The sequence below is a fragment of the Paenibacillus sedimenti genome (assembly GCF_014534655.1).
Taxonomy (GTDB): domain Bacteria; phylum Bacillota; class Bacilli; order Paenibacillales; family NBRC-103111; genus Paenibacillus_E; species Paenibacillus_E sedimenti.
On the sequence record NZ_JACVVD010000009.1, the window covers coordinates 57,672 to 115,342 of the forward strand.

Here is a 57,671-nt window from a genome sequence, read left to right on the forward strand (position 1 = left end):
GATAAAGGCGAAACCCCACAGTAATGGTCCTATGTCAGAGACAACCGGCAAGAAATTCAGTACAGGTGTCGCGAGCAACAGAACTGCAGGTAGTTTGGAGAAAATCTTCGTTCGGAACACGCAGGCCGGAAAAAGAATCATGCTAAGGACAAGTAGCGGCATGGATGTTAACCCCGTGATCGCGATTGGCAAAGGAGGGTTAGTAGAGTCCAGCATGGCAGGCTCATAAACCTTGAAGGTAAGCGAATCAAATACGAGCGCCATTAGCAGAAAGCTAGCAACCGAGTGTATAGCGAATGCCGCAAACCCAAGTTTCCCTAGCTTTCCAATGTGTAAGAAATACAGCCCAAACATCCCGATTCCCATAAACATCGTACCCAGTACTCCCGACACCAATTCTGGAATACTATTAAGCCCCAAACCAAGCGCAAATGGTGTCATTATGGCTCGAAAGAAGCCTCCGAGGATGCTGCAAACCGCAAGGAAACGAATGACTTGACGAAATGTCATAATTGTCAACAAGTCCTTTCTTTTTTGGATAATGGAAGGAGAGGCTTCAAGCCGAAGCCGAGTGATTAAAGGGGCGAGAAGTTGCAATTACTAGGTCTCGGTTCCTGCAAAATACTCTCAAAGGATGCATTCACCCCGCCATTATTTACAGCAAAATATGAGTATTCCGTATTGTGTGTCAAAACTGATTACCCTGTCAGGAATAAAACAGCAACTGCAATGCAAATGGATAATTTCACCTCCTTAGTACAAATTCCCTTCCCTTCCCTTTCCCATTGAATGGTCAATCATCTTTTGTCCGACCCCAATCTTAACCACATGGCCGATGACTATTGATACTTCACTGATCATAGCAAAGACCAATATTAGAAGAGTAGTACCCATTCGGGTACTCTTGTATTCTAACGTTTTAGATAAAACAGCATCCCCTTCCGGAGAAATTTGGAGGAAATATTAATGCAGATAATTGGTGGGGCATTAAAAGCTTTTCGAGAGGATCCCTTACGAATGATGTACATGCTTCACAAAGTAAGTATGGTAACGTAGCGAAATTCCGGCTAGGTCCAAAAAGTATCCAAGCCATTTTCATCCAGAATTGTTTAAAGAGATTATGATTACGAAGGCAGACTCCTTCGTCAAGGGAGGAGCTTTCGGGGAAGTTAAGCGTCTCACTGGGATGGCCTTGTTCTAAGTGAAGGTACGTTGCACAAGAAACAACGACGGATTATTCAATCGAAATTCACTGGAGTAACGTTCAGTACTATGCAGAACAAATGAAAGCCAGCACATTGAACCATATTTCCACATGGAAAAGCGGTGAGCGACGTGAGCTAACAAATGATCTGTTTGCGATTGCATTCGATATTATTGAGCTTACCATGTTCAGCGTTGATTCTCGCGAGCAACTAGACCGAATAGGGAAAGCCTTCGATTCGGTCTGCTGCTGAGAAGATCAGATCCCTGGTACGAATTCCCCTAGCCATACCAACCACCCAGAACCGGGTATACGTCGGAGCTCTCCGAACGCTCGACGATACCCTTGCCCCAAAGGGGGAATTCCATTTATTGTGATGCGTCGTCAATCCGACATTATGGTTTAATCATTAGTTTGACAGCAAGCTGGGTCCGCTTATGAATGTCCAACTTAACATAGATCGATTTCAGGTGTTTCTTCACTGTCGATTCGGTAATGATCAGATTCTTGGCAATCTCCATATTTGAAAAGCCGGATAGCACCTGCAGCGCGACTTCTCTTTCGCGGTCACTCAACAGATCCAAGAGCGGGGAATGCAGAAGGAGAGCGGTCCCCTCATCTGTATTAACTATGGTTGATTTCCACTCCATGCCTGCTCGCCGGAACAAGTGGTTCAAAAATTCGAGCAGTTTCTCTCCTCTTGTATCAAGCTCGTAGGTTGGCGTCGGGGTACGACCATCATGGTTACAGTGAGTCGCACCCTCTACGATGTTGAATCCAAATCCTGTATACGCTTTGCGTCCGATTTCGTTATCGAATGGAGTGCAGACAAGTAATCCACCTCTGCAAAGGAACGAATAGATGAGATAGATGGCAGTCGTCCTAAGTCTTGGATTCAATATGTCCGCATAATCGAAAGAACGTAAGAACCAACCAGCCGGTTGCTCTTGAGGAGACGCTAGTCGGGTTCGTTCCTCCAGCTTTAGTGAATTCAAATAAGGACTACAAAGCGGATCCTGCTCGAGCCAAGGTAACGTAACAGCATGGAACGGTATGCAAATAGCCAAAGCACAAACACGCTCCTCTTCATCCCGAAGCAGTTTTATGGATGAGGGCTCCAAAACATATAATGACTTAAGATCGAGCGGTGCTGCATTATATCTCACTTGTTCAGCTGTATATTCGATTCGGAACAATTCACCAGTAACTGGGTCAATCTCGACTCCGGATACAGGTTGCGTGTTATTTTCTCTCCATTCCGCATAAGCAAGAGCATCTTGCAATGTAACATCCGTAACGGTTTCCCAATAATACGAGCTGTTCTCCGGTTCGTCTAACAATGCACGAAGCACGTCCACCCCCGTGTATCGAAAAAGCTCACCAACCTCCCACTCCATCATACTCCTATCTGAACTGGCGAGAATAGCATTAGCATAATAAGCGGCGCTACGCTCCATCAATCGACGATACTGATTCGGCGCTCTTTCCTTGAGACGAGCAAGCGTCGACTCCCTCATGAGATCATGGAGTTGCCACCCTCGCTCCGATTTCCTTACGAACGACAAAGATGACAATCGGTCAAAAACATCAGACGGAACAGCCTCCTCCATCACAAAAGATAACCGCTCCTGATCAAAAACCCTCAGAACTGACGCAGACTCCACATGTCTCCTAAGCTCTCTGTCGGGTACTTCCTGCATCCATAATGCCGCAAGTTCATCGAATAAGTCATCGCCAACGATTGTCTTCGCATCCGCATTCATTGTATGTGCTGCGGCTGCAAGCGACATTGCTAGCGGGTGACCTGTCGTCTGTCTCCAGATCAATTCAACATTCCCTTCGCTTGTGATGCCGCACATCTCCAAGTAACGTACACAGTCCGACCGCTCCAGTTGTGGAATGGGTAACTGTCGGAGACGCTCTCGCCATACAGGCGACAATAGCCACCCTCCGCGCAGCGGATGACGTCCGGCAAAGAGCAAAAGCGAACGTTGCGGAAGCAGGGGAATCAGACGTTCGCGCACCCAATTCTCCATATTCCGCATTTCTTCAAATGTGTCTATCGCGAGTACGACTATCCGGTCCCCAGCAAGACTCTCCAGTTCAGTACAGAAATCCTGAAGTAGGTCCAATTCAGAATCAGGAGGGCATTGGATCTGCCTTAGCAATGCATTCGCGATGCCACGTTCGGAATGATTGAAATCCCGGCTGTCCAACTGCATGAAACACACATCTAACTCGAAGGCCTTCTGGCGGCACAATCGAAGAAACGTGCTTTTACCTACTCCACCGGTTCCGTACAGATGTAGCAATCGTGGTTGCCCCTCACTACGGACCCTGCCGAGAAGACTCTCGAATATCAAGAGTTCTTTTTCACGTCCTACGATGAAACGTAGTTCCCCATCGGATATATTTTCTTTATTTTTCATAGATATCTAATAACCACCAATCCGGCTTACTCCTGAATAGAACATTCAACGAAATAAATTTCGCCTCAAAACCCCTGACTCCTTCATTCTTTTTGATCTTTAACTGCTCTCATTAAAAACTCTTTACTATTTTTTAATTACGTAAAACATAAGTTTGATGAAATGAGTAACTCTACAAAAGGCGGCCGTGATGACAATCAAGAAAAGTGGAGGAGCCGGCATACCCGATTGCATTGCACAAGGTGCAGCTTCAGCCGAACAGCTGTTTCGACAAATGTGCATACTATTCTTCATTTTCAGCAGCCAAGATCGATGCCGTAATCACGCCGTATAGCGAATTGATTATATCCCTGACGTTTAAATGCATTAGCCATAGGAACATTATTGATGTCCGTATCCGCACGGATCAAAGTAATCCCGGCCTCCGACAATACGGAGGTTCCTTTATTCAAAAGCTTTGTTATTCTTCATTGTTGATTTCTAACCATGAGATAAACCTCTATCGAGGTCTTTCGAAGATGTGCGACCGCGTTCAGCGGAAGGTTTATTCGCCAATAAGAATTTCGTTTTCCGACTCATCGGAAACTTATAAATTCTTATGTGGTAAGAAAAACCACCTAAACAATTAGCGATCAATTCGAAACTATCGTTCCCCCATATATATACTCGAAAAATCATACAGATTTATCCTTCAAACGATGATTTCCATAGTTATACACGAAAAATCATACACAAAAGCTCTAATTAAAGCGAAGAACCCGATTTTATATGAAATTTCATACAGAATCGTTGTTTCTGTGATTACTGAACCTTCGCAGTTCCGCTCTTTTTTAAGGCCCGTTACTTAAATAAAGAAAATCAACAACAAAGTTTAACAGAGCCTATTCAAAAGAGCGTCGATGAACCCGCTTCCTCGTTGTTCCGGGACAACTCTAATAAATCCGATGGTGGCGTTTGTCGGGTTTTTTACCGGCATGACCGGTCCAACAAGATCCCCATCGGCTGTGTAGGCGAGTAGTAAGCTAGTCATATATCAAGACCGTCCGGAAACCCAGCGAGCGCTATTTAGAATGAGCCGTTTGATAGCTTCTGATCTGAAAGAAGCTGCCCTGTGACCTGGATGTAAATAAACTACCTTTCCTAAACCATAATTCTGTTCCCACGCAGATGGCCATCTTTTCCCGGCGTGTTCGTACTCTAGAAATACAGTTCGCGGTGTGAATGGATCGAATTCAAACTGATACGGCTCTTCTTCAACCGTAAAGTCCTCCACTCCTTGTAACAACGGATGCTCTTTCATTGTTCGATAAAAATCAAGCAGTTGAAAAGGGGGGTGAGTGACAAACTTGGCTCCGATTACCTGCAGCAGCTCATAGCTGCCCGCCAATGAGATGCCGTTATGAATAGCAAGAAGACCTCCTCCGCCCGCCACGAATTTCAGCAAACCGGCAATTTGCTCGGGTGTCAGAGCTCGTGTCCAGATATCCGCATAAGAGATACACAGAGCAAACTCGTTTGTATCAAGCGTCGATAAGTCATCATAATTTTGTGTTACGGTCAATCGAAATTCCCCTTCCAAGATTTTTTCCAGCTCTTGCTGTACAGGCTTGAGAGGATGCCAGGCTCCTGAATGATCATCACCAATTAATAGAATGTGTTTTTCAGTCATTTTATCCAACTCCCAATTGATATTGTGTTATGATAGGTAGACGGTGGAAATTGATAATGGACGCAGCATTGACTAAAAATATTTTTTTCAAGTGTGGAGTGAGTTTGCATTGGATATTTCTGTAATATGGAATGACTATTACCCTCAGCTCAAGCGATTCGTCTCGAGCCGAATCAATAACCGGGCAGATGTGGAAGACATCGTACAGCAGGTCTTCATTAAGATAAATGATCATATAGACGATCTGAAGGATGAGCAAAAGTTGTCGTCCTGGATCTATCAAATTGCCCGCAACAGTATGGTAGATTATTTTCGTAAAGAGAAGTGGAACGACGAGCTGCCCGACCAGCTGCAGACGACAGATGAATACGATGAGCCAGATCTGGCCCAGGAAGTGATTTCCTGCTTCGAATCGGTTATCCAACAACTGCCGGAAAAATATAAGGTGGCGTTGGAGCTCTCCATGTTCAAAGGGATGTCCCAGAAAGAACTGAGCGAACAGCTGGGCATTTCCTATTCGGGAGCTAAATCAAGAGTACAGCGTGGACGTGAGATGCTAAAGGAGTTGCTGACTGGCTGTTGCCACATTGAGTCGGATCGATACGGGAACATTATCGATTTTCACATCAAATGGCGATACCCTTCTTGTACTACCAACGAACAGGAAGGGTAACTAAGATAGATCGTATATGATTGCAGCAGCCGGGGATCGAACGATTCTGCCCGTGGGGTCTTGATCCCGAGGGCGCTGCCTGTTACGTCAAGTTTTAACACTCAATTTCCATTGTGCATTTTGCCGTTGCACTCGACGCAATTCTAACGAAAATTAAACGGACAAGGACTTCCAATACTCCCAAGCTTTTTTAGTAATCTTCCAAATCATGTGGATGAAATCCCAATTTTATTCCGCTATCTTTCCGTTAGCATAACAAGTGGCATTAATACTTGTTAAAATATTCAACCACCAACACAATCAAACCAAGAACAAACATTAGAACACTATCACCGAGAAGAAAAGTTAAATAGAAATAGCCGCCCCGCCGTATGCGCCCTCACATGTCCAAAAATGACATCAACACCGGCTTGTTCGCATGCTTTTCCAATTTTTGAATACATTTAAGTATTCGAAAAACAGGAGGACACAAGTCATGTCACAACACGGGCAATCGTTTATGAGAGGTACGCTGGTCTTGTCTGTCGCTGCTTTCATCAACCGTATCCTCGGTTTTATCAGCGGCATGTATATCGCTCGCGTACTGGGTGCAGAGGGAATCGGCATCTTGATGATGGCGCATCCGCTCGTCCCGCTCGTCATTACGATTACGGAGCTTGGATTGCCGGTGGCAATTTCAAAGTTGGTCGCAGAGGCCCACACTCGCGGCGAACGGATGAAAGTGAGGCGCATCCTGCATGTCTCGCTCGCTGTCACGGGCGTCTTAAGCGTAGCGCTCACGACCATATCGTTACTTGGATCTGAGTGGATCGCATCCATTCTGCTAAGCGACCAACGCGCTTATTATGCGATGCTGGCGATTACGCCGATCGCGCCGATCGTCGCTGTCTCCGCCGTATTAAAGGGATATTTCCGCGGCATGCAGCAGATGAATACCATTGCCGCTTCCGATGTACTGGAGCATACGGTTCAAATCGCCTGTGTACTTGCGCTGGTTCACCTATTGCTGCCTTACGGCGTCGCTTATGCGGCTGCTGGAGCAATGGCTGCCTCTGTCGTCAGCGAAGCGATCAGCCTCCTATTCCTGGTGACAAGCTACAAGCTATACGGTGAATCGAAGATGCCGGGCGAGACTTGGGTAAGCCACCTGAAACAAGGAAAAAGCACACTCGGCGAGCTGCTGCAGATCGGACTGCCGACGACCGGGCACGGTATCATTCATTCGTTATACAGCACCTTCCAGCCGCTTCTTATTACAACCAGCCTGGCACTGGCCGGCATCGGCACGGCGTTAGCTACGAAGCAATTCGGCCTGCTGGCCGGCTATGCGTTTCCGCTGCTGTTCATGCCAAGCTTTATCACGCAGTCCTTGTCCACCGCTCTCATTCCTGCGATTGGCGAGGCGGCGGCTAACAAGAACAGTCTGCTCATACATGAGCGGATGAATCAGGCTATGATCTTGGGACTCCTGATCGGCGCGCCGGCGACCGTTATCCTGTACGAGTGGGCAACTCCACTAACGACACTTGTCTATAATGCGCCGGAAGCAGGATTGCTTCTGAAAATACTGGCGCCGATGTTTTTCATGCATTATTTCGACGCTCCGCTTCATGCGATTCTGCTCGGGCTTGGCCGCGCGAAAGCTACGCTGTGGAATTACGTAATAGCCACCGTATTCAAGGGTGTCTCAATCTTCGTGTTAGGCAGCCAATTTGGTATTATTGGCGTTGCGTACGGCATCGGTATCGGCATTGTGATTCAAACACTGCTGAACTTCTTTTCCATCTCAAGCTCGATCGGATTTTATTGGAGTATTCGTCCTTATGTCAAGGTAGGGATCTGCATGATGCTGATGGCGATATGCGGGCACTGGACCTATAACTATGTTGCCAGCCATGGTATGCCGCAGTTATGGTGCGTTATCACTTCAATCGTCTGTTCCTTGTTTCTCTATTTCGTCGCACTGATATTGACGGGTACGTTGAATTGGAAAAGTACGCACCACAGATTTTCGATTCCATGGTAAGTTTACTTGAAAAAGAAAAAGCAGCCATGATCGGCTGCTTTTCTGAATTGAACATAGTGGTCACAGAATGGTGTTTATCGGCAGGGAAATGTCATAACGCGGCTATCCCTGTCAGGCTGTGGGTTCAGTGGTTCTTGTTGTAACTTTCTGCTTCAATAGTCGAATATGCATCCATATAGTTTGTTTTTAACCAGTCAGCAGCATTGAAATCAACTTTTTTTGATATTCCTGCGTATTTTACTACTGTTGGTACAACACTGTTTAGCGGAACGGTTTTATACGCATAAGGCAATTGCTCATTGTAATCATAGGTGAAAGTAAACGGTGTGCTTGGCGGCTTCGTTTTACTCATATTTTCTACCCCGACGATATGTGAAGACCAAGCCCATTTCCCGATTGTTGATTTGTCATACCAAGTGATTCCCTTGGTAAACAAATTATCACCATTATTATCCCAGCTGCTTCCTATGTAAGATCCGCTGCTATTTGTTACTTTTGAATTTACAATTAAACTATGGTTGAACGCATCTTTAAATAACTCATTAAAAGGTGCACTCATATTTCCAGTATCGTCACCTTGACGTTCTGCACCTATCAGCGGTTCATTAAAAGCATTATAAACATTTGTATCTGCTGCTATCGAAGCACCATTTCTTGCATTGACTCCACGTGATAATGTGTCTCCGCCATATTTTGAGATAGCGTATACACTATCCATTACAGTCTGATGCGACGAATTATCAAAAAAATTATTAAATACATGGCCAGTTCCTTGACGAATCATAGGCAAACGTTGCCCAACATTCGTATAACGATTGTACGCCATGGTCAATCTAAGTCTTTGATTTCCATCTTTGACCTCGACTCCGGCAGGACTAACATAATTCGTATAATCCTTATCGCCGGAGCCTACCAAATGAACTTTAGAGTGATAGGCTGCATAAGCCATAATCTGATTTTTGGTAGCGCCTTCATTACGCATTTTATAGTAGACGCTAGTTGATGGGTTCAATGCACCTGCTGCATATTTTTGCTCCATATATTCGATTGACTGATAAATAGAACTGCTCTCATCAGGATATTCAGTTGCTTCTAATCCGAATTCATTCCAAGATAACGTTACATTGGATGAACCGTTTTCCATGTCAATCATTCCATCTGCCGCTATAGTAAACTTACAGTGGTCTATCCATACATTGTTAGCGCCATTCACCTTGATATATGACCAACCTACCTCTTTATGCTTACCCGAGTCATCCCATTGCCACATTTCATCAAATTTGAGATTTCTGATGACAATATCGTTAGATGAACCCTGCAATTTTATTTCCGTATGCTTAATGGACTTGCCTGATGTTGAGAAGATGGTTAACCCATTTACATTTGAAATGCTTAATTTAGATACTCCGGAAGCAGTTAACAGTGGATTTGTGAATCCGTTTGATGGTTTCGGATAATTTGTAACGAAACTATACTTTGATCTTTCAGTTGAATCTAGAGCTAATTCAGTCCATCCTAAGTTAATAGTATCCGTAACTTCAATAACTTTAACAGTACCTTTACTTGCATCCAGAATTGCCTGTAAAAACTCTCTTCCATTACTAACTGTACGATAATAGGAGGTTCCCACATAACTACTTCTATCATTTACTCCTAAAGAAGCATAGCCAGGAACGGATAAAAAGCTAGTATCATATTTCTTTTCAACCTTAGTCGTATTAGGTATTGAATTAATCACTGCTGCCTCTACTTTACTGCCTGCATTAATATAAGATGGAGTCACCAATAGACTTGCCATCACCAAACTGCTTAGGACTTTTTTCATCATTTTTAAATCCCTCCTTCAAATAGTAATTCTTCCTCGCAATCCCATTATCTATCACCTATAATCATTGACCGTCCCCCCTTTTATAAAAGCGGTTTCAATAATTACTCGGATTATAGCATGGCGCATAGTATGAATCTATGGGGGGAAGCGCTCATCACATACATCAATCAGCTCATGTTGCAGAGGTTAATCAAGGTCCCACTAATTATCTCAGCCGTCTCGGTCTTGCTGTTGAAGTGGCTGTAAGAGCTCCATTCGGAAGCATCGATGCTGCAGGAAAAACAACCGGAGGAGTGTCCGGAACCATCACAGCTGGTTGGCGGTGAGCCGCTAAACTTTGTTGAAGTGCTTCCATCAGATCAATGACTGGGGAAATTTGAGGCTGCTCAATCGCCCTGTTTTGAATCTTGGCTTGAATGAGCTGTTGGAGTGCAGCTTCATAGTTGCTTCGATAATCGTTTCGGAATACCCCGCAGATTTGGTTGATTAATTGCACGGCCATTTGAAGCTCGGACTCGGTAAACTGCCCATCCCCTTCAAGTCCAGGCACTTCTCTCACAGCTCGTATTTCCGCTGGATAATAAATGAAGTTCAGTACAAGACAGTTGCGATGCAATCTAAGGACGGCCAAATGCTCACTTGTTCGAAAGGCGATCTTGGCTACTGCAACCATTCCCGTTTGTCTCATAGCAGCATGAAGAAGTTTATACGATCTGCCGCCGAATTCAGCCGGTCCCAAATAATATGCATTTTCGTAATAAATCGGATCTATGCTTTCCTGGTCCGTAAAGTGAAGTATTTCAATCGTCCTCAACGTAGGAAGTGGCAGCTTGTCCATATCTTCGTCCGTCATCGTAATGTAATTCCCTGGTATATACTCGTAACCTCGTATGATCTCTTGCTGCTGAACCTCGCGGTGACACGAGGGACACCATTTTTTGTACTGTATGGGCTGCTGACAAGATGCATGCAAGCTACGAAAACTTGTCTTTTGCTTTTCCGTCGCTTTATACATGCTAACCGGAATATTCACCAACCCAAAGCTGATTGTGCCTCGCCACATTGCCCGCATATTCAGTCTCCATTTCCATTTTTCCTTACATTTCCCTTAAGTGAGCAATATTAACCAAAGCTCGCGACAGCTGCCAGGTGAAGCAAAATAAAAAAAGCCCCACCAGCTTGAAGCTAATGGGCAATTGAATTAAAAAATTTGACATTATTTCGAACCAGGTGCAGGCATATCTACGCCAGTAATATGATGTTTATGTCCTGCGTCTTCAGTCGTATAAAAATCATAATAATGAACATGCATACCATTACCGACTGGTATTGCTGGCCCCGAATAAGCTTTATAATAATGAGTATGACCATCCTCGAAAACGACATACCCTTCTGTATAATGAATATGAGTTCCATCTGGTGAGGGGATTGGTGGCGAAGTTACATCCAAGCATTGATGGACATGATTATTTTCAATTGATGTGTAATCGACAGATCCATGAGTATGATGTGGCACAAAGCCATTCACAAATGTTTCTTTATTAATTTGAACCATATAATGTAACACTCCTTTAAGTTTATAGCCTATAGCCTATAGTATGCAAAAGCCCATTAATAATGTTCCACTTATATTGAATCACCTAGTAAAAGCAAAAAAAGCCCCCACCAGGCAATTAAAACATCACCGTCATTTTCGAGTAAACGAAAAAAATCCGGGGATGACTGACTTTTTCCGGCGGATTTTTTTTATCTTCGCTAATTAGGCCACGCTCCTACAAATCTTTTCGACGGGCGACATGGAGAACAGCGCCCCAGTGGCGGCGAACCGACTTTTCAAGGCGACTATTAAGGAGGACTCGGATTTCGTTAAAGAGTTTTTCTCGTTTCCATTCCTTCATAAGTATGTGTCCGGAGAAGGTTTCTAGGAGTTTAATGTACTCGTCAACATGATAAATGCGCTCCCAATCGAAATGTCGTATGTGAACAACTTCAAACATGCAACTCTTCTCAATCTCATCGCTTTGTACGTGAAGTTCCCCTGGTCGCGGCCAATCGTTGTTGTCTACCGATTTACCTTCGTTGATCTCATAATAAACGGTTTGAATTTCACGGAAGAATGGGTCTCCACCTTCTGGAAAAACGTGATCTGCGTTCCAAAATGCCAGGTGTCCGCCGGGACGAAGGGCCTGCCATGCCTTCATGTACCGAACTTCGGGATCAACCCATTTCCAAGCGGTTGCAGCGAAAACCAGATCAAACCCTTTCTCCGCCTCCGGTTGCCAGTCTTCGAAGCTCCCGTTGATTATGTCAACGTCCATTCCGACAAGATTTTGACGGGCAACTGCAGCGAGCTCAGCGCCAAGTTCAACACACGTGATTTTAAATCCGCGCTTGGCTAACGGGAGAGTAGCCTTTCCTGTAGCACAACCGACTTCCAACAAATGATCACCTGGATTCAAATTTGTCGCATGGATTAAATCATCGAATAATTCTTCCGGGTAATCCGGACGCGCCTGCTGATAAATATTCGCGGATTGTTCAAATGTCTCGCGCAATTTTTTATTATCATTCTTCGAGGTCATAATACCTCCTTATACTCAACTTCATTTTGGACAACTTCCCCCGACGGCAAGACGATTATATCCAAGCGAACTTTATAGCCCGTTAGCTGAGAAGGCCGCCGGTCTTTATGATGTCGGCAGCCTTCTCAAGATCCTCAGCTGCTGATACACCCCCAATGGTAATTTTTAGTATATTAACTCTATTTGTAGTTATATGCAATAACTTTTTATTTGTGTTGTCACAGCTTTGGAAATCAATTATCAATATTAAGATTTTTTCAATACTGCATTTATTGTTTAGCATGAATAATGGATTCATTAAAGCTATGTTGATCATGGGTATTTCACTTGCATTGGTTCCGGTTAACATTCTCAGTATAAAATAACTGGAATAGAGCATAATTCTTTCTTGGAGTCGAAATATCCATAATGGAGATGATTTACCGATGAAGATTTTGGTTGCCTATTTCGTGCTTTTTTTATCAACCTTGGTTTTTTTGGTTTTTATGGATATCCTTTCAGGCATGAAACTTTGGGAGGCGATCGAGATTCTCAAAGAATCGTTGTCCGTCACCTCCAAAGCGGAAAACGCAATTATCCTCGTTGCGTTATTCGTTCCGTTTTATTCGCCCCTGACGGCTTGGATTAAGCGCAGGAAAAGGCGCAGCCAAAGTCCCGGTTAATGCGCGCTCTGCTCTTTCTTCAAATACGGTTTCGTTCTCATGCCAGTCCGCCTAACGTATGCTTGTACCTGAACTTCGATTTTGCTTTCCGCAAACATGGTAGGCCAATCTTTCTCCATTTTGCTCCATCCTTTAGGATAGGTTCGTTTCACGGCATCACCAAAACCGAATATATCAATCTTCTTGGATTGCGCGGCTTTTATCGATTCCATGACTTCCTTTTTCGTCTCATCCGCCCATTGATTCTGCAGCTTCACGATTTCTTCCCTTTTGCTTAAGTCAACAGGGCAATGTACCTCGGTCACATTTCCTTCTTCCCGTATGGCGATATGGAACACGGGATTATCGTTTTCCATACGTACTTTGATCTGCGTGTTGGACCGAATCAGCTCGATGGAGGTTCCTTCCTTTTTATCTTCGCAAGGAATGTTTACTACAGTGCTTTTCATTTTGTTCAAGATCCATAGGACCCCCCGTGCCTTGTCTCCATCCAACCAGTGGACCAGCTTTCCTTGCTCAAAAAGAGCAACCCCCCTGATCACTAAATAAGAAGGCAATTTCGTTTTTTCCAAATTGGATTTGGATCCCCCTATTTTGGGATCTTCGGTGATGAGCACGCCGCTAATAGCCGGTTCACCCGGCCCGGACAACGCTTTTATGACATCCTTTACTTCAGCATTGACGGTCTGCGCCCATACTCTTGTTGTGATTTCCATTCTTTTCGATATCCCTTTGGCAGTTGTGCTTTCCAGCGGCAAGATCATTTTTAAAACCGATTCGGCATCGGTTTCGCGGGAAATGATGATTGGAGAATTAAGGCGGAATTCGTGAGATCTTTCAATCACATCGAACAAATCCTGGATTCCTTCCTTTGCTAAAGACTCGCTTATAACGATCAATTGAATATGAGCAAAAAATAGCTGCCTCGATACTTTCTGTGATGTTTTCCGCAGAGCACTGAACACGGTGTGGCCGGTATCCGAATAGACCGTAACCGGCATGGCCCCCCTTCCTCCTCCGCTTCGCGATCCCATGGATATGGCACCTGGATTTACAATTTGGAAGGACACCCGGTATTGGTTCGTTTCCGGCATTTTGTCGATTCCCATACCTACCACAATCCCCATATCACTTAATTCCCTGCTATTCCAGCAACCCGCCAACAGGAGCGACAGGCACAATAGCAGGAAGATGGAAGAAAATTTCGTTGCTCTCATGGCGATTTCCTTCCGGTTTGAATGTTTTGAGCAGCTGCGTGCCCTTCGGATTCACCCATTCGCATAGTATTTTTTTGACTGATCAAACGCGGGCGTGAGAAAAGGTTCTTGATAGGGAAACGAATCAAGATATCCTTGTGATCTTCGGAAATCAACGGGGCCAAAGGGGCCATGTAAGGAATCCCGAAAGAACGCAACCCGCACAAATGCCCGATTGCGATAATGCTTACGATCGCAACGCCGTAAAAACCGAGGATTGCGGCGGAAATCATCATCGTAAATCGAAGCAATCGGGCAGACAACGCCATTCCGTAAGCCGGGGTCGAAAAGCTGGAAATCCCCGTGATCGATACTACAATAACCATCGCAGATGATATGATGCCCGCTTCTACCGCGGCTTGTCCCAGAACTAGAGCGCCCACAATGGAAACCGCTTGGCCGATGGCCCGCGGCATGCGAATGCCGGCCTCCCTTAAAATTTCAAATGCCACTTCCATGATCAAAGCCTCGACAAGGGCCGGGAACGGTACGGTATCTCTCTGTGCGGCCAAGCTGATCAATAGCTGCGTCGGGATCATTTCTTGATGAAACGTAATGGCGGCTATGTAGATGGAGGGGCCGAATATCGAAATGAGAAACGCCGCATATCTTAACAGGCGGATTGCGCTGGCAATAATATATTGCTGATAATAATCTTCCGTTGCCTGAAAAAACATAAAAAACGTAGCCGGAGCGAGCAGGACAAAAGGAGTACCGTCCACAAAAATGGCAATTCGTCCTTCCAACAGATTACCCGCAACCGAGTCCGGACGCTCCGTATTATACATAGTTGGAAAAGGGGTGTTAATGTTGTCCTCGATCAACTGCTCGATGTAGCCGGATTCCAGAATCGAATCGAACTCAATATCGCTCAGCCTTTTCATGATTTCCTGCACAATCTTGTCGTTTGCCAACCCATTGATATACATAACGGCAACATCGGTTTGGGTCACGCGGCCGACCTGCATGGTCGTAAGCCGCAGGTGAGAGCTTCTGATTCTTCGGCGGACAAGAGCGACATTCGTCCCGATCGATTCGGTAAATCCATCCTTGGGACCGCGAATGACCACCTGGGCGGACGGCTCCTCTACGCCTCTCATCTCCCCTCCTCTCGTGCCGCAAACCAATGCTTCCGTACAACCATCCACGAAGATGACCGTATCTCCGGACAGAATGGACAAGATGACCCCGTCCCAATCTTTCTTGATTTCGATTTCTCCGATCATCAAGGCATTCGTTTTGATGAAATTGAACAGAGGTTTGTCCGCCGTCGTGTCTTGAGTTGACCTATCGTCCATATCGATTAATAAGGCATGAAGAATAAACTCATTGACCATGTTCTTATCGGTAATTCCGTCGGTAAATACCGCGGCGACCTGCGTACGAGAGCTTCCAACCTCGAATTGGCGAATCGTAATATCGGGGCTCGTACCAAGCAGCAACAGGAGATGCTGAAGATTATCCGCTAAACTTGGCTGAAGGGGAAGTTTTCCTGTTAAGGGATGGCCGCCTTCAGCACCTGTTTTTCCGGAGAATACTCTCCCTTTGCTTCGATATTTGTTCCAAGGAAACATCAATTCCACCCTTTTCTTGTTATCAGCACCGGTTAATTCGCAGGATAAAGGTTCAAGCGCTTGCGTATCCAATGAATAATAATAGCGAGTACCGGGATAACAACACTTAAGCTCGGTAAGATAATCTCCAAACCCACTTGACCTTCCTCGTTATGCTCCGGAAAACTCCATGCCGACATGATCGAGAGAAAAAGAACGACGATCCCTACCGGATAGGCCAGCTTCCGCTGCTCCGCTATTTTGAAAATATCGGATACCAGTGCCATTACGGCATAACAATAAACCGACATTTTGAAAAAAACGCCGATAATCAACGTTAGCATTACAATAGCGTCCAAACGCTGCAGGAACTCCCCGATTCTTACGATGCTGATCGTCGTAAAAAGAGGAAATGTGGTACGGGAGTATATCTCGTCACCTAGTACGGCGACATCCATGGCATGTGTCATGCTTAATATGGCGGCGCTGATGATAATAGCCGTCAAACCGATTTTTCGAGCCGAGTGCACATTGTTCAAGTGCGGAAGTATGGTAGTGAAACAGATCAGCTCGGAAAAAGGAAAAGTAAAAATATACGGGTAGGCCGATCGCAGAATGCTCGTCCATCCTTCACCTGTCAACGGAAGCAGGTTCCGCGGTTCGAACACCCCTGACAGGAGGATCGTGAGGGTGGCTATAGAAGCTAATGTCAGAATGATAATAATGTAAATTTCGGCCAAACGAAAGAACACTTCGATACCTTTATGCAGGATATAAATGACTGCCGCGATCATGACGGCGTGGACCACTAGACTTGGCGTACGGTCATAGGATGCCGAAATCAGCAGATCCCCACCTTCACGCAAAATTCGGGCGGCATTATAAACGAAATAATTGATGTAGATCAAACTAAACAGCGAGCCAATATAATTGCCGAAAATGACACGTAAATATCCGCTCAGGATTAGATCGGGATACTGCCGCAACAAGTAGTCATATAACAGATACAGTAAAATACCTGCCGGCATCGCAATCAGGATAGCCAGCCAGACGCCTTGCCCCACCCGAAACCCGATGGGAACAACCAAGGCGGTACCGAAAGCTTCGAATAATAAGAGCATGGCAAACAACTGATTCGGGTTGATGACTGTTTTTCCCGACATTTCATCCCACATCCTTTTGCCTCTATGGCTCTTCCTCTAAAAGACATATTATATTTTTCCAATTAATCCTGTTTTTATGAATTGCTGAAAATCGAAACATACCCCAATGGTCGGCTCTAAACAGGCTCGCGGTAATCGGTACATATTCTTGACATCGATCAGTGACAAGAATTTGTTCCGAAAAATAAAAAAGCCGCCGGAATGTCCAGCGCTTTCTTATCCGTATGTTTACACTACCTTATAACCTTGTTCCTCGATGGCATCCTTAATATTGTTCATGGAAAGCTGACGTTCGTCGTACTGGACAGTTACAGTTTGTACCCCGAGATCAACATGTCCTTCGGCACCGATATTCCTTAACGCTCCCTCCACAGAATTCACACAATGCTCGCCGGTCATACCTGCGACTTTCAATGTGGCCTGGCTCATACTCTTCTCGCTCCTTTACTGACTTATTTTTCCATCATTTATTATATTTTCTTTATATGCGACAGTTCATTCATTCTAATGCCAAATTCAACAAACGTTTTTATTAACCCAAGCGTTATGTCAGGCTTATATTTGCAAAATCAGTTTTCCGACCGTATTTTGAATGACTCCCACCTGCAATCTCTACGTGTCAGTTTGTTTGGATATCGCCCCAAAATATTCTACAACTACCTCTCGGAATTCCATAGCAGCCCGCGAAATGTACCGACTTCTGTGCCATAATAAAGCAATCTCACGTACCAATTCGTGTTCCTCTACTTGGAGATATTGGATATGTTCCCGTGAATTCATTGCCGTACTTGGTATGAAGGCAATGCCAATTCCGGCTTCCACAAGAGCGCTTAGTCTGGTAGGCTCATTTCCCTCATACACATATTTAGGTTCAAATCCAGCCGATTTGCATACGGAGTCTACTAAATCGCGAGTACGATAGCCTCTCTTTACACCGACAAACCATTCATCCTTAAGCTCTGTCAAGGGTACGCTGCTTCGGTCTGCCAGCCGATGCCCCTTTGGAACAGCTACAAGGATGGGGTCGATGAACACGGTTTGACATTCAATGTCATCCCCTTGTATTGGAGGCGAGGACAAGCAGAAATCGACCTCTCCTCGATGCAGAAGCATAACCATTTCCTGCGTGGTCAGCATTTGCACATGAAATTGGATATGGGGATGCCTTTTCCGAAACTCTCGAAGGATATTTGGCAACGTACTTGCATTGGTCACCGCCAATTCGATTGTGCCATGTTCCGGGCTGGACAAATCACTAATCTCCTGCTTTCCCTGTTCCAATTCAAACAAAGCCCTTTCCGCACGGCGAAGGAACCTGCTTCCGAACTCATTCAATCGCAGCTTCCTCCCTGTTCGATCGAATAGAGGGACCCCTAGATCCTCCTCCAGTCGTTGAATCGTTTTGCTTAGCGACGATTGAGTAACGTGCAGACTTCGTGCAGCTTCGGTCACATGTTCCAATCGAGCTACCGCGAGAAAATATTGCAATTGAAGAAGTTCCATTTCGTACCCTCCATTCATTCCCTCATGTCAATGAAATGATAACATAAAATGCGTTGGAATAAATATTCGATTTTCAAGTGCGATGACATCAATAATGCGATTCGTTCATAAAAAAAAAAGGAGCCACGCAGAATGCGGGCTCTCGTTAACTAAATATCCTTACTTATGAATCCAAACTAATCCGGCGGAATTGTCTTTAGCCTCACCGACAACTCGAAACTTCAATCCAAAATTCGGTACAAGACGTCCGGCGTCCGGAATTAATGCATTCATATAGCTCTTGGTATCGGAAAATTCTTCTACACCATGCATGGATTTATAATTATACTCGCCTCTAGTTGGGTTGTTGATATACCACGAAGGCGTTTTGTCCAAGGAGAAAGCTGCATCTGCAACTTGATAACGTGTCGTTTGCGCGACGGAATCCTGTCCATCTAATTTGAATATTAAAGCATCAGAATGTGAATCTACGACGCCAAGGAATCCTTGACCTGGATGGATACCGACCCAGTTGTCCAGATAACTGTCATCTGCATACCAAACCACAAGTCCGGTATTATATTTGACACCACGGCTGTAGGCAAGAGCTTTATCGGCTCCAGCGTAGTTTCTCCATTCCAAATAGTAATAGTGCTTCTTAAATTCCATACCATTCGATACAATAAAGCCGTCCAAGTTAAAACCGGAAGCGCCTTCGGCATCGTCTAAGAATACGACTTGACCATTTACGGTTAATTTCGCATTATCCATTGCAAAACCATCTAAGGCTAGCCCACCATCCGTGACGTAGTCAAATTGGAGGGTAACTTTTTTGCCGGCGAATTGGCTTAAATCATAGGACTTGTCCACCCAAGCTCCGTTTGTAGATTCCGCTCGTGCGTCGCCGTTCGTATCATTATCACCAATGATATCGAGGGTAACTTGTTCATTGTACGTTGATGCTGTAACAGTTAAGTAGTCATAGTCAAACTCTATATCATATAAAGTTTTAAAATCAAATGTAGCAGTTTGTGCTTGGGTTAAATCAAACTCAGGAGTTGAGAGTGTGTTATGAAGGTTATCGCCTTTCGTACTGTAATAATAGCGTGCACCGAATGCGGGCGGAATTCCTTGAACGGCTTTATCCGGCAAATTGACTTTAACAATGCCTGGGTTTTTCGACTTCGTTACACTTTGATCAATGATGGCAGATATACCTGATTCCGTAATGTCAGCTGCATCTATTTCACTTATATTTGCCCAGTTTCCACCCATTGTTTTCTGGAAAAATTCTTTATTTTGCGGTGAAAAAGAGCTAGGTGCCGTGCCGGCAATTTTACCGTTCCAACTGCCGCCGCTCATGATGGACCAAGAAGCAACGGGCTCACCTTGTCCGGTATACTGAGTATCGTACTCATCCGGCAGTCCTAAGTCATGACCGAATTCATGAGCAAAGACTCCTACTGCACCATCTTCAGGCTGAATGGTATAGTCATAAGCAGCCATACGGCCACCCCAATAGTCAACTTGAGCCGTTGTGCCAGCTATAGGATATACACCATTTAAAGTCCAACGGTGAGACCAAATGGCATTATCGCCTAATTGTCCGCCGCCAGCTTCTTGACCCGTACCCGCATGAATAATCATTAGATGATCAACCAGACCATCGGGTTCGTTTTGATCGCCATCCCCATCCAAATCATATAAATCAAACTTGTCATAATCAGCCAGATTAAGGCCGGTTGCTACTGCCGCATTTAGGGCATCTTTCACTAGATCACGAGGCCCTTTAGGGCTTAAATTATCATGACCGCCGGCAGGGTTATCATCTCCGTATTGAGCAGCTTGACCAGGAACGGTTAACCAATCGGATACGTATCCATCTACGGTATAACTGCCGCCGGATTGCTCTTCATAATACTGTTTGAAGGTTTGGATCTTAGAGCCATCGAATAAGGTGAAATCTGTATCTCCAAACATCAGCTTCTGATAATGATCACGGTTGAAATCATTTGCGTACATGTAACCAGGTTCTTGTATGACGTTGTTATGCTTAAAGTCAGAGAATTCAGTCAAAAGAACAAGTACTTTATCTTCACGAACAGGACCGTTGTATGTATCTTGTTTGGCCGATGGTACGGGGGTGCCATTTGGATTTCCTTTTTTATAGTTCTCCTGGCCTTTGTTCATCTGAGATAAAAGCTTAACTTTTTGCTTCGCTATAAACGCCTTCGACTTTTTATCCATCTCATCATGACTATTATTTTCTTTTGATTTAACACTTTTATTATTTTTAGCTGCTATGTAAGATTTAACTGCTTGGGCTATTTGTTCAGGTGTTGCACTCTTGCTTAATAGTCCTCTGTCCATCAATCCTTTTGCCAAACGCTCATCGTTTACAATATTCAAATCTACCGGCGGTGCTTCAAGTGCCTCTGAGTAGTCGGATCCTGATGCGAATGCAGATGATGTTGTGAAAAGTCCTGCTGTTAAACTCGTTGCTAGTAAAAATCTAGTGATTTTCAAGGTGCTTTTTTTCAATATGAAACCTCCTACATAATAGAGTATGAAACCAACCCATACATTTAACCAATGGTATATTAAAATTAAATAATAGTTTGACTATTCTAGTAAGTGCATTTAGTCCTGTGTATTTTGACCCAGATATTTCCTGTTTCGACTGTTTTCTTGATTTTTCGGAATATTTGTACGACAACAACCGGGGGCTGGTCGTTAATGCAGTATTTTACATACTTACAAGAACATGAAGGGTGTTTGTCCCCATCTGTTTATGGGGACAAACACCCTTCATGATTTTAATTCAGAAACATCCCAACGGAGTTCTGAGGTCAATGGCGCTCTCAATCAGTTTATATTCACTTCTTCATCTCAATCATAATAGCTTCTGATTACAATATCCTGATCATAATTACCAAACCCTTTGCCAAAAAGCGTTAACCCGCCTCGTCCCCGTTCTACATCCTCCGCGCTTATTCGGAGCGTCCAGTTTTTCGCGTACGCTTGCACATCATAGATTCGCACGTCTGAAATCCGCTGCCCGTCGATGAATGTACCACTCGCGTTTACCCTTAGAACTTTCATTAATCCGTATTGATTAACGTCCGTATGCCACCAATCCGGGGTCAGCCTGCCTCTTGTTTCGCCAAAATCGCCTGGGCTTGTCCATACTCCCAGCAGCTGGTCATTGAGAGAAAAACGTATATCAGATGGCCAATTCTCATTCACATGAGGAGCTTCGGAGCCAATTTCCATCGAGATTTCAATTTCACTCAGAATTTGATCCTTAAACAAATAATTAGGTACTTTATACTCAACGAAGCCTCTTGCAAACCAGAGAATGCCGGCATTAACCCTTTCCGGATCCATAAAATAGATCGGATTATCATAATGCCCGATCACACGATCCGTCGTGGCGATTCCACATGTCGGCCATACCTCATAATCCGTATAGTGACCGACTGGCACGGACACCTCTTTGAAGTTGTTCGTTGCCTTTTTATCAGGTGACAGCTTAATTTGCAGATATTCCGTGTTTATGAAGCAATACTTATAGGTCCCTCCGTTAACCCGCTTCATTTTACTGCCAACCAGCCCCGCTTGCTGGAGCTTACTGACATGGCTGCTGACAATCGCGCTGCTGAGAAACAGCTCGGACGCTAACTCTTTTATATGCATCTCCTTCACGAATAGTTTATCTATGATTTGCAGCCGAACCTCGCTCGCCAATGCCTCAAAAACCTGAAGTGAAGCAGAATCTGTCCTTAGATACATGTAACCACCCTTAGAATTAGCATTTTAGTGAATCCTAAATCTTATTATTGTAACTTAAATTACATTATGATACATATTAGATGAGATATCAATAATATTGAATTCATCATTTAACTAATTCAACAATAACTTAGGAGGATAATTATCTATGTCCCTTCAATCGACCATGCTTATTGACAAACATTTTACCATCTCCCCCGTCGATCCCCGTCTATACGGATCTTTTATCGAGCACTTGGGACGCGCGGTCTATGGCGGCATCTACGAGCCTGGCCACCCAACTGCAGACGAGAATGGATTCCGGCGCGATGCGCTCGAAGCCATCCGTGCATTGCAAGTTCCCATCATTCGATATCCGGGCGGAAATTTCGTTTCAGGCTATAATTGGGAAGACGGCGTTGGACCTAAGGACAAACGGAAACGACTGTTAGAGCTGGCATGGTGGACAACGGAGACGAATGAAGTTGGTACCAATGAATTCGCCGATTGGGCCAAGCTGGTTGGATCGGAAGTCATGATGGCTGTTAATCTCGGCACTCGCGGCATCGATGCGGCAAGAGACCTTGTCGAATACTGCAACCATCCTTCCGGCTCCTACTGGAGCGATTTGCGCATCTCACACGGCTATAAGGAACCTCACCGTTTTAAAACCTGGTGCCTGGGAAACGAGATGGACGGTCCTTGGCAGATCGGAGCCAAAACAGCCGTCGAATACGGTCGCTTGGCCAATGAAACTGCTAAGGTCATGCGCTGGGTCGATCCATCCATTGAGCTGGTGGCATGTGGAAGCTCATCAAGCGGCATGAGTACATTTGCAGAGTGGGAAGCGACCGTGCTGGATCTCACCTATGATAATGTTGACTATTTGTCCTTGCATACGTATTACAATAACAACAGCAACGATACAGCGAACTTCCTGGCCCGCTCGCTTGATATGGATCAGTTCATCGGAAGCGTAGCGTCGATTTGCGACTATGTAAAAGCCAAAAAACGCAGCAAGAAGAAGATCATGCTCTCTCTGGACGAATGGAATGTATGGAATTCGATTGGGTCCAGCCGCGCAGAAGAGCGCTGGCAGGTCGCCCCGCCGGAATTCGAAGATGTTTATACGCATGAAGACGCGTTGGCCGTCGGTTGCTTCCTCATCACCCTGCTTAAACATGCTGACCGCGTCAAAATGGCTTGCATTGCACAACTTATTAATGTCATCGCACCTATCATGACGGAAAATGGCGGTCCGCTCTGGCTGCAAACGACTTACTATCCGTTCCTTCATGCTTCGATATACGGCAGAGGCACCGTGCTTCATCCTATCATTTCTTCACCGAAACACGATACCAAGGATTTCACAGATGTTCCCTATCTGGAAGCTATCAGTGTATATAATGAAGAGCAGGGCCATATTACGATATTCGCTGTCAATCGTCATCTAACTGAGCGCATGGAGTTGGACGTCGACATTCGAAGCTTTGGCGAAGTCAGCTTGCTGGAACATATCGTTCTGGAGAACGAAGACCTTAAAGCGGTTAATACCAAAGCCAACCCTCGAAACGTCGTACCACACTCAGGAGGCAAAACCTCTATAGACAATGGACGCATCAAAGCCGTATTAGCCCAAGCATCCTGGAATGTTATACGTCTGCAAACGAAAATCTAAAATTTAAAAAAAAACGGAGCGTCAGCGCCCAGGCATAGAAAATTGCCTGAGTGCTGACGCTCCGTTATAAAGATTAGTTAATCTCATCCCTCTCAACTAGCCTATAGGTGGGATCCTAATAATCCCATTATCAATTGGAATCTGTTTTTTTTCTATCAAAGCATCCTTTTGGTCATATAAGAAGACGTTCAGCATGGTCGGTTTATCAATCAAATCAGTTTCACAAGAGATAATGAAGTGGTTTGAATTTGGATTCTGCATTTCACACATTTTTTTCTCTCCGTAATAAGCCACAACTTTATAAAGATCAGCTTTATTTCTACCATAAAAAAAAGCAATTAATTTATTCCGATTATTGACAGTAGCCACATTTATACCATCTTTATAATCTGTTAAATAGTTACTTTTCATTTTATATCTTTTAGTGTGATAAGGGCTAATAAATGTAGCTACACCATACTGATAATCTTGGGGATGGACAATTTCATATATCACCAAAATTTCTTTGGCCGTATTCCGAATGTTTAATATTCTAATATCTTTTTTGATATCGGTTGTGATCGCATAGTTTAAATCACCCTGGAAGCCTGGTCTTATAGTATAATCTCGCATTAACAATAAATGACTTAACCATAAACCAATTATTATAACACCCCCTATGCTGATTAGTATTATTTTCTTTTTCATAGTCAAGTTTTCACACCTCTAATATGCTACAACCCGTGGTCTTATCACCACGGGTTGTAAAACTATTATTTTTTTAATTATCGCATCATAATCATCCCCATACAAGCAGTCTGATTCAAGCATATTGAGGTAGTCGCGCATTCTGCTTTTGCAGGAGTCTTCGACGAAATCAATTTGTAATCCTTAATGAATCAACTTATCCGCATCACGTAATAGAACGTCTGCTGCTGCTGCTGCAATGTGTTTGCCTTTCTGCGCTTTTACCTCGCTGATAAAGGGCTCCAGATTGTCCTTTTCCAGCTTCTTAAGCAGGCTGTTTGCTATCCCGCCGTTGTCGATCGATCCATCAATCGCGTACCGATTGACAAGCTTTTTCAGGTAAGCGATAGTTATTGGTTCCGGGGCAAGCTGTACGGTGCCTAAGCCGGACGTATCCCGGTAGGAGCTTCCGGAAGGGTCGCACCAGATGGCGACACTGTCTCGTTTACCGCTGCCGGTATGATCGTTGTTCACCTGCAGATCGAATCCGAGCAGCATCCCGATCTCAGGCGTGATCGCGGTAAACGGAATAGCCGTCTCCACGATATAGCCATGGTCGGTCAGCTTGGTCGCAGATTTGAATCGCGGTTGATCTCCGTTCTCCGAAAACGTTGCCTCATTGTCGTAGTTAACTCTGTACTGGGCATCATCCGTTTCATAGAAAGAGCTTTGATGCTTGTTCTGATCGATAAAAAGCTCCACGGAATCCTGTTCATAAGCGTTCCGGCTCACTTTGCTAAGCAAGCTGTCCGTTACGTCAGCGATGACGTACAAGTAGTTTTCATCCCAAGCCGTTTTGGCCACAGCTGTAGAGCCTGACGTTCCTTGAACCCATATTTCGGTGCTAATGGCATGACCGTTGCTCCAAAGCTCGTCAAACACGGCATCGATGACCGGTGTGCCATAAATGGTTTCCGTCATCTTGACGGCATTGCCGAGATCAACATCCCCAAACTTGGATGGATCCGTGTTCTGATGATTCGTATAATCGTTCCACACCGCAGAGGAAGCTACTGCGCCGCCGCCTTGGTCGTCGTTCACGCGAAAGTCGATGCCCAGCTTGTCGCCTTTGCTTAGCGCCGCACCGTCTTTGCTGAGCGAAATAGCTGCATGCACGACATAACCGCCGGGAATCGCTGTGACTGTGCGCTGAATATCCGCCGGTCCATTGCCGTTGAAACCGATTGTATAATGCAGATCATCGGGCAAATACATACTTGATTTATCGTAGTTCGGATCGATGAAAATTTCTATGCTGTCATTGTTGTTAGGCGTACTGTCTCTTACTTGCAGTTGTACATACAAATGGTTGTCGTCCCACATTATTTTCGCTTCCGCCGTCGCTCCCTGCTGTCCGCTTACCAGGGTATCAACCGATACCGGTTTCAAAGCGCTCCAGGCTGGATATGCGCCAGATCCGATTACAGGCGTCCCTTGTGCAGCCCGTATTTGGTTTCGATATACCGGAAGCTTCGAAGGATCGACGATCCCCCAATAGGCGGGCTTCGCCTGAAGCTGCCTGTCGAACAGCAGAGGAGCATCCTTGCGCCCTTTAACAGGGAAATTATCCAGCCAGGTTCCGTCGTCGGCCATTCCCCAGATCGTAACCGATTCCAGATATCCCTTCTGCGCTCCCTGTTTATACATCTCAAACAGCTCGCGATAACGCTTTGCCTGTTCCAACAGAATATCGTCCGTTACCGGCTTCTCGCTCTCGGTTGAATTCGAATAAATCGAGATATCGAGCTCGGTTGACTGAATCTTGACGCCGAGAGCGGCAATCTTCTCCATGGCGCTTCTCATCTGTTCGATGCTCGGGGCGGTATTGGAAATGTGCATTTGGAAGCCTACCGAATGCACAGGTAATCCCTTGGCAAGCAATCTTTTCACTAAGGCAGCCATGCCGTTTAACTTGGCGTTCGAGCTCTCCAGATTGTAATCGTTGATGACGAGCTTGGCATCCGGATCGGCTTCGTGCGCGTATTTGAAAGCGAGCTCAATGTAATCGCTGTCGTAGCCGTCGCCATCCACATCGCCAATAATGCCTTTCCACTTGGAGCCGGTATCTGCTCCTCGGAGTCCGCCATCCTCGTTCAATACTTCATTAACAACATCCCAATGCTGGATTCTGCCTTTATAACGGCTTACCACCGTTTTAATATGCGTTTCCAATCTGGCTAGCAGTTGCTCTCTTGTGGCCGGCTTACCCGAATCTGCCGGATCGGTAAAAAACCATGCCGGGATTTGGTTGTGCCATAGTAGCGTATGCCCTCTCACGAGCATATCGTTCGCCTCTGCAAACTGCACGAGCTTGTCGGCATTTGTCCAGACGAAGTTTCCTTCGACCGGTTGAAGCGCGTCCGGCTTCATGAAGTTGCCAGCCGTCAAGCTTTTGAAATGTTTTTTGATCAGGGCGGAGTGAATGTCCGAAGCATTCAAAACATCGACGGGATCAATTGCGGCTCCGATTGGAAAATACGGATCGAGCACCGAATGCAGATCCGGGATATCTCGTTGAATGTCGATGATAGCGGATTCGGTTACGGTTACATCATCAATATAAAATGTAATCAGGTCGCTAGGCGTCGTTTGATTGTCCGGCTTCCAAGGGGTTTCCGCATATAGCTTGATATCCGATAGCGTCGAATCATCCGGAATGATGATATCGCCCTGGATCTGCTTCCATTCCCCTTTGTTCAAATTAACCGTAGTGAAAGTTTCGTACTTCCGGCTTCCTGCATCATGATTGAATTCTTTTTCCAATGAACCGGATACGCCCTGCGAAGCCGGCCCTTCCTTATACATGGCCCACATCGACACATGATACATTTTTCCCGGCTTCACCATGCCGAATAAGCTGCGGGACGGTCCGTTAAATGTAGCAGTCCGGTTGGATACTTCCAGGCTAAAGTTACCACTGTGCTTAACACTATTAACCACGGTCAGCGTTTCGCCGGCTCGCGGGCCCCAAGCTCCCTTCGTGCCGTCCTCGAAATCCGATGCAAATACGACGTTGCCGCTTCCCGAGGCGCTCACGGGCGTAACTGCAATGTCATCAAGATAAAAGCCGATCAGATCATCCAATGTAGGCGCCGAATTCCAAGGCGTTTCAAAATATATGGAAATCCGATTCATGTCGGCATCAACAGGGACTGTATAATCACCTTCCAGCTTCGTCCAAACCCCTTTAACCGCTTTGACCTGTGCGGCATTATCATACTTATCGCTTTTCCCGGAGCTTGATGTAAAGCCTCTTTGAAAAGAAAGCGAAAGCGTCTGCTCGGCCGGCCCGTTATTAAACATGACCCACGCGGATACATGCACCTTCTGGCCTGAGTTCAGACTGCCCGTCAGGTCATGGCTTGCTCCATGCCATGTCGCCTGACGATTGTCTACATGAAGGCTCGAATCGCCCCCTTGCTTTTCATTGGAATTTACGGTCAGGGAGACGCTCCCTCTGGGCGTCCACCCCTGTGAGGTGCCATCCTCAAAGTCGGAACTCAGCACCGGTTCCGGCGTACCGGCAGCAATTGCGGAGCTTTGCGGCATAACAGCGGATAACAGTAAGACAAACGAAAGAATCATGCCAGTCAGGAACTTTGATACCATTTTCACGTAATTAACAACTCCTTTTATAGGATCGTGCACGAGGTCACTCCTTCACGCTGCCTACATTTAATCCGACAACAAAATATTTTTGCAGGAACGGATAGACGAATAAGATCGGAACTGCGGCTACAATGGTAATAGCGGCTCTGATCGATATTGGCGTTACCATACCGCTTGCCGTATCCTTGGTCATTCCGGCGCCGTTAATCAGACTCGGATCGCTGTTTGAATTCAGTGTCGATGCCAGCAATTTCATCAGCTCATATTGAAGAGTGCTCAGCTGCGGCTGTGAGGATGCGTACAAAAACGTATCGAACCAGGTGTTCCACGAACCTACCGCCACGAACAAGGCGATGGTAGCGAGCACCGGCTTGCACAGCGGAAAAATGATCTGAAGGAATATACGAAAGTCACCGGCTCCATCCATTTTCGCGGATTCCACCAAGCTATCCGGTAATGTACCCATATAAGTTCGAATGACGATTAGGTTAAATGCGCTGATCATGGACGGGAGGATGTAAACCCAAAAGCTGTTCAGCAGTCCTAGCCCCTTGATCAGGAAGTAACCCGGAATGAGACCTGCGTGGAAATACATCGTAAGCACGAAGATGAGCGTGATCGGTTTACGATAAATATACTCCTTGCGGCTTAAAGCGTATGCCAGCATTGTCGTTAAGAAAATGTTTAGCGCCGTGGACAGCAGCGTTCTGGCGACAGACACCAGAAATGCGTGATAAACGGTTCCGGATATGAAAATAGCTTTGTAATTTTGCAGCGTCCAAACGCGGGGCCATAAATAAATGCCGCCCCTGATCGAATCCATCCCGTCGTTAAAGGATACGGCGATCGTGTTCATGAAAGGATACAACGTAATGATAACTAAAAGCAGCATGACTACCGAATTCGCCGTGCTAAACAAGACGGGCTCAATTCCACCCGTTTTTCCCGATTTTACCATGATGGCACCTACCTTTGGCGTTATAATAGCCGCTCTTCTCCCAATCTCTTGGCAATCCAGTTGGCCATGAGCAGCAGCGTGACGCTGACAACTGTTTTAAATATGCCCCCTGCGGTGGCCATCGAATAGTTGAACTGGGCGATGCCGTATTTCAAGACAAAAATATCGATCGTTTCCGACCAGTCCGCAACCAGGCCGTTTCCAAGCAAATACTGGATTTCGAAGCCTGCGTCCAGGATATGGCCGATGGACATAATCAGTAAAATGACGAACGTTGCCTTAATGCCCGGAAGCGTAATGTACAGCATCTTCTGATACCTGTTTGCGCCGTCCATATCAGCAGCTTCATAGAGCGACGGATCGATCGAAGCGATAGCGGCCAGGTAGATGATCGTGTTCCACCCGACTTCCTTCCACACGTTGGAGGCGCCGACAATGCCCCAGAAATATTTACCCTCGCTCAGCCACAAAACCGGCTCATCGATGATATGAAGCTTGAGCAGCACGGTATTAACAATACCGTCGTTAATCGACAGCGAAGTCGCCACGATACCTGCGGCAATAACCCACGACAAAAAGTGCGGCAAATACGAGATCGTTTGCACCAATCGCTTCATCAGCAAATTCTTGATTTCATTCAGCAATAACGCAAGCACAATTGCGCTAACGAAGCCCAGCACAAGATTGATCAAGCTCATCCCGATCGTATTTCGCATGACTCGAAGGAACGTATCGTCTGTGAACAGGAACTTGAAATGCTTAAATCCGACCCACTCTTGATCGAAAAATCCCTTGGCAGGCTTAAAATTTTGAAAAGCCATCAGCCAGCCCCAAACGGGCACATAGGCAAAAAGGACGATATAGAACAAGAGCGGAACCGACATGAAAATGAGCTGCTTCTGGCTTTTTATCGTCGTCCAGTCAAACATGACCTTTGAAGATCTTCGAACATTGGTTCGCCTTCCTGTATCCTGATTCGCTAGTATCTCAGCCATATGGTTCTCCACGCTCCGTTATCCGTGTGTGATAAGAAAAACTTCTATCGAAGTCCATTCAACGTAGCCAGACCGCTTTTAGAGGAAGTTTTTCATGCCAATAAGAATTTCGCTATCCGACTAATCGGAAACTTATAAATTCTTATGTGGTAAGAAATTGGGAGGTGCATAGAGTACCTCCCAATCTCCCTCTGATCGCAACTTGCTTCTAAGCGGTTATCAGACACTTACTTGCTCCAGTTTTTTAGTCTCCACTGAATTTGTTCATTGATCCGGTCCTCATAAGCCTTCGGATTTGCTTTGCCGATTTGAGCGACGTATTCGTCCCAGACAGCATCGAACTGATCCGGCTTCGATAAAACGGCTCTCGGCAAATATTTGGTCGCCAAGTCATTCAGTTTAGTGCTGGCGATTTTCGCCGGAGACCCATCGATCTGATTGATTGTCCAAGCCGGATAAGGCACAGGATTTTCAGGAGGATCACTAAAGAATTCGACGTATGTTTTGAATCCGTATCCCTTTAACACTTCTTTGTCATAGTCGTTCAAGCCTGCGAAGTATTCTTCAGGCTGATCGCCTGAAGAGGTGGCGTTCCCGTCCGAGAAGGTTCCCTGCATCTTTGGTGCATAGCCGAAAAAGGCATCCGCTTTATTGGCAAGCTTCCATGTGGCATCCGCAGTACGATCCCTTTGTTCTTGTGTTTTTGAAAATCTTCCCTTGTCATCAACCTGATAATCCTCGCCCTTGATGCCCCAGCTGAGAATTTTTTGCCATTCTTCTGTCATTGTCGTATCGAGAAGCTTAATAATTTTAACCGGATCCTTGGCCTTGATACTGATGCCGAATCCGTTATTCAGATTGAGAGGCGGGCGGTCCAGATAGTAATCCCTGGTATTCGTATCATACACGAGCGGCAACCCGACATATTCTCTTTCGAACTTTTTCTGGGTATGCAAGGAATCTTCCGCTTTTTGGAAATTCCAGTGCTGATCGAACATGCCAAGCACATTGCCTGCGGAGAGTTTAGCCATGTACTGGTCGTAGTTCTGTACGAAGGCTTCCTTGTCGATCAGACCCTCCTGATTCATTTCGTTCAACTTCTTGTAATATTTCTTTGCATAGTCCTTATCGGCAAAAATTTGCGCCACATTGTCTTTGACAACAACCCCGCCGTCATTGGGATGACCGATCAAATGCTGAGGCGGATTCAACAGCCCCCAGTTTCTCCAGTCATGGTTCAGAACCTCGAAACCAATCGTTGGTTTACCGTCGATTTGCGGATATTTTTCCTTATACTTCTTAATCAAATCAAAGTACTCGTCAAGCGTCTTCACTTTCGGATAGCCGAATTCCTTCAGGACCGCTTTTTGAATCCAGAAGGCAGGACCTCCGTACCAAGTGCTTTGCACTTTGCCATAGTAACGGCCGTAATTCGGCAAAATATAAATATGCCCGTCCTTCGGATCCTTCATTTTGTTCCAGTACGGCTCATAATGCTTCTTCAAGTTCGGAGCATGTTTCTCAATAAGATCCTCAAGCGGGATGTAAGCGCCTGCATCGATAAACGTCGTATTTCCTGACAGCAAATCCGGATAATCCCCGCCTGCAACCATAACGCCCATTTTTTGCTTGGAATCGCCTGCAAGGAAATCGAACTTGAACGTAACGCCAAGCTTTTCCTTCATCAGTTTATAAATCTTATTATCCGGTGTAGGCTGCTGAAGCGCTTCGCCGATATATGCGGTCACTTCAAATGACTCCACCTTGCCGGCTTGCCCGGCGGCATTGGTGGCTGCAGCTGACGTAGCAGGCGAAGACGTCGAGCCAGTCCCGTTCAAACCAGCCTGACTGTTGCATCCGGCGAGCAGAGCGCCAAGAGCCAAAACGGCAATATTGCCGGAGATCAAAGCAGATCTTACTTTTCCCCCCATAGTTGCACCCCTTTAAAGGTTTTGTATTACAATCGCGGTCATGTAAACCCTTTCATGTAACCTCTTTCATTATAGAAACGAATCCCTCAGCAAACCATTTCCCGATTAAAGGAATATCCTGAAAAATCTTAGATCGGAACAATGTCCCCGTTTATCTAAAACGGCTGCACCCCGCTGCTTGTCTAAAGACTTTTCCTAAAATCGTTAGGATTCATGCCCAGACGTTTGGCAAACTGCTTGATAAACTTGTCGTAATTGGCGTAGCCAACCCGCTCCGCGATCTGATACGACTTCAGATCCGTTTCCTTGAAAAGCCGCTTTGCCTCCCCGATCCTTAGGTCATGCAAGAATTCGTTGAAGCTGACCCCGTTTTTTTTCGCAAACAGTTGACCCAAATAAACGGGATGGATGTAAAACTTCTCAGCCAGCTCTTTAATCGTCAGACTTTCACAATAATGGTTCTTCATATACGCGTTGATTTCATGGATGATACCTCGTGACTGATTGTCCCGAAGCGCCCTCAGCTCCTCCAAACTTTGCAAGCAAAACCTTCTCAGTAAACGAAACATTTCATACAAAGACATCGCGCTGCTTTCGAGCTCCGCAATCCCGTTCATGCGCAGCAGGCTTTGGGGGTCTCCATCCATTTCCCTGATCAGGCTTATGCTCCTGTAGATAATATGAATGACGATCATCTTTACCATCTCCGGCGCTAGCTGCTTTTCGTGAAAAGCTCTCTCAGCCGCATCGATTCCGTCATTCAGCCGATCATCGTCGAAGCTCTCCATAGCGTCCATAATCCGGTATGCGGTCTGAATTTCTTCGAAACGAAAGCTGAAGCCCCTATGCTTGTTTCCACTGTAGAAAAGCACGCAAGGCTTATCGCAAAAAAATTTGCCATTCATAGCTTCCTGCGCAGTCAGATAAGAGCTGTGCAGTGATGCCAGATCCAGCGAGGGCTGGCCCGCCGCCACAAAAAAGCCTTCGGATACTCTCGGCAACAGTGCTTGGAACAACCCTTTTGCGATCTTGTCCGGCCAGTCGCCGCGTTCATCGCCGCTTCCGATAACGACGCAGAACGCCCCCCTTCCGATCTCGATCAGGAACATCGGCAATTGACAGGCTGAAATATACTGCCGGGCGGCTTCTTTGACTACCCAACGATACGCGTCTTCGGCCTCAACAAGCACGCACGCCCACTCCACGCTCCTTTTCGACAGCTCCTTGAGCGTCTCTGAGTTGTAAATATCATCCCCGACACCATGCAGGATGCCCGCAAGCTGAGCTACCGCCTCCTCTTCATCGGCAACTGCTCTCATATGGACCAGCTCTGACTCCGCTTCCAGCTCTTGTGCGATGATGTGCAACAGCTCCGAAGCCTCCTCAGCAATGACCGGCTTCAGGATATAATGATGGATGCCCAGCCGCATTGCCCGCTTAGCGTACTCAAATTCGCCGTAGCCGCTTACGATGACGAACTTCACAGTCTTCCCTTGTTTCGCTTTAACCTCTGCAATCAGGCTCAGGCCGTCCATCACCGGCATACGGATATCGGTAACGACCAAATCGATACTTAGCTTATCGATGATCTCCAAAGCCTCCGCACCGTTGCTGCATGTCCCGCATATTTGAAACCCGAGAGCCTGCCATTCAATCATCAGTTGAAGCCCTTCGAGAGCGCGCGGTTCATCATCCACCAGCAGCACGTTAAACATAACTTACATTCCCCTTTCTTATACGGTTAATGAGTGAGACGCATAAGAGGAATTTCGAAAAAAATCTCAGTCCCCTCACTCGGTGTACTTGCGATGTCAAATCGCACTCGTTCCTCATAATAAAGCTTCAGCCTCCGATAAACGTTGCGGATGCCAATATTCCCGCTCACCTCCGTCTCGCTGGTCATATTGATCATAATTTTTTTAATCGTAGCACTGTCCATACCGATACCGTTGTCGGTAATGCTTACTTTGAGCTTGTCATCGTTCAACCTAATGGAAATATGAATCATACCGGGGCTTTTGATCGTTTGGAGACCGTGCTTGCACGCGTTTTCGACGAGCGGCTGGAGGCTCATTTTCGGAATCTTGTAGGCAAATGCTTCCTCATCTACGGCGAAATGATAACTGAATTTGTCCCCGAAGCGGAATTTTTCGATTTTCAAATACATCTCGGTAAAAAGCACTTCCTCCTGCAGCGATACGAGGTCGTCCTTCCAGCTAAGCAGCCTTCTTAATATTTTGGACAAGCTTTTGATAATTTCCGTGACGTCGGTGTAATGGTTTCTCGTGCATACCACAAGAATTGCATTCAAGGTGTTGAATAGAAAATGAGGATTCATTTGGCTCTGCAAGAAATTCAATTCCGCTCTGATTCGTTCCAGCTCCAGGTCCTTCTTCTGGATTTCCAGCTTATAAACATCATTAATCAATGAATTGATCTTGGACGTCATCCGGTTGAAATTTCGAATTAATTCGCCGATTTCATCCCGGCCTTCATGCAATTCGATCAGATCAAATTTCTCATTTTTCACCTTTTCCATATGCCTTGATAAACGCTTGACCCTGTAGTAGTACGAACGAAGCATGATGGCCGTTAAAACGGACGTTATTAGCGTGCTGGCAGCGGCCAGCAGAATAATAAAGCTGCGAGATTCTTTTAGTGCATTCGTCATTCGATCCGTGTTCGCCAGACCGACGAGCCTCCAGCCGCTCGTATACGAAACGCCGCCGAGCGGCATGTCAAAGAGCATGCTATCCTTTCGCCGATCCAGTCGATCGCGCTCAAAAGTGGTATAAGCATCATTTTTATCCATCTGGTAGCCTTCAATGGAAGAAACGACAATCTGATTTTTTTCATTGATCAGGTACATCTGTATATAGTCCCTTTCACGAACGATAACATCATAAAATTTGTTCAGATTAAGATCGATCTTCAGCACTTTGGCAAACATACTTGCATCGTCAAATGCCTCCAACCGCGAAATAATGCTGAAATGAGGGATATAATAATTGTTTTTATATGGAGCCGCATCTCTGTAGGCGTAGAGAAGAACCTTGCCTCCGGCTGCAAAAAGCCGGTTGTACCATTCGCTTTTCCGGACACTCTCGTCCAACTTAAAGTAGTTGCCACCGCTTTGAATACTCTCATTTGTTGTATACACGCTAATTTGCTCGATTTGCTTATTAACGGGCATATAGTGGTTGACTTTATCTTTGAGCAGGCTATTATATGCATCGTAAAAATCAACGGGACTACCGTATTTCTTATCCAGGGCTTCGTACATGATGCGATCCGTCGCAACCGCGTGGCTAATGGCCACAGCTCCTTCGATAAGTCCGTTAATATCCTTTTTCGCCCTGTCGAGGGAAATTTCCAGGTTTTGCAGTTCCCTTGCCTTGATGTTGTGGGAGATCCTTTCGAAGAACAAAATATTAATAGAAATAATTGGAATTAGCACGCAAAATAAATAAATGGACATAAATTTATAACTGAGCGGGATGTCGTTGACTTTGTTGAAAAAATGAGGGTTTCTCATTAACGCGCTTCCTTCCATCAATGGGACTGTTTGGTTGGTCCTGCGCTTTCCTTTGTTTTGTAGGAAGATGGCAAGCAGTTTGTAATCGCTTTAAATTTTCTTACAAAATAATCGGGGTCTTCGTAGCCGATGCTGAATGCTATATCCGATATACTCCTAGCAGGACGCTTTAGCAGCCTCATGGCTTCCTCTATTCGCTTGACGTGAATGTATTCATTGAACGTCATACCGGTCGTTTTCTTGAATAACTGGCCCAGGTAGACCGGATTCAGATGAAATTGCTCTGCAACCTGCTGCAACTGAAGTTTCCTCTTAAAGTGTTTATTGACGTAGTTAATGATTTGCCCGATCACATTACCCGTGTTCAGCCGCCGCCATTCCTGCATATACGACGCGGTATAGCCGCAGAGATCTTGCACATGACGTTCGAGCTGCTGCAAGTTTCCAAAATGCTCGCCACGATCCAGAGAAAACAGCTTTGGACCGAACTCATGGATGTCGGCCTGTATGTCCGTAACCAGTTTCATCAATTCTACCTTCAGGTTCTCGATAAGCAGCTTCACCGATTCTATAGGCTTCCGGCCTTCGCCAAACTGTGAGAAAAGTTCGAGCACCTGATGACGAATCCCATCCGCTTGGCCATTGTCAATCTCGTGAAGAAGCGGTTTCAAGTCTGCTTCGCTGATGTCAATCTCTCTTCGAGAACCCTGATATACAAACTCCATGCCTGGCCGGTTCTCGCTAACATAAATAGCAATCGGACATCCATAAAAAAGAATCGATGGGTTGGATAGAAGACCGGCTGCCATCCGCTTCGGTAATCCCCCTTTTCCTCGGACAATCAGAACAAGTTTCCCGATACCATCCCCAAGCAAGTGGAGCAGTTGACCCGGAAAGTTTGCCATAAGCCAAGCTTGAACGTCATTTTTCCAAGCATGCATCTCACTCTCCCCAATCTTCATTCCTGTCCGCTCCACCAGCATACAAGCAATCTCCTCTTGATCTCCAACGCCAAGCAAACGCTTAACGCAACTGATGTCCCTCTCATCGCACACGCCTGCAAGCATTCGCTGGACGGCACGGTTCAACCAGAGCTCCTGTCCCCGCAAATTCCCCTTATCACGCTTCGATTCTTCGGCAATTTCCTCATGGAGCTTCTGCAGGAGGTCATCGATTTCTTCATCGTCGATCGGCTTCAACATGTAACTGCTCACATGATATCGCATGGCCGTTTGGACAAATTGAAAATCATCATAGCCGCTCAGGATGACAAACTTTGGGGGGGCATGCAGCAGTTGTCTGGACTGTTCAATGAGCTGCAGACCGTTTAAAACAGGCATATGAATATCCGTCACGACGACGTGCGGACATCTCATTTGGATGAAAGCAAACGCATCGGAACCGTCGGTCGCTTCCCCGCAAACACGAAAGCCATACTTTTCCCAATCAATCATCGTTTTCAGTCCTTCAAGCACGAGCGGCTCATCATCGACCAGCAAGACATCAAGCATCAGATTCACTCCTTTGGAACAGATCTAAAGTCAATAATGTAATCGCTTTCATATTTCTGTTTACAGTTTTTTCTTAACTTAACATGATCATTCAGTGGCTTGCCATGGACAAATCAAACCCATATTTACCCAAATCAAGCACGTTTTATCTTCACTGCTTCCACCTCGTTAAGTGCGATCCAATTGTGTAATATTACATAGTAAGTGCGCCTCCCGTGCACCCACCCTTTTGATGAATTCCCAAATAATAGAAACCCGCATCCGTTATGATCGTATTACTAATGTGAATGCAGCCATACAAAGTGAGGTGTCGTGCATTGGCAATAGAGATATCTAAATTGGAAACATCAAGAGGGAAGTTACAATGTAATATTAGCGGGAACGGCAAACCCAATATTGTATTAATTAACGGCGGTTCTGGACCCATAGAAGGTTGGATGAAAATACTGCCTGAAATTTCAGAGTCATCGTCAGTATTTTCCTATAATCGTTTTGGTGTTACTGGTAGTGATAAGCCTCAAGAACCCCAAGATGGACTCACGATAGTCGAAACGTTACGGGAGGCATTGAAGATATCAGGATTTGAACCTCCATTCTTGCTAGTTGGACATTCATTGGGGGGATTATATGCAAATTTATATGCAAGACGTTACCCAAACGAAGTAGCTGGCATTGTCTTTTTAGAATCCAGCCATCCGAAAGATATATGCCTTGATGAATATCAAGGTAAGATAGTAAAAGCAATTAACAAGATGTTCTCGATGTTTGATTCCTTTTCTTCCCATAAACAATTCAATGAAGTTCATTTTGTTAAAAAAACGGTGGAACAAATCCATGCAATCGATCGATTTCCCGACATCCCTGTATATGTGATTACAGGCGGGAAAGAAAATCGTATGATTCCAGAGGAAGTTCGTATAAAACGAATAGAGCATCAGTTGGAACTACTTTCATTGTCTAAACAAAGCAAACATATCCCCGCTGAAAAAAGTGGGCATTTCCCTCAATTTTCAGAACCAAGAGTCGTCATTGATACGATCAAAGATTGTGTCGAGCAAATAAAACAAACCAGGTAGTTGCATACTTCCGCGTGACCTCCTTGGTTTATTTCGTGCGAATAGGGAAATACAAGTCTATCTCGGCGTTTGGATCATCCGGCTGTGTATAACGCTGATCATAAAACTCGAATTCATATTTACCAGTGCGGGTACCACCGTCGTATTCGTAAGGACTGTTCGGTAGCCAATGTCCCCAAAAATGCCCAAAGGCATCTCCGATACCGTCAAGAGGACCCCGATGCGTCAGTACGATATAGCGCGCAGCCGGTACTTCGATGCGCGTCATGCCCTCGGGAATATCGCCGTCCTGAAAGATTTGCACAGAGGCCGTATAATTGAAAGGCCCGCCGGGCGGGTTGTCCGGATTTTGCAGCATGAGTCCGTAGCTTCGCCAGCCGAGCTGACTAGAAACCTCTGGAATACGCTTAATGAATTTACTCCACAGCTTGGCAATGGCGTTCTCGGACGGTGGCACAGACATATCAAAATGAATCGTTTCGGTAATCCCAACAACGCTGAAGGCAGGTTTTTCGATGATTTTTGTTTCGATAATCATGGGTAGTCATTCTCCTTATTTTGGTGTGGGGTTGATATGTACGTGAATGTTCTGACTTGGTATTTTTATCCATAAAAATTATAGCGCACGTATGTTCCCTTGTAAACGCTTTTTTTAAAACAACTCCTATACTATCGTGTCCCGTACTTCAATGAAAATAAAAGAGGAGCTGTTAAAATAGCAAGCCACTATCGTATCCGTTATCAAACGAACAGTTCCTACATTACCTATCGTTGAACAGCCCGGGAAAAAATTAAACATAACGAAATCATTTAACTTCCCAAATTCCGGCACCCACACGTTAGCAGTGATCCCGCTAGGAGTGGGTGGAACGCTGGCAATTGCTAACAACAGCAGCAAATCCTTCGTTCTTCTCTTGAGTGGAACTGTGACTATTACGGTAAGACCGTATGGTATTGCCAGAATTGGCTTTCAATCACCAGGCTTTACAACCAGAATTTCAATACGAACTCGAGGGGCGGCCAAAGGGTCTTTTATCTTTCAACAAAGTTGAATCTAATTTACAAATAAATACAAGGAGCGGCTGCGCAGCAAGTTACTGAAACTGATACTTCTTTTATACAGCATCTCTTCCCATCTTATTTCTTTGCTACTATCATAAAGCGTTTTGAATTAGTCCGTATTCCCTTCTCTGTTTGATTTGCATCAATGAATTCTTGAAGTATAGCAAAATCACTATCGGTTTGCCCGAAGTTAGGTATAACAGGAGTATATCTCAAAAAGAAGACCAAATCCCCGTAAGTTTGGAAATACTGTGTGGCATCATATTCATAATATTGGATATCATTAAATCCAGCATCACCTAATTCTGATATACACTTATTTTTCAAAAACCCTTCCTCAATATTAAATTGTTGCCCTCTTCCGAAAGCTTGTTTAATGTTTAATTTATCGTTTTCACTTACCTGCTGAGTTAAGAATACACCATCATTCACTAAGGCTTTTGTAACTTCTTTTGCATAAAACTCACTGTGCCGACAGGATACCACATTAAAAAAGAACTCAGGAAAAACGATTTTTTCAGCATCCATGTGCAAGAAGGAACAAATGAAATTTCATCGTTCTGTTTCCATGCACCCTAGTGTCCTTGGCTTTAATATATATTACTGATATCAACCCGACACCATTCAAAGTTCTAGTTTTCATTAATCAAGAAGGCAGAATATCCCCTTGACAACTGGCACGCGTTTTACCCAGCCCGAAAACTAATTACTTAGAACGATATGGTATGACATCCAATTCACCTCATTCTGAAAGCTAATCAAGCCCGTTGCTTCAACCACTCGATAAAAAGTACATAATCTTCTTCTACTTGATGGGCATACGAAAGAGCCCAATTGGCTATGAATTCGCGAAATGCATCTGTATCTGCACCAATCGCCTGTACGATCTCGTCCTCGCTGTGATGAGACAAGATGCCCTGCTGCACATCGACATCAGCGCGAGCGTGCATTTTAGCTGTAATTTCTCCCATGCAGTTGATGACGCTCTGCCATTCATCGAAGGATTCAATCTTTTCGAGCTTTAGCTTCTTTTTGAATGGGGAACGCTCGCGAGCGTAGAAGTGCCGGCCTTCCATCGTCATATAACCAAGAAAAGGATCCGCTTCGTGATGCATCGCCTGCTGCGTCATAATCACACGCTTGCCTTGATGAGCGTACTCTGCCCAGAAGAGCTCATTATATGGCATAAAGTAAGCCGGTACTGGAGCCCGTACCTCCTTCACCTCAATAATGATATCGTCGAGTGCTTGCGGACCCGCTTCTCCTTCAATCAGTACATAGAAACGTGTAAGACCGATAGAGGCAGTGCCTGAACCGTGTTTCACAGCAATATCTTTGATCTGGTAATATGCATTTGGCTTCTTCGTTTTTGGATTCAAGGTACTCAAATAATCGCTCCAACCCGAAATGAGCATGTCCCGCTCTTGTGCAGTAGGCTGCTGAATTTCCTCCGTCCAGATGAATTGGCGACCTCCCTCCTGTAACTCAGTTAGCCCTTCGAGAAGATGACTTGCTACTCGCTTCTCCATCTTTTTCAGCAACTTGCGAATTGGACCATCGGTCACTCTCACATCGTAGACGGCGTCATGCGGATCTTCTTTACGCTTCGCAAATCTTCGAATTTGCTTCACATAAGCTGATAAGTATTCATCGAGAAGATCCTTTTGAACATCAAGTCCAAACTCCTTCATGCGGCCTACTAAAGCAAGGCTCACACACATCCTCAACAGGTCATTCAAATACGACCCCGTATAGCCTTCGTCGAAATCGTTAACATCAAAGACAATACGTCCTGCTTCACTGCGAAAAGCGCCGAAATTCTCGAAGTGCAAATCTCCTTGGATCCACGTCGGTCGCTGTGGTGAACTATGGTAAGGGAACCATTCACGGCTTATATCAAAATAAAATAAATATGCACTGCCGCGATAAAATTGAAAGGGACTCATGGCCATCTTTTCATATTTAAGCATTCTTTTAGCCTCATCCAAACCCATTATATGGGAGTCAAACTCTGTAAGTACACTCGAAATGGTTAGTAATCTCAATTTTTTTTGAGTATATTTTACGCGTTCAGTCAAATTCAATAACATTCATGTCTCCCCTTTCCATCCTGGTTCGAGTTATTGCCGGCCATTGTTGCCGAAGGCATTGAGAAAGCCGAGAAAGCCGTAGCCCCCTGTTCCTAGCTTGAGCATCAGACACCCTCCGTGTGATTCGAAATCCCACCAATGATAACATCCCAATCATCAGAATGAATTTCATGACCTGTCCCTTCCAATGTAAGAAGGGCTGCACAAGGTATGACTTTTGCCAGATGGACTCCATGTGCATAAGGGATAATCGGGTCTTCCGTACCATGGATAATAAGAGCAGGAACGCTGATTTCGCCCGTCCGAACCAAATATGACTCTCCGCCCGTTAGAAGAGCGTGATTATTCATGCTGGGCAGGTTACGGGCTCTTTGTACTTCTTCTTTTGCTAAACGAATGATTTTTTCCGAATCCATCGAGTGCTTCGAGCCTGCAAGAACTTTCCATTTTTCTAGCGTGAAATCAACTGCAGCTTGCTCATTCGACCAGTCTGTTGTTACCATATTGGTGAAAAAAGCGATCACTTTTTCATCCATCGGAGGCAGATCTGGTGCGAAGTTAGACGTCATCATCAGGGTAACGGTTTGGACACGCTCAGGATGCCGCAGTGCTATTATTTGAGACAGCATTCCACCCATGGAGATACCCACCAAATGGGCGCGTTCAATTCCGTATGCATTGAGTACATACATGGCATCATCCGCTATATCCTCAAAGGTATACCCGGGATTGCCGGGTTCATACGTGGTGGAGCGCCCGACATCACGATTATCATAACGGATAACAAATCGTCCGTCATCTGCCAGACGTTGACAGAATTCTTTCTCCCACCATATCATGGATGCCTGGGCTCCCATAATCAGTAAGATGGCCGGATTGGTCTGATTCCCGAAGCTTTCCGTGCAGATCTCGATTCCATTTAAATGAATTAGTTGTTCAGTCATTGTATTACGCCTCCTGGTCCTATGAAATAAAACAAAAAAACACAAGCTATCGCTGCTTGTGTTTACAGTAACCGGAAACAAATATGAAAGAATCCCCTTGTATCGCATGCACCAGTAAAAATGGACATAGATACACGGTTCCTGCCATAATCCCATCCGTAGATAGAAGCATGAGGGAACATTGATTTTTCATATGACTAAACTGGTTACCATGGGGCAAACCATTTTCCGATTACTATGTAAACAAGCATAGCCTTCAAGCGCTATTCGATTACATTGCGCAAAAATCGGAAAACATTAGTTAGCCACACGTAACCCTCCATTCTAATCAAGTATGTTCATACTAACATGAGAATACCCGATTTTACAACCATCAATTTCCAGGAAAATCTTATTTCCTTCACGCCTATTTTAAAAAAAGACTGCTACAAGCCATATGTAAACTGGCTGATGCGGTCTTTTTGCCGAACCTGGATAATAACTTGTTCTGGATACTTAAGCACCGAAAGGATTTCCACCTACGAATCGGCGCCATTCTTCGTTATCACTTGGCTCAGCGTTGGATTCTACTTTTGCGCCTTCAATGAGCTCCTCAGCGAACTCAATGTTGACTGAACCGTCAAAATATCCTGGTGCCGTATATTCTTGCTTGGACATGGAATCACCCCTCTCGGCGGGCTGTTGCAGTCCTTTGCGCAGTTGGAGATTACGCGAACATGTAAGCGTTCTCTACTGCTATTTTCAGACTATCTAAATTTTATGTAAAAAGCAAGATGGCTATGCATTGGAAAACGAAAAAAAGAGCTGCAGCATACAGCTCTTTGAGTGTTATAGTTTTCTTAGAAGCGCTTTGCAACTTCTTTCGCTTTTACAATGGCATTCGCTTTAATTTCGTCAGCTTTATCTGGCATAGCGGCCATGCCTTCAACAAAGATGCCTTCGAAGCTAGGTACACCAGTGAATTGCATAATTTTTTTCAGGTAGCTGTGTCCACTCTCAAAGCCCGCAGCCGGACCTTCCGAATATACGCCGCCGGATGCTTGAATGTGAACCGCTTTTTTATTGTTAAGTAAGCCGACTGGACCTTGTTCAGTGTATTTGAACGTTTTGCCTGCTACGCAAATCGCATCGATGTAAGCTTTCAAGATTGGCGGGAACGAGAAGTTCCACATTGGAGATACGAATACATACTTGTCTGCGGAAATATATTGATCCACGATTTCACCGAGACGGGCAACTTTTGCCTTCTCGTCAGCCGAAAGTGCGTTGAAATCAGAACCGGAACGCAGTTTTCCCCATCCGCTGAATACATCTGCATCGATGTGAGGAATATTCAATTTGTATAAATCAAGATAGATAACTTCATCACCTGGATTTGCCTCGCGGTATGCTTCAATGAATTCCTTGCCCACCGCCATACTATAGGAAGCTTGGTGATCATTCGGGTGTGCGGTAATGTAAAGTACAGTTGCCATGGACTCACTCTCACATTCTGTAATTTATTTTGTTACAATTCTTATTATAACTAATTTTTAATAAGTTGCAAGTCAAAAGTAATTTATACACTTTCAGATAATGACGAAACATTAGTAAGCAGCGAATTCCAAGTTCACTATGTCCAAAGTAGTTATTCATAAAGTCCACAATTGGGTAGCAATTTATTCAGCGACACACGGCTGTTGATTATTCGGTCGACTCGGCCTTACAGATGCGCCAATCGCCACACTGTAACTGAGTTCCCCAACAGATTATCTCCCATATCTTGAATCATGAAACAAATTAGTTTACATAATTTTATTTATGTCGAGTTAAAAATGCTCAGCTCACACAATGCACCCATTCTTCCCCTTATAATCGTCAGATTATAATAACTAGTGAGAAAGCAATCTTTAGAAAAGAAAAAAACGCCGCACTCCCGAAGTGGAAACGCAGCGGTAAACATGTTTTTTATAACGCTTGATATTGTCGCTCCTATATGTTACTAACCCTTGACTCCGCTCGAAGCAATTCCTTCTATAAAATATTTTTGAGCGAATGAGAACAGGATGATGGGTAAAAGCACAACAATGGAAGCCCCCGCCATTTGGAGCGAATAATTAGCCCCCGCGGCAGATGTGAAATATTGAAGCCCCACAGTTACCAATTGCTCCTTCTGGCTCGAGATAAATATAAACGGACCCGCAAAATCATTCCAAATGTAAACTCGGGTCTTTGAATATAGCCGTATAATTGGATAAACCGATCCATTTCAAAGAGTTCAACGGTTTGAAATCATTCAAATCTACAAAACTGATAAAAAAGGCATATAAGTGCCCTTATTCATTATTTCATAAAATGATGCTTACTTTGCTGCCTTTACTTTATTGATCGCTTCATCCGATCGTGCTTTGATTGATTTGATCGCATCATCCACGGTTTTTGTCCTACCAGATATAATGGACTGGATTCATTCGAGCCCCCCTACGAGCAGTTCGTCCATTTTGAGCGCTTTATGCATCATATTAAACCATTCTTGCTCAGAGATATGCTCCTATTCGGAGCCTGCTCCACGATAAGAAGCCCCAAACCTCATCCTGAGGTTTGGGGCTCCTTTCATATCTTACGACTGATCGTGAGGCACGGTCACAGTGGCGGAAACAACAGTCTTATTGCCCGCCTTGTCGGTAGCCGTGTAAGTGATGGTATAGATGCGCGATTTTTCCGCACGCAAGCTGAATGATGTGGCGGATGTGCCGAAATCGGCCTGAATGTCGCCCAGTCCGCTATCCGGTTGATCGCATGTGATGGACGTTAATACCACAGATTCAACGCCCGATACGGCATCGCTCGAATTCAGCTCGGCGTTAACCGTCACCATTTTATGATCCCCCGGCCAAATCGTTGTTTGATCCAACAGGACGGAAAGCGCCGGCGCCGTCTTGTCGACCTTAAACTCGACGGTTTTGAGTTCGTTTACTTCTTGCCTGACTGATCATGAGGTACGGTGACGGTTACAGACTTAACGGTTTTGTTGCCGACTTTGTCTGTCGCCGTATACGTGATTGTATAGATGCGTCCGGAGCCTAGCTCCGAGCGTTCCGCCCGCAGACTGAACGTTTGATCAAAGGTACCGTACTCGGTATTTTGAATATCGCTAGGCAGATCTTCGTTGCTCGTGCCTTGATCCGGTTCATTGCTCAAAATCGATGTCAGGACGATCGACTCGATGCCGGATCCGCTATCGCTGCCGTACACCTGAGCTGTAACCGTATCGAGCTTATGATTCGGCGACCAAAGCACCGTCTTATCGAGCACGACATCGAGCAGCGGCGAGACCGTATCGACCACTTGGATGTCCACCGTCATGGATGCCGCCGCACCTCTTGCATCGTAAACGTTGAATGTCACGCCGTAGCTGCCGGGCACTTTAGGCATCCAACCAAATTGACCGGTTTGAGTATCGAAGGAAGATCCCTCCGGCAATAAATTCACACTATAGGTCAGCGCATCTCCGTCAGCATCCGTCGCATATACGGCGAACGTAACGCTGGTGCCGGCTTCCACAGTCACAGGCTGGATCGGCGAGAAAACCGGAATCTCGTTGAGCGCCTTCAGCGCGGCAATCACATCCGCGGTAGCCGTATCAATGGTCTCCTGAGATGCGTCAGCCGGAATAGCACTCATTTTGCCGAGTGCACTCTGTAGAGCTTGCCATTGCTCCGCCGCGTATTTCGCGCCATCTAACGCTTTGGCTTCCGAATTCAAGACATCGATCAGGGTTCGGTCGATCGGCTTCTCGTAGAACTCGAGCTCGGCGACGTTCGAGTTCCCGCTCGGAGAATAGTAGCGCAGATATCGGAAGGCTGTCGGATTCGTGATAACGCCTGAATTCCATGAGAGCGTACTGATGCCGCTAATCGTATAAAGATCGGTCCAGCTCGTTCCATCGCCCGAACCTTGAATGATGGAGCCGTTGACACGGGGCACAAAATTGCTTCTCGGATAGAACCTGACGCTACCGATGTTTTTGGCATTGCCTTCACCCAAATCGGCGAGAATCCAGCTTGGGTTGGCCGTTGTATCGGTATAGGTGTCCGTTTTGCCGTCAAACGCCCGCCATCCGTTCACTGCAGCCGACCCAGCGCTGGCGTTAGGCCAGGCAACAGTGGAAGCAGTGACCATCGAAGATGTTACGGCAACTTTCTGCGCAGGTAGTGTGATTGTTGATACAAGCGCCGCTTCGGCTTGAGCGAGGTGCGCGACAAGCGCCGCTTTATCGGCCCCAGGCAAAGCGATCGCAGCTTGGATCCGCTCGAATTCCTTCTGATACAGGTAGTAGCTGCCCTTGGTATAGCCGTCTGGCTTCAACATGCCTAGATCGACCTTAAATTCAACCGTTTGGCTGACCTTATACAAGCCGTTGCTCACTATAAAGGTGACAAAGTTGTTTCCGTAATTCGCATGAGACGGCGTCCATGTGAAGACGCCCGCGACCGGATCGAGCACCGCGCCCGAAGGCAGCTTGGCTGCGCTGTAAGTCAGCTTCGCCCCCGCCCTATCCGTTGCTTTCACTTGATACGTAAACGGTTGTCTTGACGTAAGCTCTACGGTTTCACCCGGGGCGATGACTGGTTGACCTTTGACGGTGAGCTTGACGGTACGGGAAGTTGCCCCTCCGTTCGCTTCAGCGGTTAAGGTTACGGTATAGACGCCTCCCTGTGTTTTATCCGGTGTCCATACGACGGTTCGCTTTTCCGCATCGAAAACCGCTCCTTGCGGCAGTCCGCTGACACTGAAAACGGTGCCGGCAACGGAATTCAACTGATGAAGCTTGAAGGCGAGCTGATTACCTGCTATAACGGTTTTGTCCATGATAGGTGCGATCGCCGGAACGCCCGGCAGATAAACAAGACCTTCGTACGCCGCCCGTAAGCTATCGGCTGCGGCGTCGACTTGAGCCTGGCTTGCGCCGGAATCTGAGGCGACAGCCTGTGCCGAAGGTATTGTCTGCTGCAAAGCTTGCAGGCTGTCAGCCGTATAAATGCCGGCATTGCCTGCTGCAGCAGCTTGATCCAGCAAGAACGTAAGCAAGCTCTTGTCAGCCCCATGCCCTGTCTGGTTATACACGGCCCCAATCTCGGCATCGCTTAAGACGCGATTATATACGCGGAATTCATCGATCATGCCGTTAAACAGCGGATCGGGAAATTGGCTCTTTCCAATGTAATTCGAGCCGGGCTGGAAATCGCTCGGTTTCAGAGTGACACCGCTTTGGGTCGCCTTCAGTGCACCGCCAACATACAGCTTCGCCGTGCCGTTACCGAGTGTCACAGCCACATGTACCCACTGATTGGCCGGCAACTGCGCAGTTTCTACAGATTGTTCGCTGGCGCCGTTCTTGATCGTGAAAAGCAGCTTATTAGTGCCCGATCTCGGCGTAAGGAACATGTATTGACTGGTGTTGTTGCCGAAGTCGAAGATCCGCTGCCACTGGCTGCTTCCCTTCCAATACACCCAAGTTGCGAGGGTGATCTCGTCGTAAGCAGACATAGGCTGCGTCGCAGGCAGCATTACATAGCTATCCGTACCGTTTAAGCTGATCGTTTGCCCGACCTTTCCTGCTGCGTAAGCTGCGGTTCCAAAGACGGTTCCGTCGGTGGACGAAGAAAACCCGAACGTATTCTTTGCGTTTCCTTCGAACGAATAGAGCGATGATGTGTACGGTACCAACAAATTACGGGCATCGTAAAGTTCGTTAATCAGCTCTTGCTCGGTATAGTCAGGATTGCCGACGGCGTTCTTTACATATTCCAATTCTTTCTGGAACAGGTAATAGCTTTGTTTCGTATAATCTTCGGCAGGCAGCTTCGCCGCTTCCGCCAGCGCCTCGGCAATCGTACCTGGAATTGGGGTTGCCGTCTCATGACGCTCGCCAAAGATTCTGAATTCAGCCAGCTCCAGCATTGGAGTGCTTGTGGTCGGCGGCTCGATCATTTGGACTTTCAAGAAGCGGAACTGCTCATTTGTGAGACTGTCTTCTACTTCAAGTTTTTGCATGTCTTCCGTAACCGTCGTCAAGCCGGGTGTTAACCGGGTCCAATTTATTTTGTTATTGGATCCGAATATCGCTACACCGCCGATCCTTTCCGGAAAGCTGGCTCTTACCTGAAGCTTGAAGTTATTTGCCGAAACTTTAAAGTTAGGCCCAAAATCCATGTAATGAGTTGTTTTCCCGTCTAGAGCCCAACATTGACATACAAAACTATCATTCGTGTTATCCAAAAGATTGGGGACTGCAGTACCAAAGGATGTACTGACAAACATATCCCGATAATTCATGCTTCCGTCTTTTAATAATGGCGTCAATAACTGAAGACTCTGAACCGCGCTATTCAAGTCGACCAATAGCTGATTGAAAACTTCATCGGAAGCGCTTGAAATTTGCTTCATTACATCTGCATACACGAGTTTATAATAAACAAGAGTCGACGAAATGTAGCTATTATTTGGATTGTATGGAGCAACTACAGCGGCTACTGCGGATTGCCGATCATTCGTTACGACAACCTTAACGTCCTTTGCAGTAACCGTGGTTTCGTCCGACGCCCCCACTACAAAGGAGTAGGTCCCGGCTTGGGTCGGCTTCCAGGTAAACGCGCCGGTGCTCTCGTTCAGAACAGCGCCCTCAGGTTTATTATCGATCTGATAGGTAACGACGTCAGTTGCACTCGCGTCTACTGCCGAGAAATCGAAATTGACCGCTGCCTCAGAACCGACATAGGCAAATAAAGTTAATGCTGCATTTCCTGTATGAAATACCGGCGGCGTCAACTGTGAGCCTGCACTTACATTGATGTGATCAATGTCGACCGTAGTGTCGGCACCTTTTAATGTGAAATAAGCAAGGTCGCCAAATCCCTGGAATTGATTCATGGTATAGGTCACATACCTCCACTGCCCCTTCGTATCCGGCAGCGTCAACGTATCGTTGATACTATAGCTCATTTCCAGTTTGGCTACTCCATTGGTACGAATCTTGAAGCCAATGGTCTTTTCGCCGGTGCTCGAAGCAACAAGCGCAATTTTGCTGCCTTCTTCCGTTGCCTTCATTCTGACGAAAGAAGTATCTCCCTCTTGCATTGTCGTAGAATTACTATCAAACTTGGTGTATCGATCTTCAATTTCTTTCAGATTCGAATTGGTTACAGCTTTCGGAAGCGTTTGCGTACCCTCGGCTTCTGCTTCTTTAGGAATGAAAAGCCAATAATCCGCTCCTCCGTCCGGCGACTCCCACCAAAAATAATGTCTTTTATTGAACATTTCGGTAAAGTACGGAGCCTCTGCCTCCATGTTTACTCCAGCGGTGTATTTATAGTAATAGTAAAGGTCATAAACGTTACCGCCAATTCTTCCTCTATAACCCTCTGCCAGTTGTTTATAAATGATGGTCGGATTTCCATTCGCATCCGTATGCGCCGCTACAGGTATCCATGGCGTATCATAACCCAACATGAACCGGCCAAAAAAGTCGGCAGCCTTCAAAATGCGGTTATCCAGAAATTCGTAGGGGCCTACAGCATTCGGCGCTATCGAAGCAGTTCCGTCTACCGGATCCACTTTGGTTCCCTGGGCAAGCAATAAACGCGCTAATATTTCCGCGTTGGTTATGTCACCGGCGCCATGGGCTTGATCCCGGCCCATTTCGACATGCTGAACGATCGGGGGATCTACCTTCTCCCCTGTCAATATATTGGTATCTACCAATCTGAATAATGGTTTAATGGCCCCATTCTGACCCTGATCTACAGCCGTCTTGTTAACGGTAAACCACTCGACTCCCTCATTGTACCTGTCTTTGTTGCCGGTAAAGATATAACCCGACATGGCTCCCAGCAGCGGATAAAGATGCTGGTTCATGAATTTGTCATTAAAATGTAAAAATGTTTCAATCATCGGAGTAATCAGGTTATTCGTAAAATCTGCAGTATCCTTATCCGTCCATTTCAGGTCCTCGGTTTGCGTGCTGGAATACCGCAATATTTCTGCCGCAGTCACCATCCGGTTAAGAGGGATACCCATATGAATGTGAGAATCTGTGAAATACGTATATTGTTTGGGGTCCATCTGCTCCCAAATTCGGATGATTCTCATGGCATTGGCGCGGTACACCTCATCGCCGGTTACAACATACAGAATAGCCTGCGTATAGGCCAATAACCCATCTACCACAAAATCGCCTTTACTATTCACCGCAACACTTTTCGGCTTAGTTGGGTCCGAAGAACTGGCTCTGCTCGAAGAAACGGTCTTTTTAGCGGTATCAGATAACAGCATTTGATTAAAATACGTATTCCAAGGTTCTTTTTGCGCCCGTACTTGTGCCCTAACATTTTCAAGAATATCCTTGGTAAGTCCGACGCCGGGATGCTTGAACCCGCTTGCATCGATGGTCTCATGAATTGTGGGTTGATAATCCGTTATGATCGATTGAGCTGGTGTTTCCGCTGCAGCTACTCCCGATGCTATAGGCAGGAGTGATGCCATCAAACTAATGGAAATAATTAAAGACAATATTCGCTTATACGCCTTACCAAAATTAAGCCCTATCCGCATACTATTTTTATCCTCCTTCAAATTCAAATACCTCAAACTCTTAGCTGATAACTGCTGCGTCCCCCTAGTTAAGGACAGTTCTCAAAACAAATTATTCCGATCTTTCATCACCTCCATCTAACCTCTTTTTAACAACAATCATATGAATCTTTCAGCACTTTCACAGTCGATTCTATCGAAATGAAAGCGTTCTATCTATTGTAATATTATTTATTTTCATGAGATATCTTTCAAAATTGACCGGTCGCATGCTAAAAGAAGCGCGATATGAAACATTCATTGCATAACAAAGAGGCTATCCCGTGCGCTAGATCCTGGGATAGCCTGCTACTATTAATCTTTGTCATAAATAAAGTTCACATTATGCACAAAGGACCCTATCTGAATATCCTCCGAATCTAGTTTCAGCGGTCTGCCGTTTACATAAACATTCTCGAAGGTGACGCCGTCCACAACCCGGGTTTCATCGAATCCCTCGATGCGAGATGGATTTTCGCAATTACCGTTAAAAACGATATCTTTAAAATATATATTCTCCACTCGTTTTCCCGGCTGCGGATTATATTTCGGATTATGAACGACCCGGATGTTAAAAAGCTCTCCAAGCTCAAATTGCTCGATCCGGATATTTTCATACCTGATGTTCCGGACTATATTATTGTCCCCGGGATTGATCGCCATACACCCCCAATAATCGGGTTGTGGCTCGTGATGTTCCAAAATGTCGATGTTTTCAAAAACGATGTTTTCGATGACATTACCACCGTTCTCCGAATCTCCATGGGTTCCAATATTCATGGGATGAGCGACATCCGCCCAAAAGATCGAATTTCGAACCGTCACGTTCCGGCTGTCTCCGTGGAAGTCCCCTCGTTGTCCGTATATGGCGATACTATCATCGGAAGTCCTTAGAAAAACATCGTCGATTTCAATATAAGAACAAGACATCATGTCGATACCGTCACACCAACCTCGGGTACTGAACGTCTTCATGTTGCGGATAGAAATATGTTCGGATTGTCCGATTAAAATGGTATAGTGGGGTGGGTCGACCGTAATGATTCCCTCTACTGTAATGTTTTTAGAGAAGGTGATTTCTACACCGCGGTAATACGTAGTTTTTTCAAAATCGGACATATAGAGCAGCCCTCTGCCCCGTATCGTCACGTCATGCACATGATCGCACACCAAAGCCCCTACAACGACGGCTCCTCCAGCGATATAAATCGTTTTACCGGAGGGAATACGCAATTGAGGCTCTTCCAAAACATGCATACCTGGTCCGAAATAAATTACATTCGGATCAGTCGGGTCGGGAACGTTCTCTTCTAACGGGTTTGCAAAAATGTGCAGGTTGTGGAACCTGTCTCCATTTACTTCCAACGATAATTTGCGCGGGCCATCAAGCATGAAGGTCACCCGGTTACCGCTATAGACGCACTCAAGCCCTGACGATAAGGGGCGAATCAACACTACCTCTACGGAACCTTCGTTCTTCACCACCTCGACCAGGATAGGTCCGGAGCAATCAAAATAAACCATGGAAGCATTACGCACGTCATGCATATCGACCTTCACGTTATAACAAAACAGCTCCTGCCACTCGCCTTGCAGCGATCGGACTCGTACCGTGAAATCGGAATTTCCCACCGCTTCTGCCGGTGCGGGATAAGTGACCAAACGATTTTGAACAGCTTTCAAATGAACTTCGCCTCCAAGAACACTTATACATGTTGGAAATGAAAAGCCGGGAAAGACCGGAACATAACTTGCATGTTCCAGCTGCCCGGACCAGCTATGAAGCGTTTGTGATTTACTGAAGATTATTTCTTATTCCGCTCTGTGTATACCTTATTGACTTCATCCGTCAATTCTTGACCGCCGGATTTCAACCAGTTCGCCTTGAAATCGTCAAACGCTTTGTCCGTATCCGCTTCGCCGGTAACGGCTTTAATCAAGTAAGCGTCCTGGAGCGTCTGTAGATTTGCCCAATACTTCGTCTTGGTGGACAATACGGCAGGTCCCAAAATGTCTCTGAGCGGCTCATAACCGGTATCCAGCTTCGCCCTCAGGTCTAGCAATTCTTTGCTTGTCGTATATTTGGTCTTGGTAGTATCTACGGCGTTGAGCGGATTGTAGAAGCTGCCGGCGCCGACTTTTTGAACAATGGCCTCCGGTGCCGTCTTTGCGATGACAAAGTCGCCGTCCTGATCATAGTTGATGCCCTTTTGACCGAACACCGTCAGCATCCAGAACTCATCATTTGTTGCAATGTAATCCAAAATTTGCTCAATCTTTGTACGTTTCGCTGCATCCTTCTCGAGCTGAGCGCCTAAGAGTACAGGAGCTTGACGCGCGCCGTACGAGAAGCCGTACACTTTGCCGGCCGGACCGATAACCGGCTTTCCGGCGATAACGTTCTGACCCTTGTCCAATCCGGGCTTCGCAATAAATCCGGAGGTCTTAGCGAAGTTACCCCACCCCATGTTGTCGACCATGCCGATCTTTTGGCCGGCGAATTTTTCATTGAGCTGGTTGTTGTCGGTCGTAATAAACTCAGGATCGATAAGTCCGCCTTTGTACCACTTGTTCAGAAGCTTAAGCGCCGAGCGGGTTTCTTCCGTGATCCCGCCGTACACGACTTTGCCGTCGGCGCCTAACTTGAACTGATACGGCGATACGCCATGGGCCGAGAATACGGAGGTGAACATTTGGATCGGGAGCTTGCCTCGGCCCGACATGCCGAACGTATCCTTCTTGCCGTTGCCGTCCGGATCGTTATTGACGAATTTGGTGAGCACATCCTCCAGCTCCGCGAGCGTCTTCGGAGGCTCGTTGTAGCCGACCTTCTTCAGCCAAGCCTCGTTGTAACCGGGAATGAAGCCTGAATTGCCGTTCGGCCATGCTTTCGGAACCCCCCAGTTCTTCCCTTTGTAGTTGGCGACGCCCCAGCTGCCTGCGTCAACCGATTCCAGCGCTTTCACATAATTCGGCATGTTCTTCTTGATTTCGTCCGGAGAAATGCTCGCAATGATGCCCTGATCCGCCCATGCGGCCATATCGGTTTCGTTCGCATCAACCGGGAAAATGTCGGGAATTTGCCCGGAGGCAAGCAGAACGTTGAATTTATCTTTCCATGTCGTACGTTCAAATTTGACGTTCTTGATTTTGACGTTGAATTTTTCTTCGATCTTCTTCTGCACATAGTTGTCGTCAGCTTCTGGGGCATTGAAGTTGTTCGCCCAAGTAATCTCAATCGGTTTTTCATTCGCCGCGGGCTTCGAAGTATTCCCGGACGCCTGCGGAGCAGTCCCGCTTTCCTTGCCGCAACCGACCGCGATGAGCGACATCGACAAAACTACACTCGTTAGCCCCAGTAGAGTCTTCATATTTTTCTTCATTTGTTGATCCTCCCTTTTTTTCCTAGAAGTATATAGTTAGACGGGATGCTATAAAAGCGTACCGTATAAACCCGTTTATCGCTATTAGCCCTTAACCGAACCGACCAAGGTTCCTTTGACAAAATATTTCTGAATGAACGGATACACGATCAGGATCGGCAACGCGGTAAACATGATAGCTGCTGCTTTGACGGTTTCCTGCGTATCAAACTCTGTTGAGATCGGAAGAAGAGGGTCTCCCTCGGTAGTAATTACAAGTCGTCTTAAGAACGTCTGCAGCACGAACAGCTTTTGGTCCTGCAGGTACATTAGCGCATCGAACCATGCGTTCCAATGCCCGACGGCAGACCAGAGCGCCAGGGTAGCGAGAACTGGCTTCGACAGCGGAATCACGATGGTGAACAAGATTCGCAATTCGCTGGCCCCGTCGATTTTTGCCGAGTCCTCCAGCTCCTCCGGAAGGCTCATAAAGAAATTGCGGAGAATCAGCAGCGAATAGGTGCTGATCAAGGCAGGGATGATCAACGACCACCGCGAATCAATGAACCCGAGCGATTTGACCAACAGATAGGTCGGAATGAGCCCGCCGCTAAAAAACATCGTAATGACGATAAACATCATGTAAAAATTGCGGTGCGGAAGATACTTCTTCGAGAGCGGGTAAGCTGCCATCGACATGAAAAGGATCGTCAGAAACGTCCCGACAACGGTGCGAAAAACTGTGTTCCATAAAGCGAGCCAAATATTTTTGTCAGCCAAAACCCGATCCCAAGCGTATAGCGATATTTCGCGCGGGTACCAATGCATGCCCTGCCGAAGCGCCTCGGTTGACGTACTGAAGGAAATCGAAAGAACGTGGATAAAGGGATAGATCATGCAGATGCACAACAAAGTGATAAATCCGATCAAGAAAACCTGAAACACTTTTTCTCCGGAACTGATCTTCATGCTTGTTCATTCCTTTCGGGTCATTTCTTACGTAATTCCTTCTTGACCCAGTTTTTTCACAATATAATTCGTAGACAGCACCAGAATTAATCCGACCACATTCTTGAACAGTCCTACAGCCGTCGTTAGGCTGAATTGTGCGTTTTGCAGCCCCACACGGTACACATACGTGTCCAAAATATCGGCTACACCGTAAGTGGCGGGCGAATACAAAGAGAGGATCTGGTCAAAACCTGCGTCCAGAATGTGGCCAACCCGCAGGATTAACAAGATGGTGATAACCGGAAGAATGGACGGAAGTGTAATATGAAGCGTTTGCTTCCAGCGGTTCGCTCCGTCGATGACGGCCGCTTCATACAGCTGCTGATCAACGCCGGCCAAAGCCGCCAAATAGATGATCATGCCCCATCCGACTTCTTTCCAGATAGCCGATGTGACCAGCGTAAACCTAAAATAGCTTTCGTCCCCAAGAAAATAAATCGGTTGAAAACCGAGCAGCTTGATGAGATAGTTGACGACTCCGGTATTCGGGGAGAGCAGCGTAATTAAAATGCCCCCGAGAACGATCCACGATAAAAAGTGAGGTAAATACGAGATCGTCTGAGCGACCTTCTTAAAAGCCGAAACCCGGATTTCATTAAACAGCAGAGCCAATATGATCGGAGCGGGAAATCCGATTACGATGTGATAAAAGCTGATCACAAGCGTATTCTTCATGATTTTCCAAAAGTCTGGGGACATGACAAACATATAATGAAAATGCTTGAACCCCACCCAAGGACTCTCCCAGATTCCTTTCATAATATAAAAATCTTTAAAAGCCAATTGAATGCCATACATGGGACCGTAATGAAATACGGCATACCAGATTAACACAGGAGCGAGTAACAAGAATAAATACTTGTTCTTTTTATATTGTCTCCAGTTATACGCCAATCTCGATTCCGTTTTTTTGCCGACTTCTTTGACACCGCTTAGTTCAGAGGCGTTTGCCGGATTCATGTTTGCAAGCTCCTTTCACAGTTAAGATTGAGGCCTCGTTTCCATAGCTCAACTTTATATGCATGAAAGCGTTTTTTCTATTGTAATATCGTTCAATTTCCTAAGAAATCTTTCAGATTGGATTGTATTTTCTTTAATTAATCAAGAATAACCGGCTTTCTAACAAAAAAAAGCAACCTACAATAGGCTGCTTGATAAGTATCCCGCTATATGGCATTCGCATTTGTTTTTTTCGACTGCCTGTATTGAACCGGTGTGATGCCGAAGCGGGCTTTAAATTTATTATGAAAATATTGCGGGTTACGGTACCCGACCAGGGTTGCGATTTCTGCAACGGATAAGCTGGTGTCTTCACGCAACAAATTTGCTGCTTTGTCTAAACGAGCCCGAGTTACATATTCGGTAAACGATTCCCTCATCACTTCGCCGAACAGGGTTGAAATATAAGCAGGAGCGAGCGAAGCCACTTCGGAAAGAATATTGAGCGAAAGGTCTTCATCCAAATGTTCGTCGATATAAGTCTTCAATTTTAATATGACTTCGGCATGCGCATGATTGCCCGATTCACGGACATGAAACACAATTTGTCCCGAGAGGCTCCGAATGGAGTCCATCGTGGCCGACAGCGTATCTTTTTTTAGTTCATCCATGAGGTTGGAAGGGGGTACAAACTGCTGCAAATCCAATTCGATCACAACCTGATACAGTGTGGAAACGACTTGAAGCAGCGCCAATTCCACAGCTTCGAGCTGCATGTTCCGTTCAGCCAAAATATGGGCGAAATCATCGATAAACTGATTCGCCCCATTTACGTCCCCGGCCTTCAACGCATTTTTATAAAGATCGAACGAAAACAGATACGGCGTCGAGTCAAACGAGGAAATCTTCGAGTGCTGAACAATCGCTTCCTGGCCATACAAAAAACGATAGCGATAGGCTTGCTGTGCCAATTGATAGGAGATCGGGATTTCTTCCAGCGATTGAACCAGTGTTCCAATAGCAGCTCCGATACGGATATCCTCATAGATGACCTCTTTGACCCGAATCAAATCCTCGGCAATCGCCTCATCATCGACCTCTACATAAGGATCAAAGAAGCAGATGATAGCTGCCTCTTTCGCATTCAAGCACACAATCTCGTAGCTTATAGGATGGTCAATCTGCTCATAACGCAGCTTGAACTCCTTACTTTGTCCCTGGACGAGTGAAATATACACAACAAGAAAGCGGCAGTCCTGAGGCAAGCCGTCTATTTGCTCCAGCCCGAGGCTGGCGCCCAAAACAAGATTTTTCATCTCGTTCGTTTTCGCCAGGG

41 protein-coding genes (2 of these 41 cut by a window edge) are annotated in these 57,671 nt (G+C 45.8%); 5 read left to right on the top strand and 36 right to left on the bottom strand.

From position 1 onward, the window contains the following. From ICC18_RS22525 to ICC18_RS22540, 4 genes are all read right to left on the bottom strand, one after another. On the bottom strand, window positions 1-510 hold the 5' portion of the coding sequence (locus ICC18_RS22525) for a hypothetical protein (protein WP_188176706.1). It extends 84 nt beyond the left edge of the window; only the first 510 of its 594 coding nucleotides appear in the window; it begins with the start codon at window positions 508-510; the stop codon falls past the left edge of the window. Window positions 511-1,599: 1,089 nt separating this feature from the next. Then, complete coding sequence (locus tag ICC18_RS22530) at window positions 1,600-3,516, bottom strand: response regulator transcription factor (RefSeq protein ID WP_223192787.1); 1,917 nt, start codon at window positions 3,514-3,516, stop codon at window positions 1,600-1,602. Window positions 3,517-3,929: 413 nt separating this feature from the next. Next, on the bottom strand, window positions 3,930-4,085 hold the full coding sequence (locus ICC18_RS22535) for a hypothetical protein (protein ID WP_188176708.1): 156 nt from the start codon (window positions 4,083-4,085) through the stop codon (window positions 3,930-3,932). Window positions 4,086-4,666: 581 nt separating this feature from the next. Then, window positions 4,667-5,302, bottom strand: coding sequence for a ThuA domain-containing protein (locus ICC18_RS22540; RefSeq protein ID WP_188176709.1), 636 nt, complete (start codon window positions 5,300-5,302; stop codon window positions 4,667-4,669). A gap of 109 nt (window positions 5,303-5,411) precedes the next feature. Here ICC18_RS22540 and sigZ point away from each other — a divergent pair, with 109 nt between their 5' ends. Beyond that, a complete protein-coding gene (sigZ, locus tag ICC18_RS22545; protein WP_188176710.1) occupies window positions 5,412-5,975 on the top strand; it encodes an RNA polymerase sigma factor SigZ in 564 nt (187 codons plus the stop codon). A gap of 475 nt (window positions 5,976-6,450) precedes the next feature. Continuing rightward, window positions 6,451-8,001, top strand: a complete 1,551-nt coding sequence (gene spoVB, locus ICC18_RS22550) for a stage V sporulation protein B (RefSeq protein ID WP_188176711.1) — start codon at window positions 6,451-6,453, stop codon at window positions 7,999-8,001. Window positions 8,002-8,125: 124 nt separating this feature from the next. Here spoVB and ICC18_RS22555 read toward each other — a convergent pair whose 3' ends face one another. The 4 genes from ICC18_RS22555 to ICC18_RS22570 form a co-directional block, all read right to left on the bottom strand. Next, entirely contained in the window at window positions 8,126-9,829 is a 1,704-nt protein-coding gene (locus ICC18_RS22555) for a pectate lyase family protein (protein WP_188176712.1), read from the bottom strand. Between the two features lie 205 nt (window positions 9,830-10,034). Next, the gene (gene ku / locus ICC18_RS22560; protein ID WP_188176713.1) at window positions 10,035-10,901 is read right to left on the bottom strand and encodes a non-homologous end joining protein Ku; all 867 of its coding nucleotides are present in this window, start codon (window positions 10,899-10,901) and stop codon (window positions 10,035-10,037) included. A gap of 144 nt (window positions 10,902-11,045) precedes the next feature. After that, complete coding sequence (locus ICC18_RS22565; RefSeq protein ID WP_188176714.1) at window positions 11,046-11,384, bottom strand: YmaF family protein; 339 nt, start codon at window positions 11,382-11,384, stop codon at window positions 11,046-11,048. Between the two features lie 217 nt (window positions 11,385-11,601). After that, on the bottom strand, window positions 11,602-12,411 hold the full coding sequence (locus ICC18_RS22570; RefSeq protein WP_188176715.1) for a class I SAM-dependent methyltransferase: 810 nt from the start codon (window positions 12,409-12,411) through the stop codon (window positions 11,602-11,604). Window positions 12,412-12,836: 425 nt separating this feature from the next. Here ICC18_RS22570 and ICC18_RS22575 point away from each other — a divergent pair, with 425 nt between their 5' ends. Then, window positions 12,837-13,073: a YczF family membrane protein gene (locus ICC18_RS22575; protein WP_188176716.1), complete on the top strand. Its 237-nt coding sequence runs from the start codon at window positions 12,837-12,839 to the stop codon at window positions 13,071-13,073. Here ICC18_RS22575 and ICC18_RS22580 read toward each other — a convergent pair. The 7 genes from ICC18_RS22580 to ICC18_RS22610 form a co-directional block, all read right to left on the bottom strand. Then, the gene (locus ICC18_RS22580; RefSeq protein WP_188176717.1) at window positions 13,070-14,290 is read right to left on the bottom strand and encodes a Ger(x)C family spore germination protein; all 1,221 of its coding nucleotides are present in this window, start codon (window positions 14,288-14,290) and stop codon (window positions 13,070-13,072) included. The genes ICC18_RS22575 and ICC18_RS22580 overlap by 4 nt on opposite strands. Then, complete coding sequence (locus ICC18_RS22585; RefSeq protein ID WP_188176718.1) at window positions 14,287-15,903, bottom strand: spore germination protein; 1,617 nt, start codon at window positions 15,901-15,903, stop codon at window positions 14,287-14,289. The genes ICC18_RS22580 and ICC18_RS22585 overlap by 4 nt, the downstream gene beginning before the upstream one ends. Before the next feature lie 32 nt (window positions 15,904-15,935). After that, the gene (locus ICC18_RS22590; protein ID WP_188176719.1) at window positions 15,936-17,045 is read right to left on the bottom strand and encodes a GerAB/ArcD/ProY family transporter; all 1,110 of its coding nucleotides are present in this window, start codon (window positions 17,043-17,045) and stop codon (window positions 15,936-15,938) included. A 228-nt stretch (window positions 17,046-17,273) separates the two neighbouring features. Further along, entirely contained in the window at window positions 17,274-17,474 is a 201-nt protein-coding gene (locus tag ICC18_RS22595) for a cation transporter (protein ID WP_188176720.1), read from the bottom strand. 183 nt (window positions 17,475-17,657) lie between these two features. After that, a complete protein-coding gene (locus tag ICC18_RS22600) occupies window positions 17,658-18,548 on the bottom strand; it encodes a LysR family transcriptional regulator (protein WP_188176721.1) in 891 nt (296 codons plus the stop codon). 159 nt (window positions 18,549-18,707) lie between these two features. Next, window positions 18,708-21,068 carry an immune inhibitor A domain-containing protein gene (locus ICC18_RS22605; protein WP_376745661.1) on the bottom strand — a complete coding sequence of 787 codons (2,361 nt, stop codon included), beginning with the start codon at window positions 21,066-21,068 and terminating at the stop codon, window positions 18,708-18,710. Window positions 21,069-21,416: 348 nt separating this feature from the next. Beyond that, window positions 21,417-22,319 (bottom strand): ArsR/SmtB family transcription factor, encoded by a 903-nt coding sequence (locus tag ICC18_RS22610; RefSeq protein ID WP_188176722.1) that lies wholly within the window; start codon window positions 22,317-22,319, stop codon window positions 21,417-21,419. Window positions 22,320-22,467: 148 nt separating this feature from the next. Between ICC18_RS22610 and arfA the strand changes: the two genes are divergently transcribed. After that, complete coding sequence (gene arfA, locus ICC18_RS22615) at window positions 22,468-23,976, top strand: arabinosylfuranosidase ArfA (protein WP_188176723.1); 1,509 nt, start codon at window positions 22,468-22,470, stop codon at window positions 23,974-23,976. Window positions 23,977-24,072: 96 nt separating this feature from the next. Here arfA and ICC18_RS22620 read toward each other — a convergent pair whose 3' ends face one another. From ICC18_RS22620 to ICC18_RS22655, 8 genes are all read right to left on the bottom strand, one after another. Then, window positions 24,073-24,663 (bottom strand): hypothetical protein, encoded by a 591-nt coding sequence (locus tag ICC18_RS22620; protein ID WP_188176724.1) that lies wholly within the window; start codon window positions 24,661-24,663, stop codon window positions 24,073-24,075. Window positions 24,664-24,846: 183 nt separating this feature from the next. Continuing rightward, window positions 24,847-28,311 carry an endo-1,4-beta-xylanase gene (locus ICC18_RS22625; RefSeq protein WP_223192809.1) on the bottom strand — a complete coding sequence of 1,155 codons (3,465 nt, stop codon included), beginning with the start codon at window positions 28,309-28,311 and terminating at the stop codon, window positions 24,847-24,849. A gap of 43 nt (window positions 28,312-28,354) precedes the next feature. Further along, window positions 28,355-29,269, bottom strand: a complete 915-nt coding sequence (locus ICC18_RS22630) for a carbohydrate ABC transporter permease (protein WP_188176726.1) — start codon at window positions 29,267-29,269, stop codon at window positions 28,355-28,357. Between the two features lie 20 nt (window positions 29,270-29,289). Further along, window positions 29,290-30,198 carry an ABC transporter permease gene (locus ICC18_RS22635; protein WP_223192810.1) on the bottom strand — a complete coding sequence of 303 codons (909 nt, stop codon included), beginning with the start codon at window positions 30,196-30,198 and terminating at the stop codon, window positions 29,290-29,292. 293 nt (window positions 30,199-30,491) lie between these two features. Beyond that, the gene (locus ICC18_RS22640; protein ID WP_188176728.1) at window positions 30,492-32,195 is read right to left on the bottom strand and encodes a type 2 periplasmic-binding domain-containing protein; all 1,704 of its coding nucleotides are present in this window, start codon (window positions 32,193-32,195) and stop codon (window positions 30,492-30,494) included. 182 nt (window positions 32,196-32,377) lie between these two features. Then, on the bottom strand, window positions 32,378-33,910 hold the full coding sequence (locus tag ICC18_RS22645; RefSeq protein WP_188176729.1) for a response regulator transcription factor: 1,533 nt from the start codon (window positions 33,908-33,910) through the stop codon (window positions 32,378-32,380). A gap of 26 nt (window positions 33,911-33,936) precedes the next feature. Then, window positions 33,937-35,730, bottom strand: coding sequence for a sensor histidine kinase (locus ICC18_RS22650; protein WP_223192788.1), 1,794 nt, complete (start codon window positions 35,728-35,730; stop codon window positions 33,937-33,939). Between the two features lie 17 nt (window positions 35,731-35,747). Further along, on the bottom strand, window positions 35,748-37,241 hold the full coding sequence (locus ICC18_RS22655; RefSeq protein ID WP_188176731.1) for a response regulator transcription factor: 1,494 nt from the start codon (window positions 37,239-37,241) through the stop codon (window positions 35,748-35,750). Window positions 37,242-37,558: 317 nt separating this feature from the next. Between ICC18_RS22655 and ICC18_RS22660 the strand changes: the two genes are divergently transcribed. Beyond that, window positions 37,559-38,317, top strand: coding sequence for an alpha/beta fold hydrolase (locus ICC18_RS22660; protein ID WP_188176732.1), 759 nt, complete (start codon window positions 37,559-37,561; stop codon window positions 38,315-38,317). Between the two features lie 28 nt (window positions 38,318-38,345). Here ICC18_RS22660 and ICC18_RS22665 read toward each other — a convergent pair whose 3' ends face one another. From ICC18_RS22665 to ICC18_RS22725, 13 genes are all read right to left on the bottom strand, one after another. Further along, on the bottom strand, window positions 38,346-38,855 hold the full coding sequence (locus tag ICC18_RS22665; protein WP_188176733.1) for a GyrI-like domain-containing protein: 510 nt from the start codon (window positions 38,853-38,855) through the stop codon (window positions 38,346-38,348). A 599-nt stretch (window positions 38,856-39,454) separates the two neighbouring features. Further along, on the bottom strand, window positions 39,455-39,907 hold the full coding sequence (locus ICC18_RS22670) for a hypothetical protein (protein WP_188176734.1): 453 nt from the start codon (window positions 39,905-39,907) through the stop codon (window positions 39,455-39,457). A 230-nt stretch (window positions 39,908-40,137) separates the two neighbouring features. Further along, the gene (locus ICC18_RS22675) at window positions 40,138-41,349 is read right to left on the bottom strand and encodes a DUF2252 domain-containing protein (protein WP_312029587.1); all 1,212 of its coding nucleotides are present in this window, start codon (window positions 41,347-41,349) and stop codon (window positions 40,138-40,140) included. A gap of 224 nt (window positions 41,350-41,573) precedes the next feature. Beyond that, a complete protein-coding gene (gene mle, locus ICC18_RS22680; RefSeq protein ID WP_188176736.1) occupies window positions 41,574-42,413 on the bottom strand; it encodes an alpha/beta fold macrolide esterase in 840 nt (279 codons plus the stop codon). Window positions 42,414-42,908: 495 nt separating this feature from the next. After that, the gene (locus ICC18_RS22685; protein WP_188176737.1) at window positions 42,909-43,070 is read right to left on the bottom strand and encodes a hypothetical protein; all 162 of its coding nucleotides are present in this window, start codon (window positions 43,068-43,070) and stop codon (window positions 42,909-42,911) included. Window positions 43,071-43,252: 182 nt separating this feature from the next. Next, window positions 43,253-43,888, bottom strand: a complete 636-nt coding sequence (locus tag ICC18_RS22690) for an FMN-dependent NADH-azoreductase (protein ID WP_188176738.1) — start codon at window positions 43,886-43,888, stop codon at window positions 43,253-43,255. 1,124 nt (window positions 43,889-45,012) lie between these two features. Next, complete coding sequence (locus tag ICC18_RS22695) at window positions 45,013-45,270, bottom strand: DUF5011/hyalin repeat domain-containing protein (RefSeq protein ID WP_188176739.1); 258 nt, start codon at window positions 45,268-45,270, stop codon at window positions 45,013-45,015. A gap of 95 nt (window positions 45,271-45,365) precedes the next feature. Further along, entirely contained in the window at window positions 45,366-51,005 is a 5,640-nt protein-coding gene (locus ICC18_RS22700) for a putative Ig domain-containing protein (protein ID WP_188176740.1), read from the bottom strand. 333 nt (window positions 51,006-51,338) lie between these two features. Then, entirely contained in the window at window positions 51,339-52,706 is a 1,368-nt protein-coding gene (locus tag ICC18_RS22705) for a glycosyl hydrolase family 28 protein (RefSeq protein ID WP_223192789.1), read from the bottom strand. A gap of 122 nt (window positions 52,707-52,828) precedes the next feature. Next, the gene (locus ICC18_RS22710) at window positions 52,829-54,406 is read right to left on the bottom strand and encodes an extracellular solute-binding protein (RefSeq protein WP_188176741.1); all 1,578 of its coding nucleotides are present in this window, start codon (window positions 54,404-54,406) and stop codon (window positions 52,829-52,831) included. A gap of 84 nt (window positions 54,407-54,490) precedes the next feature. Continuing rightward, window positions 54,491-55,354, bottom strand: coding sequence for a carbohydrate ABC transporter permease (locus tag ICC18_RS22715; protein ID WP_188176742.1), 864 nt, complete (start codon window positions 55,352-55,354; stop codon window positions 54,491-54,493). A 27-nt stretch (window positions 55,355-55,381) separates the two neighbouring features. Further along, on the bottom strand, window positions 55,382-56,356 hold the full coding sequence (locus ICC18_RS22720; RefSeq protein WP_188176743.1) for an ABC transporter permease: 975 nt from the start codon (window positions 56,354-56,356) through the stop codon (window positions 55,382-55,384). Window positions 56,357-56,562: 206 nt separating this feature from the next. Continuing rightward, a protein-coding gene (locus tag ICC18_RS22725) for a helix-turn-helix domain-containing protein (RefSeq protein WP_188176744.1) crosses the window boundary here: on the bottom strand, window positions 56,563-57,671 show its final stretch. It continues 1,123 nt past the right edge of the window; 1,109 of the gene's 2,232 nt are visible here — the last part of the coding sequence; its start codon lies off the right edge, out of view — the gene reads right to left on this strand; it ends in the stop codon at window positions 56,563-56,565.

What these genes read in the sequence shown, in the direction of transcription:
- ICC18_RS22540 (WP_188176709.1), bottom strand. Translation starts at nt 5,302, where the DNA reads ATGACTGAAAAACACATTCTATTAATTGGTGATGATCATTCAGGAGCC.
- spoVB (WP_188176711.1), top strand. Translation starts at nt 6,451, where the DNA reads ATGTCACAACACGGGCAATCGTTTATGAGAGGTACGCTGGTCTTGTCT.
- ICC18_RS22555 (WP_188176712.1), bottom strand. Translation starts at nt 9,829, where the DNA reads ATGATGAAAAAAGTCCTAAGCAGTTTGGTGATGGCAAGTCTATTGGTG.
- ku (WP_188176713.1), bottom strand. Translation starts at nt 10,901, where the DNA reads ATGCGGGCAATGTGGCGAGGCACAATCAGCTTTGGGTTGGTGAATATT.
- ICC18_RS22565 (WP_188176714.1), bottom strand. Translation starts at nt 11,384, where the DNA reads ATGGTTCAAATTAATAAAGAAACATTTGTGAATGGCTTTGTGCCACAT.
- ICC18_RS22570 (WP_188176715.1), bottom strand. Translation starts at nt 12,411, where the DNA reads ATGACCTCGAAGAATGATAATAAAAAATTGCGCGAGACATTTGAACAA.
- ICC18_RS22575 (WP_188176716.1), top strand. Translation starts at nt 12,837, where the DNA reads ATGAAGATTTTGGTTGCCTATTTCGTGCTTTTTTTATCAACCTTGGTT.
- ICC18_RS22580 (WP_188176717.1), bottom strand. Translation starts at nt 14,290, where the DNA reads ATGAGAGCAACGAAATTTTCTTCCATCTTCCTGCTATTGTGCCTGTCG.
- ICC18_RS22585 (WP_188176718.1), bottom strand. Translation starts at nt 15,903, where the DNA reads ATGTTTCCTTGGAACAAATATCGAAGCAAAGGGAGAGTATTCTCCGGA.
- ICC18_RS22590 (WP_188176719.1), bottom strand. Translation starts at nt 17,045, where the DNA reads ATGTCGGGAAAAACAGTCATCAACCCGAATCAGTTGTTTGCCATGCTC.
- ICC18_RS22595 (WP_188176720.1), bottom strand. Translation starts at nt 17,474, where the DNA reads ATGAGCCAGGCCACATTGAAAGTCGCAGGTATGACCGGCGAGCATTGT.
- ICC18_RS22600 (WP_188176721.1), bottom strand. Translation starts at nt 18,548, where the DNA reads ATGGAACTTCTTCAATTGCAATATTTTCTCGCGGTAGCTCGATTGGAA.
- ICC18_RS22610 (WP_188176722.1), bottom strand. Translation starts at nt 22,319, where the DNA reads ATGTATCTAAGGACAGATTCTGCTTCACTTCAGGTTTTTGAGGCATTG.
- arfA (WP_188176723.1), top strand. Translation starts at nt 22,468, where the DNA reads ATGTCCCTTCAATCGACCATGCTTATTGACAAACATTTTACCATCTCC.
- ICC18_RS22620 (WP_188176724.1), bottom strand. Translation starts at nt 24,663, where the DNA reads ATGAAAAAGAAAATAATACTAATCAGCATAGGGGGTGTTATAATAATT.
- ICC18_RS22625 (WP_223192809.1), bottom strand. Translation starts at nt 28,311, where the DNA reads ATGGTATCAAAGTTCCTGACTGGCATGATTCTTTCGTTTGTCTTACTG.
- ICC18_RS22630 (WP_188176726.1), bottom strand. Translation starts at nt 29,269, where the DNA reads ATGGTAAAATCGGGAAAAACGGGTGGAATTGAGCCCGTCTTGTTTAGC.
- ICC18_RS22635 (WP_223192810.1), bottom strand. Translation starts at nt 30,198, where the DNA reads ATGTTTGACTGGACGACGATAAAAAGCCAGAAGCAGCTCATTTTCATG.
- ICC18_RS22640 (WP_188176728.1), bottom strand. Translation starts at nt 32,195, where the DNA reads ATGGGGGGAAAAGTAAGATCTGCTTTGATCTCCGGCAATATTGCCGTT.
- ICC18_RS22645 (WP_188176729.1), bottom strand. Translation starts at nt 33,910, where the DNA reads ATGTTTAACGTGCTGCTGGTGGATGATGAACCGCGCGCTCTCGAAGGG.
- ICC18_RS22650 (WP_223192788.1), bottom strand. Translation starts at nt 35,730, where the DNA reads ATGAGAAACCCTCATTTTTTCAACAAAGTCAACGACATCCCGCTCAGT.
- ICC18_RS22655 (WP_188176731.1), bottom strand. Translation starts at nt 37,241, where the DNA reads ATGCTTGATGTCTTGCTGGTCGATGATGAGCCGCTCGTGCTTGAAGGA.
- ICC18_RS22665 (WP_188176733.1), bottom strand. Translation starts at nt 38,855, where the DNA reads ATGATTATCGAAACAAAAATCATCGAAAAACCTGCCTTCAGCGTTGTT.
- ICC18_RS22670 (WP_188176734.1), bottom strand. Translation starts at nt 39,907, where the DNA reads ATGGATGCTGAAAAAATCGTTTTTCCTGAGTTCTTTTTTAATGTGGTA.
- ICC18_RS22675 (WP_312029587.1), bottom strand. Translation starts at nt 41,349, where the DNA reads ATGCTTAAATATGAAAAGATGGCCATGAGTCCCTTTCAATTTTATCGC.
- mle (WP_188176736.1), bottom strand. Translation starts at nt 42,413, where the DNA reads ATGACTGAACAACTAATTCATTTAAATGGAATCGAGATCTGCACGGAA.
- ICC18_RS22685 (WP_188176737.1), bottom strand. Translation starts at nt 43,070, where the DNA reads ATGTCCAAGCAAGAATATACGGCACCAGGATATTTTGACGGTTCAGTC.
- ICC18_RS22690 (WP_188176738.1), bottom strand. Translation starts at nt 43,888, where the DNA reads ATGGCAACTGTACTTTACATTACCGCACACCCGAATGATCACCAAGCT.
- ICC18_RS22695 (WP_188176739.1), bottom strand. Translation starts at nt 45,270, where the DNA reads ATGGTGACGGTTAACGCCGAGCTGAATTCGAGCGATGCCGTATCGGGC.
- ICC18_RS22700 (WP_188176740.1), bottom strand. Translation starts at nt 51,005, where the DNA reads ATGCGGATAGGGCTTAATTTTGGTAAGGCGTATAAGCGAATATTGTCT.
- ICC18_RS22710 (WP_188176741.1), bottom strand. Translation starts at nt 54,406, where the DNA reads ATGAAGAAAAATATGAAGACTCTACTGGGGCTAACGAGTGTAGTTTTG.
- ICC18_RS22715 (WP_188176742.1), bottom strand. Translation starts at nt 55,354, where the DNA reads ATGAAGATCAGTTCCGGAGAAAAAGTGTTTCAGGTTTTCTTGATCGGA.
- ICC18_RS22720 (WP_188176743.1), bottom strand. Translation starts at nt 56,356, where the DNA reads ATGAATCCGGCAAACGCCTCTGAACTAAGCGGTGTCAAAGAAGTCGGC.